The sequence below is a fragment of the Streptomyces sp. genome, from assembly GCF_035644915.1.
Taxonomy (GTDB): Bacteria; Actinomycetota; Actinomycetes; order Streptomycetales; family Streptomycetaceae; genus Streptomyces.
Window position 1 is genome coordinate 1 of sequence record NZ_DASQNP010000124.1, and the last position, 47746, is coordinate 47746.

At 74.3% G+C, this 47746-nt stretch carries 41 protein-coding genes, 1 other RNA gene and 1 pseudogene; 10 read left to right on the top strand and 33 right to left on the bottom strand.

What is annotated here, in order from left to right; genetic code table 11:
- On the bottom strand, positions 1 to 953 hold a 953-nt coding region (locus VE546_RS14335), incomplete at its 3' end, for a DUF2510 domain-containing protein (RefSeq protein WP_324922256.1).
- Positions 954 to 1217: 264 nt separating this feature from the next.
- Between VE546_RS14335 and VE546_RS14340 the strand changes: the two genes are divergently transcribed.
- Positions 1218 to 1703, top strand: a complete 486-nt coding sequence (locus VE546_RS14340) for an SsgA family sporulation/cell division regulator (RefSeq protein ID WP_324922257.1) — start codon at positions 1218 to 1220, stop codon at positions 1701 to 1703.
- Between the two features lie 121 nt (positions 1704 to 1824).
- Entirely contained in the window at positions 1825 to 2157 is a 333-nt protein-coding gene (locus VE546_RS14345) for a hypothetical protein (protein ID WP_324922259.1), read from the top strand.
- A gap of 59 nt (positions 2158 to 2216) precedes the next feature.
- Here VE546_RS14345 and VE546_RS14350 read toward each other — a convergent pair whose 3' ends face one another.
- On the bottom strand, positions 2217 to 2690 hold the full coding sequence (locus VE546_RS14350) for an Lrp/AsnC family transcriptional regulator (RefSeq protein ID WP_324922260.1): 474 nt from the start codon (positions 2688 to 2690) through the stop codon (positions 2217 to 2219).
- 122 nt (positions 2691 to 2812) lie between these two features.
- On the opposite strand from VE546_RS14350, the gene hppD reads away from it, so the two are divergent.
- Together hppD and VE546_RS14360 are read left to right on the top strand one after the other, a co-directional pair.
- The gene (hppD, locus tag VE546_RS14355) at positions 2813 to 3958 is read left to right on the top strand and encodes a 4-hydroxyphenylpyruvate dioxygenase (RefSeq protein ID WP_324922262.1); all 1146 of its coding nucleotides are present in this window, start codon (positions 2813 to 2815) and stop codon (positions 3956 to 3958) included.
- A gap of 133 nt (positions 3959 to 4091) precedes the next feature.
- The gene (locus VE546_RS14360) at positions 4092 to 5459 is read left to right on the top strand and encodes an FAD-binding oxidoreductase (RefSeq protein WP_324922264.1); all 1368 of its coding nucleotides are present in this window, start codon (positions 4092 to 4094) and stop codon (positions 5457 to 5459) included.
- A gap of 37 nt (positions 5460 to 5496) precedes the next feature.
- Here the strand turns inward: VE546_RS14360 and VE546_RS14365 are convergent, their stop codons facing one another.
- The 8 genes from VE546_RS14365 to VE546_RS14400 form a co-directional block, all read right to left on the bottom strand.
- Positions 5497 to 6087 (bottom strand): RDD family protein, encoded by a 591-nt coding sequence (locus VE546_RS14365; protein WP_324922266.1) that lies wholly within the window; start codon positions 6085 to 6087, stop codon positions 5497 to 5499.
- Between the two features lie 94 nt (positions 6088 to 6181).
- On the bottom strand, positions 6182 to 6970 hold the full coding sequence (locus tag VE546_RS14370; protein ID WP_324922268.1) for a S16 family serine protease: 789 nt from the start codon (positions 6968 to 6970) through the stop codon (positions 6182 to 6184).
- Positions 6971 to 7047: 77 nt separating this feature from the next.
- The gene (locus VE546_RS14375) at positions 7048 to 7692 is read right to left on the bottom strand and encodes an IclR family transcriptional regulator (protein WP_324922269.1); all 645 of its coding nucleotides are present in this window, start codon (positions 7690 to 7692) and stop codon (positions 7048 to 7050) included.
- 374 nt (positions 7693 to 8066) lie between these two features.
- Positions 8067 to 9854 carry a DEAD/DEAH box helicase gene (locus VE546_RS14380; RefSeq protein WP_324922271.1) on the bottom strand — a complete coding sequence of 596 codons (1788 nt, stop codon included), beginning with the start codon at positions 9852 to 9854 and terminating at the stop codon, positions 8067 to 8069.
- Between the two features lie 105 nt (positions 9855 to 9959).
- Complete coding sequence (locus VE546_RS14385) at positions 9960 to 10352, bottom strand: type II toxin-antitoxin system death-on-curing family toxin (protein WP_324922272.1); 393 nt, start codon at positions 10350 to 10352, stop codon at positions 9960 to 9962.
- Positions 10349 to 10549, bottom strand: coding sequence for a CopG family transcriptional regulator (locus tag VE546_RS14390; RefSeq protein ID WP_324922273.1), 201 nt, complete (start codon positions 10547 to 10549; stop codon positions 10349 to 10351). Before VE546_RS14390 ends, VE546_RS14385 begins: the two co-directional genes overlap by 4 nt.
- 16 nt (positions 10550 to 10565) lie before the next feature.
- Complete coding sequence (locus tag VE546_RS14395) at positions 10566 to 12143, bottom strand: MFS transporter (RefSeq protein ID WP_324922275.1); 1578 nt, start codon at positions 12141 to 12143, stop codon at positions 10566 to 10568.
- Between the two features lie 236 nt (positions 12144 to 12379).
- A complete protein-coding gene (locus VE546_RS14400) occupies positions 12380 to 12553 on the bottom strand; it encodes a hypothetical protein (protein WP_324922276.1) in 174 nt (57 codons plus the stop codon).
- A 130-nt stretch (positions 12554 to 12683) separates the two neighbouring features.
- Here VE546_RS14400 and VE546_RS14405 point away from each other — a divergent pair, with 130 nt between their 5' ends.
- The 3 genes from VE546_RS14405 to VE546_RS14415 all read left to right on the top strand — a co-directional run bounded on the left by VE546_RS14405 (position 12684) and on the right by VE546_RS14415 (position 17885).
- Positions 12684 to 15527 carry a SpoIIE family protein phosphatase gene (locus VE546_RS14405; protein WP_324922278.1) on the top strand — a complete coding sequence of 948 codons (2844 nt, stop codon included), beginning with the start codon at positions 12684 to 12686 and terminating at the stop codon, positions 15525 to 15527.
- A gap of 222 nt (positions 15528 to 15749) precedes the next feature.
- Positions 15750 to 17030: a PP2C family protein-serine/threonine phosphatase gene (locus VE546_RS14410; protein ID WP_324922279.1), complete on the top strand. Its 1281-nt coding sequence runs from the start codon at positions 15750 to 15752 to the stop codon at positions 17028 to 17030.
- 282 nt (positions 17031 to 17312) lie between these two features.
- Positions 17313 to 17885: a DoxX family protein gene (locus tag VE546_RS14415; RefSeq protein WP_324922281.1), complete on the top strand. Its 573-nt coding sequence runs from the start codon at positions 17313 to 17315 to the stop codon at positions 17883 to 17885.
- Positions 17886 to 17922: 37 nt separating this feature from the next.
- Here the strand turns inward: VE546_RS14415 and VE546_RS14420 are convergent, their stop codons facing one another.
- The 9 genes from VE546_RS14420 to VE546_RS14460 all read right to left on the bottom strand — a co-directional run bounded on the left by VE546_RS14420 (position 17923) and on the right by VE546_RS14460 (position 29229).
- A complete protein-coding gene (locus tag VE546_RS14420) occupies positions 17923 to 20253 on the bottom strand; it encodes a xanthine dehydrogenase family protein molybdopterin-binding subunit (RefSeq protein WP_324922283.1) in 2331 nt (776 codons plus the stop codon).
- Positions 20250 to 21887 (bottom strand): 2Fe-2S iron-sulfur cluster-binding protein, encoded by a 1638-nt coding sequence (locus VE546_RS14425; protein WP_324922284.1) that lies wholly within the window; start codon positions 21885 to 21887, stop codon positions 20250 to 20252. Before VE546_RS14425 ends, VE546_RS14420 begins: the two co-directional genes overlap by 4 nt.
- On the bottom strand, positions 21884 to 22744 hold the full coding sequence (locus VE546_RS14430) for an FAD binding domain-containing protein (RefSeq protein ID WP_324922318.1): 861 nt from the start codon (positions 22742 to 22744) through the stop codon (positions 21884 to 21886). Before VE546_RS14430 ends, VE546_RS14425 begins: the two co-directional genes overlap by 4 nt.
- A gap of 288 nt (positions 22745 to 23032) precedes the next feature.
- Complete coding sequence (locus VE546_RS14435) at positions 23033 to 24733, bottom strand: beta-N-acetylhexosaminidase (protein WP_324922286.1); 1701 nt, start codon at positions 24731 to 24733, stop codon at positions 23033 to 23035.
- Between the two features lie 73 nt (positions 24734 to 24806).
- A complete protein-coding gene (locus VE546_RS14440; protein ID WP_324922320.1) occupies positions 24807 to 25673 on the bottom strand; it encodes a carbohydrate ABC transporter permease in 867 nt (288 codons plus the stop codon).
- A 47-nt stretch (positions 25674 to 25720) separates the two neighbouring features.
- Positions 25721 to 26704: a sugar ABC transporter permease gene (locus VE546_RS14445; RefSeq protein WP_324922288.1), complete on the bottom strand. Its 984-nt coding sequence runs from the start codon at positions 26702 to 26704 to the stop codon at positions 25721 to 25723.
- Positions 26705 to 26708: 4 nt separating this feature from the next.
- A complete protein-coding gene (locus VE546_RS14450) occupies positions 26709 to 28019 on the bottom strand; it encodes an extracellular solute-binding protein (protein ID WP_324922322.1) in 1311 nt (436 codons plus the stop codon).
- Positions 28020 to 28314: 295 nt separating this feature from the next.
- Positions 28315 to 28602 (bottom strand): DUF3039 domain-containing protein, encoded by a 288-nt coding sequence (locus VE546_RS14455; protein ID WP_324922290.1) that lies wholly within the window; start codon positions 28600 to 28602, stop codon positions 28315 to 28317.
- Positions 28603 to 28668: 66 nt separating this feature from the next.
- Positions 28669 to 29229, bottom strand: coding sequence for a YqgE/AlgH family protein (locus VE546_RS14460; protein WP_324922291.1), 561 nt, complete (start codon positions 29227 to 29229; stop codon positions 28669 to 28671).
- Positions 29230 to 29445: 216 nt separating this feature from the next.
- Here VE546_RS14460 and murA point away from each other — a divergent pair, with 216 nt between their 5' ends.
- Positions 29446 to 30774: a UDP-N-acetylglucosamine 1-carboxyvinyltransferase gene (murA, locus tag VE546_RS14465; RefSeq protein ID WP_324922293.1), complete on the top strand. Its 1329-nt coding sequence runs from the start codon at positions 29446 to 29448 to the stop codon at positions 30772 to 30774.
- A gap of 112 nt (positions 30775 to 30886) precedes the next feature.
- On the opposite strand, the gene VE546_RS14470 is transcribed toward murA, so the two are convergent.
- The 8 genes from VE546_RS14470 to VE546_RS14505 all read right to left on the bottom strand — a co-directional run bounded on the left by VE546_RS14470 (position 30887) and on the right by VE546_RS14505 (position 41239).
- On the bottom strand, positions 30887 to 31168 hold the full coding sequence (locus VE546_RS14470) for an HU family DNA-binding protein (RefSeq protein WP_324922295.1): 282 nt from the start codon (positions 31166 to 31168) through the stop codon (positions 30887 to 30889).
- A 281-nt stretch (positions 31169 to 31449) separates the two neighbouring features.
- A complete protein-coding gene (locus VE546_RS14475; protein ID WP_324922296.1) occupies positions 31450 to 32886 on the bottom strand; it encodes an NAD-dependent malic enzyme in 1437 nt (478 codons plus the stop codon).
- A 539-nt stretch (positions 32887 to 33425) separates the two neighbouring features.
- On the bottom strand, positions 33426 to 35723 hold the full coding sequence (locus tag VE546_RS14480) for a HelD family protein (RefSeq protein WP_324922323.1): 2298 nt from the start codon (positions 35721 to 35723) through the stop codon (positions 33426 to 33428).
- A 226-nt stretch (positions 35724 to 35949) separates the two neighbouring features.
- Positions 35950 to 36735 carry a zf-HC2 domain-containing protein gene (locus tag VE546_RS14485; RefSeq protein WP_324922298.1) on the bottom strand — a complete coding sequence of 262 codons (786 nt, stop codon included), beginning with the start codon at positions 36733 to 36735 and terminating at the stop codon, positions 35950 to 35952.
- Positions 36732 to 37271 carry a sigma-70 family RNA polymerase sigma factor gene (locus VE546_RS14490; RefSeq protein WP_324922299.1) on the bottom strand — a complete coding sequence of 180 codons (540 nt, stop codon included), beginning with the start codon at positions 37269 to 37271 and terminating at the stop codon, positions 36732 to 36734. The genes VE546_RS14485 and VE546_RS14490 overlap by 4 nt, the downstream gene beginning before the upstream one ends.
- A gap of 112 nt (positions 37272 to 37383) precedes the next feature.
- Positions 37384 to 38538 (bottom strand): uroporphyrinogen-III synthase, encoded by a 1155-nt coding sequence (locus VE546_RS14495; RefSeq protein ID WP_324922301.1) that lies wholly within the window; start codon positions 38536 to 38538, stop codon positions 37384 to 37386.
- A gap of 134 nt (positions 38539 to 38672) precedes the next feature.
- A complete protein-coding gene (locus VE546_RS14500) occupies positions 38673 to 40064 on the bottom strand; it encodes a nitrate/nitrite transporter (RefSeq protein WP_324922302.1) in 1392 nt (463 codons plus the stop codon).
- 173 nt (positions 40065 to 40237) lie between these two features.
- Positions 40238 to 41239 carry a LysR family transcriptional regulator gene (locus tag VE546_RS14505; RefSeq protein WP_324922304.1) on the bottom strand — a complete coding sequence of 334 codons (1002 nt, stop codon included), beginning with the start codon at positions 41237 to 41239 and terminating at the stop codon, positions 40238 to 40240.
- Between the two features lie 102 nt (positions 41240 to 41341).
- Here VE546_RS14505 and VE546_RS14510 point away from each other — a divergent pair, with 102 nt between their 5' ends.
- Entirely contained in the window at positions 41342 to 42736 is a 1395-nt protein-coding gene (locus VE546_RS14510) for an MFS transporter (RefSeq protein WP_324922306.1), read from the top strand.
- 77 nt (positions 42737 to 42813) lie between these two features.
- On the opposite strand, the gene ssrA is transcribed toward VE546_RS14510, so the two are convergent.
- The 5 genes from ssrA to ftsE all read right to left on the bottom strand — a co-directional run bounded on the left by ssrA (position 42814) and on the right by ftsE (position 46823).
- Positions 42814 to 43185: a transfer-messenger RNA gene (ssrA, locus tag VE546_RS14515) on the bottom strand.
- A gap of 186 nt (positions 43186 to 43371) precedes the next feature.
- Positions 43372 to 43851, bottom strand: a complete 480-nt coding sequence (gene smpB / locus VE546_RS14520) for an SsrA-binding protein SmpB (RefSeq protein WP_324922308.1) — start codon at positions 43849 to 43851, stop codon at positions 43372 to 43374.
- 18 nt (positions 43852 to 43869) lie between these two features.
- Entirely contained in the window at positions 43870 to 45060 is a 1191-nt protein-coding gene (locus VE546_RS14525; RefSeq protein WP_324922310.1) for a S41 family peptidase, read from the bottom strand.
- A 146-nt stretch (positions 45061 to 45206) separates the two neighbouring features.
- Positions 45207 to 46124, bottom strand: a complete 918-nt coding sequence (gene ftsX / locus VE546_RS14530; protein WP_324922311.1) for a permease-like cell division protein FtsX — start codon at positions 46122 to 46124, stop codon at positions 45207 to 45209.
- A gap of 9 nt (positions 46125 to 46133) precedes the next feature.
- Positions 46134 to 46823 (bottom strand): cell division ATP-binding protein FtsE, encoded by a 690-nt coding sequence (gene ftsE, locus VE546_RS14535; protein WP_324922312.1) that lies wholly within the window; start codon positions 46821 to 46823, stop codon positions 46134 to 46136.
- Positions 46824 to 47103: 280 nt separating this feature from the next.
- On the opposite strand from ftsE, the gene VE546_RS14540 reads away from it, so the two are divergent.
- Positions 47104 to 47304: a hypothetical protein gene (locus VE546_RS14540; protein ID WP_324922314.1), complete on the top strand. Its 201-nt coding sequence runs from the start codon at positions 47104 to 47106 to the stop codon at positions 47302 to 47304.
- A gap of 184 nt (positions 47305 to 47488) precedes the next feature.
- Here the strand turns inward: VE546_RS14540 and VE546_RS14545 are convergent.
- Positions 47489 to 47746 (bottom strand): annotated as a pseudogene (locus VE546_RS14545) (LPXTG cell wall anchor domain-containing protein); the annotation flags it as partial.

The window sequence follows — 47746 nt, forward strand, 5'->3', positions numbered from 1 at the left end:
GCGGGGGCCCGCTGGGCCAGTTCCCGCACCTGCCGCGGCCACGAGGGCTGTTCGGGCGCCGCGGGCGCGGACACGGGCGCGGCGGGTGCCGGTGCGGCGGGCGCGGGCGTGCCCGGGGCCGGAGCGCCGGGTGCCGGGGGCACCGGCCGGGCGGCCTCGGCACGGCGCAGCCCGACGGTGTCCTCGCGCCGGGCGGGCCGGCCCCCGGCGTCGGCGGCGCCGGCCCCTTCCGGGCGTACGGGGCGCATCCGCACGGTGCCCTCCGTGCGGGGCGGGACGCCCTCGCCGCCGGCCGGCTGCGGGGCGCCGCCCGCCGGGGAGGCGTCCGTACGGCCCCAGCCGCCGCGCGGGTCGGAGCCCGGCTCCAGCGCCTGCGGGGAGCGGCCCGCGCCCAGTGCCGGGGAGGCGGCGTCGCCCGTGCCCCAGGAGACGCGGCCGCTCTGCTCGCCGTCGAATCCGGCCTGCCGGGAGGCGTCGGCCTGCCAGGCGGAGGCGGGTTCGGGCCGGTTGCCGTGCAGCCGGGACGGGTCGTCCCAGGTCGTCACCCGGTCGCCGGGGCGGATCTCCACCTCGCCGCGCACGCGCAGCTCCGGCAGCGAGTCGCCCCCGGAAGAAGCCGGCGAGGGGGCCGGGGACGGGGAGGGGGCCGGGCCGCGGGCGGCCGAGGGGCCCTCCTCGTCCAGGAAGACCGGGCCCGTCTCCTCCCGCGCCGCCTCGCCCGGTGCGTCCTGCCCGGACGGAGTCGGCGGCCCGGACGGTGCGGACGGCTGCGGCGGGGCCGGCACCCCGGGCGGCGCCACGGGCATCGGCTCGCCCTCGCGGGGCTCGGGCCGGCTGGTGCCGGGTACCCATGCGGCGCCGTTCCAGTAGCGGATGTACCCCGGAATGGACGGGTCCGGGTAGTAGCCCGGGCCCGGGGTGCCATTGGCGGATGCTGACGGAGGGGCGCTCATGTGTACGGTCCCGTATCTGCTCGGCCGTTGCTGTGGCGTGTGCCGCTCCCCGCCCGCTGGCGCAACCGGGGAGCGCTGGGTCCACATCTACCAGAGAGAGCGGACCCCTCGCCCCGACCACCTGGCACCCACCCTCCATCCAGCGACAGGAAAACCGGCCCGCGCGCCCCGCGGAGCCGCGTCACACCGTCCGGCCCGTGCCCTCCCCCCTCCCGGCGGGGCCAGGAGCACGCCGGGAAGCAGCACACGAAAGGGCGCATCGCATTGGACACCCCCATCGAACGGGAGTTGGCACTGGAGCTGGTGCTGTCACCGGAGCACAGCATCACCGTCCCGGCCCGGTTCACCTACCACGTCCACGACCCGTACGCCGTCCACGTCACCTTCCACGCGCTCTCCGACCAGCCCGTCCGCTGGTCCTTCGCGCGGGAGTTGCTGGTGGAGGGGGCCTTACGGCCGTGCGGGCACGGGGACGTGCGGATCTGGCCCACCACGGCCGACGGCAGCGGCTCGGTCTGCATCGCGCTGTCCTCGCCGAGCGGTGACGCGCTGCTGCGGGTTCCGGCGACGGCGGTCACGTCCTGGCTGGAGCGCACCCTGTGGGCGGTGCCGCCGGGGAGCGAGGCCGAACGGCTGGGGCTGGACGAGGCGTTGGCCGGGCTGCTGGCCGCCCCGGACGGCGGGCCGCGTCCGCACGGCCCGCGCGGGCCCCGCCGTCCCGACGAGTCCGGCGAGGCGGAGGTCCGGTAGCCGCGGGAGGACCGGCCGGGCGGGACCGGCGACGGCCGTACGGGGCGCGCGCCGCCCCCGATGCGCCGAAGATTCTGCGGAAACCCGCCCCGTGCCACGGCGCATCCGCCATCATTCCCCCATGTCGAAGGAAGATCGCCGGGCAGAGACCCATCGGCGCGTCCGGGAGTACCTCCGTGACCTGGAGGAGCGCCTCGATCCGGCGGCCTTCGCGCTGTTCCTGCGGGTGGTGGGCGGGGTCAACGCGGCCCTCCGGCGCCAGGGCGGACACGTCGACGTCGAGCTGACCCCGCAGGAGCGCGATCTCTTCGTGGCCGAGCTGCAGCACGAACTGGTCGCCCTGCTCGGCCTGCTGGGCTTCCCCGGCGACCGGATCACCACCGACACCGGCGGGTACGGGCGCGACCGCCGCGGGGCCGGGGCGACCGCCCGCGCCGGCGGAACGGAGCCGTGAGGGCGCGTCCGCATGCCCGCGGCCACCGGTGCGGCGGTGCAGCAGTGCGGCGGTCGGCGTCAGCCGGCGTCCCGGGCCGCCTGGCGCACCAGCGGGACGATCCGCAGCGGCACCGGGTTCTCCATGACGATGGCCGTCGAGGCCCGCACGATGCCCTCGAACCCCACCACCTTGTCGATCACCCGCTGGAGGTCGGCGTTGGAGCGGGCCACCAGTCGGCAGAGCATGTCGCCGCGTCCGGTGATGGTGTGCAGTTCCAGCACCTCCGGGACGGTCGCCAGGTGCGCCCGCACGTCCCCGCCCTGCCCCTGTCTGATCTCCAGCGTGGCGAAGGCGGTGACCGGGTAGCCGAGGGCCGCCGGGTCGACGTCGGGGCCGAAGCCGCGGATCACGCCCCTGCTCCGGAGCCGGTCCAGCCGTGCCTGCACGGTGCCGCGGGCCACGCCGAGGCGGCGGGACGCCTCCAGCACGCCGATGCGGGGCTCGGTGGCGAGGAGTTCCAGCAGCCGGCCGTCCAGTTCGTCGATGCCCACGCCCTGCCTCCTGGTAGTCATCCTGCACAGATCGACCGGCACACCGGCGGTGTCACTGTGCAAAGTGCTCAGCGATTGCACGAACTATTGCGCATCTTGCGGATCGGCGGGAGTCTGCCGATATGACTGAGACCATCCACCACGCCCCCAGCACCGCCCGGCAGGCCGATCCCTTCCCGGTGAAGGGGATGGATGCGGTCGTCTTCGCCGTGGGCAACGCCAAGCAGGCCGCGCACTACTACTCCACGGCCTTCGGCATGCGGCTCGTGGCCTACTCCGGCCCCGAGAACGGCAGCCGGGAGACCGCCAGTTACGTCCTGGAGTCGGGCTCCGCCCGCTTCGTCCTCACCTCGGTCATCAAGCCCACCACCGAGCGCGGCCGGTTCCTGGCCGACCACGTCGCCGCGCACGGCGACGGCGTGATCGACCTGGCCATCGAGGTGCCGGACGCCCGGGCCGCGTACGCCTACGCCGTCGAGCACGGCGCCACCGGCCTGGAGGAGCCGTACGAGCTCAAGGACGAGCACGGCACGGTCGTGCTCGCCGCCATCGCCACCTACGGCGAGACCCGCCACACCCTGGTGGAGCGCTCCGGCTACGACGGCCCCTACCTGCCCGGCTACGTCGCCGCCGACCCGATCGTCGAGCCCCCGGCCCGCCGTTTCTTCCAGGGCATCGACCACTGCGTGGGCAACGTCGAGCTCGGGAAGATGAACGAGTGGGTGGCCTTCTACAACGAGGTCATGGGCTTCACCAACATGAAGGAGTTCGTCGGCGACGACATCGCCACCGAGTACTCCGCGCTGATGTCGAAGGTCGTCGCCGACGGCAGGCGCAAGGTGAAGTTCCCGCTCAACGAGCCCGCCATCGGCAAGAAGAAGTCGCAGATCGACGAGTACCTGGAGTTCTACGGCGGCCCGGGCGTGCAGCACATCGCGCTCGCCACCAACGACATCGTCGCCACCGTGCGGGCCATGCGCGCCGCCGGCGTGGAGTTCCTGGACACCCCCGACTCGTACTACGACACCCTCGGCGAGTGGGTGGGCGAGACCCGGGTGCCGATCGAGGAGCTGCGCGAGCTGAAGATCCTCGCCGACCGGGACGAGGACGGCTACCTGCTGCAGATCTTCACCAAGCCCGTGCAGGACCGCCCGACGGTGTTCTTCGAGATGATCGAGCGCCACGGTTCGATGGGCTTCGGCAAGGGCAACTTCAAGGCCCTGTTCGAGGCGATCGAGCGCGAGCAGGCCAAGCGCGGCAACCTCTGAGCCGCGCCCCCGCGCCGGCCGCCGCCCCCGTGGCCCCGCTTCCCCTGACGGCGGGGTCACGGGCCCTTCCCGGCTTCCTTCCGTCCCGTCCCGCCCCGTTGCCGGGGCGGCGGACCGGTGCCACGCTGACGCCATGAGCGAGCTGATCGAACGGCTGCGGGACGGCCTGCCCCCGGAAGCGGTCCTCACCGACCCCGACGTGCTGGGCTCCTACGCCCACGACATGGCGAGCTTCTGCGAGGCGGGCACGCCCGCGGTCGTCGTCCTGCCGCGCACGGTCGAGCAGGTCCAGCACGTGATGCGCACCGCGACGGCGCTGCGGGTGCCCGTCGTCCCGCAGGGCGCCCGCACCGGCCTGTCCGGGGCGGCCAACGCCACCGACGGCTGCATCGTGCTGTCGCTGGTGAAGATGGACCGCATCCTGCGGATCGACCCGGTCGACCGGATCGCGGTGGTCGAGCCGGGCGTGGTCAACGCCCACCTCTCCCGGGCCGTCGGCGAGTTGGGCCTGTACTACCCGCCGGACCCCTCCAGTTGGGAGCAGTGCACGATCGGCGGCAACATCGGCACGGCCTCCGGCGGCCTGTGCTGCGTGAAGTACGGGGTCACCGCCGAGTACGTCCTCGGCCTGGACGTGGTGCTGGCCGACGGGCGGCTGATGTCCACCGGGCGGCGCACCGCCAAGGGCGTGGCGGGCTACGACCTGACCCGGCTGTTCGTCGGCTCCGAGGGGTCCTTGGGCATCGTCGTCCGCGCCACGCTGGCCCTGCGGCCCCAGCCGCCGCGGCAGCTCGTGCTCGCCGCCGAGTTCTCCTCGACCGCCGCCGCGGGCGACGCGGTGTGCCGGATCATGGCGGAGGGTCACGCCCCCGCGCTGCTGGAGCTGATGGACCGCACCACGCTGCGCGCGGTCAACGACCTGACGCGGATGGGGCTGCCGGAGACCACCGAGGCGCTGCTGCTGGCCGGTTTCGACACCCCGGACCCGGCGGCCGACCTGGCCGCCGTCGGCAAGCTGTGCACGGCGGCCGGGGCGAGCCAGGTCGTCCCCGCCGAGGACACGGCCGAGTCGGAGCTGCTGCTCCAGGCGCGGCGGTCGGCCCTGGTCGCCCTGGAGGCGGTCAGGGGCGTGACGATGATCGACGACGTGTGCGTCCCGCGCAGCCGGCTCGCCGACATGCTCCAGGGGGTGGCCGCCATCGCCGACCGGCACGGCCTGACCATCGGCGTCGTCGCCCACGCGGGCGACGGCAACACCCATCCGACGGTCTGCTTCGACGGGCGGGACCCGGACGAGGCGCGCCGGGCGCGGGCGTCGTTCGACGAGATCATGGCGCTCGGCCTGGAACTGGGCGGCACGATCACCGGGGAGCACGGGGTGGGCGTGCTCAAGAAGGAGTGGATGGCCCGGGAGCTGGGGCCGGTGGCCATGGAGCTGCACCGCGGCATCAAGCAGGTCTTCGACCCGCTCGGCCTGCTCAACCCGGGAAAGCTGTTCTGACCGCCGCGACCGCCCGGCGGACGCGGCGGGCTGCCCGTCACCGGGTCCGGATCACCACGGTGCGCACGATCTTGTCGTGCAGGCCCTGGTGGTGGGGCTTGTCCCAGGTGCACCACAGGTAGGCGAGCGGGATGCACGTCGCGCTGTTGATGAGCATCGCCATCAGGTGGCGCCCCAGCGCCGCCCCGAAGCCCACCCGCTGCCCGGACTCCAGGCGGACCACCTTCAGCCCGCACGCCCGCTTGCCGACGGTGCCGCCGGTGGCGGTGAGGACCGGGTCGTAGAAGAGGACCGCGAAGACCATCAGGACGATCTGGGCGATGATCAGCGGGACCGACGGCTCCCCGCTCTCGGCCGCGCTCACCACGCCCAGGTGGCCCAGCCACATCCCGCACCCCACCATGGCCGCGACGATGAGCGTGTCCACCAGCTTGGCCACGAGCCGCATGCCCGGCGAGCCGACCAGCTCCGGCGGCGGGCCCGGCAGCGGGGGCGGCGCGTACCCGTACGGCGGGGGCGCCGGATAGCCGTAGGGCGGGGCTGCCGGGTAGCCGTAGGGCGGGGGCGCGGAGTGGCCCGACGGGGTGCCCTGGGGCATCGGGGGTGGCGGGGGCGAGGAGTAACTCATGTGGCGTATCCAAGCAGCGTCCGGCCGGGCGGCCAAACCGTTTGGTCACGTCGCGGTCGCCGTGCGTCAGCGGCCCGCCGGACCGCCGGGTGCCTCAGCAGCTCGGTACGCGCCCGCCCTCCCGCAGCGCCCGGAGCGCGTCGAGCGCGCCGTCCAGGGTGGCGACGGGCACCAGGCGGAGGCCGGCGGGGCGTTCGGCCCGGGCCGCCTCGCACTCCTCCTCGGGCACCAGGAAGACGGTGGCGCCGTCGCGCCGGGCCGCCAGGGTCTTGAGCGGGACGCCGCCGACCGGCCCGACCCGGCCGCGCGCATCGATGGTCCCGGTGCCCGCGATCTTACGGCCGCCGGTGAGGTCGCCGCCGTCGACCTTGTCCACGATGCCGAGGGCGAAGAGCAGTCCGGCGCTGGGCCCGCCGACGTCCGCCAGCCGCAGCTCCACCTTCACCTCGTCCTCGGACAGGCCCAGTTCGCGCAGCGCGGCGGCCACCGCCACGTCCTGCGACTCCTCCATCTGGGCGGTGGTGTGCTCCTCGATCTCTTCGGGGTCGTCGCCGACGGGGTAGACGGAGTCGCGCGGCATCACCGCGCGGTCGGTGTCGAGCCAGGCCCGCACCACGTCGGTCAGCCGTACGGTCGTCTCCGGCGTGGTCGCCGCGATCGTGGTCGCCAGCAGCTCGCCCTCCGAGGCGCGGTCCCCGCCGGCCGGGTCCTCGTCCCCGGAGACGGTGATGACCTGCCTGCCCCGGTACTCGCCCAGGACGTTCGCGGTGATCCCGGGTTCGGCGACCGAGAACGGCAGCGGGGCGAGGGCGGCGACCGCGAGCAGCGCGGCGACGGGCGCGCCGCAGAGCGCGAGGGCCCGGGTGCGGGTCAGAGCTGGCATGGGGGTGAATCTAGTTCACCCCCGCCGCGCGTGCGGTGGCGGGCCGGGTGCCCGGCGCCGCGCCCCGGGCGGGACGGTCAGCGCAGGAAGTCGGCGACCTCCTGTGCCGCCTGGACCACGCGGGGGCCAACCTTCTGGGGCACCGACTCCGACAGCATCACGACGCCGACGCTGCCCTCGATGCCGTTCACGCCGAGCAGCGGGGCGGCGGCGCCGCAGGCTCCCGCCTCCAGCTCGCCGTGGGTGAGGACGTAGCCGTCCGGCAGGTCGCGGTCCGGGCGGCGCCCGGCGAGGATCGCGCGCCCCGCGGCGCCCCTGTCGAGGGGGTGGCGGAAACCGGTGCGGTAGGCGACGTGGTAGTCGGTCCAGCTCGGTTCGACGACGGCGACGGCCAGGGCCTCGTTGCCGTCCACCAGCGTCAGGTGGGCGGTGGCCCCCACGTCCTCGGCGAGCGCCCGCAGGGCCGGCAGGGCGGCCTCCCGCACGAGCGGGTGGACCTGCCGCCCCAGCCGCAGCACCCCGAGTCCGACGCGGGCCCGGCCGCCCAGGTCGCGGCGGACGAGCGAGTGCTGTTCCAGGGTGGCGAGCAGGCGGTAGACGACCGTGCGGTTGACCCCGAGCTTGTTGGACAGCTCGGTGACGGTCAGGCCGTGGTCGGTGTCGGCGAGCAGTTTGAGGACACGCAGTCCCCGGTCGAGCGTCTGAGATGTCTCCGCGGTCACGACGCCCCCCTCCTCGGGTGTGTGCCGACGGCTCCGCTCCGGGAGGGTGGTGCCGCCGGTCCCGTCGGCGGACACGCGTGCCGTTCCCGGAAAGCCGCCGGTCTCTTTGGCGGGCCGCACCGGCTGCGCTCCGAGGCGACTTAGCCACGGGGCGTGTGCGTGTCGGGAAACTTAGCGACCGTGACCGCCACTCGGAAGGGTCCGTCCAGAATCCGGGCATCACTGCACTGGTTTATCCGCATTGCGTACACCCGCAGGTCACAACGGTCCGGTCCAACCCCTCGGACGTCCGCCCGCGCGGGCCCGCGCCCGCCCGTGCGCGCCGGGGCCCCCGCCGGTCGGCGGGGGCCCCGGGCGGGCGGACGGTCCGGGCGTCACCGCATCCGCGTCGCCCACTCCCGCACCTTGGCGATCCGCTGCTGCAACTGACCCGCCGTCGCCTGCGCGGTGGGCGGGCCGCCGCAGACCCGGCGCAGCTCGGTGTGGATCACGCCGTGCGGCTTGCCGCTCTGGTGGGCGTACGCCCCGACCAGCGAGTTGAGCTGCCGGCGCATCTCCAGCATCTCCTTGTGGGTGACCACCGGACGGTTCTCGGCGGGCGTCTCCAGCAGGTCCGCCTCGGCGTCCGGTTTGCGGCGGCTGTGCGCGATCTGCCGCGCCTGCCGCTTCTGGAGCAGCAGTTGCACCTGGTCCGGCTCCAGCAGCCCGGGGATGCCCAGGTAGTCCTGCTCCTCCTGGCTGCCGGGGTGGGCCTGCATGCCGAACTCGGCGCCGTCGTACATCACCCGGTCGAAGACCGCGTCGGACTCCAGCGCCTCGAAGGGCAGTTGGTCCTGCTCGCCGGTGTCCTCGTCCTTCTGCTTCTCGGCCTCCTTGAGGAGGTCGGCCTCCTCCGCGTACGGGTCCTCGTCCTCCCCGCCCTTCTTCGGCTTGTCCAGGACGTGGTCGCGCTCGACCTCCATCTCGTGGGCGAAGCCGAGCAGCATGGGGATGGTGGGCAGGAAGACGGACGCGGTCTCGCCGCGCCGCCGGGACCGCACGAAGCGGCCGACGGCCTGGGCGAAGAACAGCGGCGTGGAGATGGTCGTGGCGTACACCCCGACCGCCAGGCGCGGCACGTCCACGCCCTCCGACACCATCCTCACGGCCACCATCCAGCGGTCCTCGGAGGCGCTGAACTCCTCGATCCGCTTGGAGGCGCCGCTGTCGTCGGAGAGCACCACGGTGGGCTTGGTGCCGGTGATCTCGCGGAGCAGCTTGGCGTAGGCGCGCGCCGAGTCCTGGTCGCTGGCGATCACCAGCCCGCCCGCGTCGGGGATCGACTTGCGGACCTCCGTCAGCCGGGTGTCGGCCGCGCGCAGCACGCTGGGCATCCAGTCGCCGCGCGGGTCGAGCGCGGTGCGCCACGCCTGGGAGATGGCGTCCTTGGTCATCGGCTCGCCGAGCTTGGCCTCCAGCTCGTCGCCCGCCTTGCTGCGCCAGCGCATGTTGCCGCTGTAGGAGAGGAAGATCACCGGCCGCACGACGCCGTCGGCCAGCGCCTTGCCGTAGCCGTAGGTGTAGTCCGCGACGGAGCGGCGGATCCCCTCGGCGTCCTCGGCGTAGGTGACGAACGGGATCGGGTTGGTGTCGGAGCGGAACGGGGTGCCGGTGAGGGCCAGCCGCCGGGCGGCGGGCTCGAACGCCTCGAAGCACGCCTCGCCCCAGGACTTGGTGTCGCCGGCGTGGTGGATCTCGTCCAGGATCACCAGCGTCTTGCGCTGCTCGCAGCGGTTGCGGTGGAGCATCGGGCGCACGCCCACGCCCGCGTAGGTCACCGCGACCCCGTGGTACTCCTTGCCGAGCGGGCCCGCGCTGTACTCGGGGTCCAGCCGGATGCCCACCCGGGCGGCGGCCTCGGCCCACTGCTTCTTCAGGTGCTCGGTCGGCGCGACCACGGTCACCTGCTGGACGACGTGGTGGTGCAGCAGCCAGGAGGCCAGGGTGAGGGCGAAGGTCGTCTTTCCCGCTCCCGGCGTCGCCACGGCGAGGAAGTCCCGGGGCTGCTTCTCCAGGTAGAGGTCCATCGCCGCCTGCTGCCAGGCGCGCAGCTTGTTGGCGGTGCCCCAGGGCGCGCGGCCGGGAAAGGCGGGCGAGAGGTGGTGGGACGTGGTGGTAGTCACGGTCTCCGTCGGTCTGGGTCGACGATCGGCAACCGCGTCAGAGTACCGGTGCCCCCCGGCCCTCCTCCGGGCGACGTCCGGGGGCGGGCCGGGGTGCGACGGAGGTCACAACGCCGGCGTCTCCCCGAGCGGGCGCAGCCGTTCGCCGATCACCTTGACGTCCTCCACCTCTCCCGTGGCCACGGCGATGACCGGAGCCTCGGAGGCGCCGGTGTCCGGGCGCAACCGCTCCCCGTTCAACGAGAGGAACGCGGCACAGGACAGCCGCGCCGTGCGCTTGTCGCCGTCCCCGAAGGGGTGGTTGACGGCCAGGGACTGGAGCGGCGCGGCCGCCTTGCCGGACCGGTCCGGGCACGCCTCCTCCCCCGACGTCGGAGCCGAAGGACGGTGCACCGCCGATTCGAGCGGACCGAGGTCGCGCAGCGCCACCCGCATGCCGTCACACGCGTACCCGGCGACGGCCAGGACGTCCTCGGACGTGAGGTACGGGAAGGTCACGTGAGCCGCTGCATCAGCTCGCGCCACTCGACCGCTTCCTTCTTCGCGGTCTCGCGCACCACGGCTTCCCGTGCGTTCCGCGCCAGGTGGTCGTCCACCGCCCGGAGCGCTACGGCGTGCATGCCGCGCCCTTCCCGTTCGGCCTGCTTCCTCAGCGCCTCGGCACGTTCGTCGTCCGGACGGAGGTTCATGGTCATACCGAAACGGTGCCGGTCATGACCCCAATGTGGTACCGGATTGCTTCCCGGCCGGTTCCTCAGGGCGCAGCCGTCCCGCCACCAGCGCGCCCACCAGGGCGACCGCCGCCGCGGGGAGGTAGACGGCCAGGAACGCCGCCGGGTGGGAGGACGAGGCGGCGCCCGCCGCCTCCCCCGCGCCGTGCCCCACGCTCACCGCGCCGCCGCCCAGGGCGGCGAAGGCCGCGCCGCAGGCGGCGAGCAGCACGATGTTGGCCAGGCCGTCGCTGAGCTGGAGGGCGGCGGAGTTGGCGCCCGTCTCCTCCGGCCTGGACAGCTTCAGCAGCAGCACGCTCGTGGAGGAGATGACCACGCCCATGCCGAAGCAGGCCGCGGCCTGCGCGGCGGTCGCGACCCACACCGGGACGGCGTCCAGCAGGACCAGCGGGGTGACCGCGATCCCGGCGGTCACCACCACCATGCCGATCCGCACCAGCCGCTCGCGGTGCGGCTCCAGGGCCGGCCGGGCCTGGACGTAGGAGCCCAGCGCCCAGGTCGCGCCGCCCGCCGCGAGCGCGAGCCCGGCCAGGGTCACCGACAGTCCGCGCTGGGTGACGAGCATCAGCGGTACGAAGCTCTCGGCGACGATGAACGACCCGGCCGCGATGCCGCGCATCAGCACCACCGTCGGCAGCCCGCGCGCGGCCCGGAAGGTGCCCCGCGGCAGCAGCCCGAGCGCGGCCGGAACCATCAGGGCGGCGCCGAGCGCGGCCGGGGCGAGCGAGAGCCAGCGCAGGTCCTGCCCGGCGTACTGGAGCAGCCCGGCGCCCAGCGCCACCGCCAGCGCCAGCCTCGTCCGCCGCCGGTCCACGGGCCGCGCCCCGCCGGGCGGCGGGCCGGAGGCGGACCGCCGCAGCGCCGGGAGCATGACCGCGACCGGCAGGACGACCAGCGCGGGTATGCCGAGGAACACCCAGCGCCAGCCGAACCGCTCGGTGACCGTCCCGGCGATCAGCGGCCCCACGATGGAGGGGACCACCCAGGACGCGGCGAAGGCGGCCATCACCGTGGGCCGCAGCCGCTCGGGGTAGGCGCGGCTGACGGTGACGTACAGCGCCACGATCACCAGCCCGCCGCCGATGCCCTGCACCGCGCGCCCGAGGACGAAGACCCACATGGACGCGGCCGTGCCGGAGAGCAGCAGTCCGGCCGCGAACGACCCGATCCCGGCGGCGAGCGGCGCCAGCGGCCCGCTGCGGTCGCTCCACTGGCCGGAGGCGACCATGCCCAGCAGGCTGGTGGTGAAGTACGCGGAGAAGGCGAACGCGTACAGCGCCACCCCGTCGAGCCGGTCGGCGGCGACCGGCATGGCCGTGCCGACGGCCGTCGCCTCGAAGGCGATGAGCAGGACGACGGTGACGATGCCCAGGGTCAGCGCCCGGTGGGCGCGGCCGAGCACTCCGCCCTCCGCCTCCGGTGCGGAAGGTGCCTCCGCGGCCTTCGCGGCCTCCGCCGTTCCCGGCGCCTCCGCCGCGGCCGGTGCGGGCGCCGGTGCGGCGGGGGCGGGGGCGGCCGTGCCGAGCGGGTCGCCGAGGTCGTCGTCGAGTGCGGTCATGCAGGTCAGCGTAAGGGCCGTCACCGACACCGGCCCCTGTCATGAGACGGTGGTCACGTCGGCCATTGGCCCTAGGTCCGCCCGGGGAAGCGGCCCGGCGGACCGGCAGGGGCGCACTTCCGGAGGGGGATGCCCGGCCCGCGCCCGTTCACGTCCCGCGTGTGCCCGGTCCCGCGTGTGCCCGGCGTGTGCGGCGGCGCGGAAGGCCCGGCGGGGGACCGCCATGGGCAAGGCCGTCAAGGCCCGGACGGCGTGCGGATGTCCGGCGCGGTGCCGCGCACGCTGCGGGAGGCCGAGGGGATCGCCCGGGAGGAGCCGGGCCGGCCCGTCGGCTGCTCCACGTCGCTGGTGGCGAAGGCGGAGGAGGCGCTGGAGGCGGTGGCCGTGCCGCCCCGCCGCGGGCACCACACCCCGGATATTCCACCGCAATTCCATAGGAATTCTGCGAATTGCACGCATGAGCTAGGGTTGATTCGCAAACGAGTGCAATTCGGGCACTCCTCGCGACCGCGGCGGCCCGCGTGAGGACGGTGATCCACGGTGGCCCATCCGCTCTGGGAGGAATGGGGGAGGTCGGCGACGCACGTCCGCCGCCGGTTCCTGGCCGGCGAGCCGGTCGCGCACGGCGCGCGGGACATCATCCTGAGGTCATGGGAACGCTCTCGCGCCCTGGGGGTCGACCCGGACCGGTGCGAGCCCCCCTACGATCCCGACATCGATCTGGAGGGCCGCCTCGTCCGGGCCACCACTCCGGTGCTCGACCGGCTGGCGGCCAGGTTGTCCGGCACCCAGTCGAGCGTGCACCTCGCCGACGACCGGGGGAAGAGGCTGCTGCGCCGCGTCGGCGAACCGTCCATGATCAGGCTCCTCGACGCCTCGAACGACGCCCCCGGCTTCTGCTTCGCCGAGCACCTGATGGGCACCACCGGCCTCGGCCTCGCCCTGGCGGAGCGGCACCCCGTCCGGGTGCTCGGCGGCGAGCACTTCGCCGAGCGCTGCCAGGTGTACGCCTGCGTCACCTTCCCCGTGCGCGACCCCCTCAGCGGGAACATCGAGGGCTACCTCGACTTCGCGGGCGCTCTCTCCGACGCCGGTCCGGGCGTCGAGGGCCTGCTGTCCGAAGCGGCCCGCGCCATCGAGGAGCGCCTGCTGGAGCAGGTCGGGGAGCGGGAGCGGGCCCTGCTGCGCGCTTACCTGCGGGCCACCCGCCAGGGGCGGGAGCCCGGAGTGCCCGTGGCGTCGCCGGCCGGTTCCGGCGCCCTCCTCGACGGGCTGCGGCCGTACGACCGGCTCGTCCTGCGGCAGAGGGCCGCCGAGCTCATCGCCTCGGGCCGCCGCACCACCCTCGACGTCCCCCTCCCCAGCGGCCGGACGGCCACCCTCCTGTGCCGGCCCGTGGCGGACCCGGCCGGGACGGAGGGCCTCGCCGTCGAGGCGGTGCTGTCCGACGGGCCGCCGCCCGTTTCCGCCGCCGGCGCCGCGATGGCGCCGGTGAGGCCGGCCCCGGGCCCCCCGGCCGTGGTGCCGGGCGGGACCGGGGAGGCACCGCGCGCCACGCCGGCCGGCGCGCCGGGCGTGATCGGTGCCGCCGACGCCACCGGCGCGCCGGGCGCGGCACCGCGGCTGCTCGCCCTGGGGGAGCCGGGCATCGGCCGCATCGCGGTCGCGGCACGGCGGCGGCTGGGGCTGCTCTCCAGGGCCGCCGCGCGCATCGGCACCACCCTCGACGTGGGCCGGACCGCCGGGGAACTGGCCGAGACGGCCGTGCCCGAACTCGCCGACTTCGTCGCGGTGGACCTGCTGGAGCCCGTACTGCGCGGAGAGGTGCCGGACGGCAGGGGCGCCACCCTCCGCCGTGCCGCCCTCCACGGTGCCCGGGCGGACCTCCCCGTGTACCCGGTGGGCGGGACCGTCGAGTTCGGCCCGGCCACCCCCCAGGCGCGGTGCATGACCGCCGGGCGGGCGGTGCTGGAGGCGGACCTGCACGCCGCCCCCGGCTGGCAGGGCCAGGACCCGGCGCGCGCCAGGCGACTCCTCGCCCAGGGCACCCACTCGCTCCTGGCCGTCCCGCTGCTGGCCCGCGGCACCCTGCTGGGCGTGGCCAGCTTCTACCGCCGCGAACAGCCCGAGCCCTTCGGGGACGACGACACGGCCCTGGCCGAGGAGTTCGCCGCCCGCGCGGCGCTGAGCCTCGACAACGCCCGGCGCTACACCCGCGAGCACACCATCGCGCTCACCCTCCAGCGCAGTCTGCTGCCGGGCGCCCTCCCCGACCTGAGCGCCGTCGAGGTCGCCCACCGCTACCTGCCCGCGCAGGCCGGCACGGGCGGCGTGGGGGGCGACTGGTTCGACGTCATCCCCCTGTCCGGGGCGCGCGTCGCCCTGGTCCTGGGCGACGTCGTCGGCCACGGGCTGCACGCCGCCGTCACCATGGGGCGCCTGCGCACCGCCGTGCGGAACTTCGCCGCCCTCGACCTGTCCCCCGACGAACTCCTGGCCCGGCTCGACGACCTGGTCATCGGCCTCGACCAGGACCGGACCGCCGACTCCGACGGCACCGAGGCCGCCGGGGCCACCTGCGTGTACGCCGTCTACGACCCGGTGTCCCGCAGGTGCACCGTGGCCCGCGCCGGCCACCCGCTGCCCGCCGTGGTCCACCCGGACGGTGCGGTGTACTTCCCCGAGGTGCCCGCGGGCCCGCCCCTCGGCCTGGGCGGCCTGCCCTTCGAGACCTGCGAGCTGCTGTTCCCGGAGGGCAGCCGGCTCGTCCTCTACAGCGACGGGCTGATCGAGGACCGCGACCGGGACGTCCTCCACTCCCTGGACCGGCTGAGCGAGGCCCTGGCCCGCCCCGGCCAGTCCGCCGAGGAGACCTGCGAGGCGGTGGTGCGCGCCCTGCCCACCCCCGGGGCGAGCGACGACGTCACGCTGCTCGTCGCCCGCACCCGTGCCCTGGACGGCCGGAACACCGCGAACTGGGAGGTGCCCGCCGAGCCGGCCGCCGTCCCCGGCGTACGCGCCGCGGTCGTACGGCGACTGTCCGAGTGGGGGCTCGACCGGGCGGCCTTCACCACCGAACTCGTGGTCAGCGAGCTGCTCTCCAACGCCATCCGGCACGCCCGGGGCCCCATCCGGGTGCGGCTGCTCCGCGACCGCTCGCTGATCTGCGAGGTGTCCGACGGCAGCAGCACCTCGCCCCACCTGCGGCGCGCCGCCCTCACCGACGAGGGCGGACGCGGCCTGTTCCTCATCGCCCAGCTCGTCGCGCGCTGGGGCACGCGCTACACCGACCGCGGCAAGGTCATCTGGACCGAGCAGCCCCTGGACCGGCCGTCGGCGGGCATCCCGCTCGACGTCCTGCCGACCGCCCTCGACGCCGCGTAGGGACGCCGCGCAGGCCGGCGCGGGCCCCGCGGGCCACCACTCTCCCCCGCTCCCCGTTCCGGGACGGCCTCCGGCCGCGCGACCGGGGCGCGTCGCGCCCCGTGCCGGTCCGCCTGCGCCGGGTCATGTTGAGCACTGAAGTGAGAAGCCGGGGCATACGGGCTATGTGGAGCCGCGAGGGGTCGTGGCCAACGGGTTCGCAGGTTCGCGAGGGGAGTGGTGATGGCTGTCGAGTACGACACCGAGCGGCGCACGCACACCGGCATCCTGGCAGCGGCCGAGGCCGCCTCGCCGGTGGAGTCCGTCGACGTGGTCGCCCGCGAGCTCAGGCGGCGCTTCGGCGCCACCTCGGTGTCGTTCCTGATCACCGACCTGTCGAGGCAGTCGGTGGTGCGGCTCAGCACGGCGGGCGAGATCGGCACCGGGGAGAGCGCCGAGCGCATCGAACTGGCCGGCACCGCCTACGGCGACGTGCTCCGCACGCAGCGCCTCCGGCTGGCGGACAGCGTGGACGGGGACGGCGGGCAGCGGGTGATCGCCCCGGTCACCAACCGGGGTGACGCCATCGGCCTGCTGGAGGTGCGGGTACCGGCCGGACCCGACCCCAGGACGCTGCGGGAGATCAGCCGGGCCGCCCACACCCTGGCCTACATCGTCATCGCCAACCGGAGCTTCACCGACCTGTACCAGTGGGGCCGCCGCACCGCCCCCCTGACCCTGGCCGCCGAGATCCAGCACAACCTGCTCCCCTCGTCGCTGTCGTGCGAGGCCGCCCAGTTCGCGGTGGCCGGGTCCCTGGAGCCGGCGGGCAAGGTCGGCGGCGACACCTTCGACTACGCCCTGGACCGCGACGTCCTGCACCTGTCCGTCACCGACGCCATGGGCCACGACGTGCAGGCCGCCCTGATCGCCTCCCTGCTGATCGGCGCGCTGCGGGGCGCCCGGCGCGCGGGCTGCGACCTCGCGGAGCAGGCGCGGCGCGCGCATCAGGCCATGATCGACCACAGCGGCGGCGCGCTGGCGACCGGGCTGCTGCTCCGCGTCCGGCTGCGCGACGGCCGGATCGAGCTGGTCAACGCCGGGCACCCCTGGCCCCTGCGGCTGCGGGAGGGCAAGGTCGAGGAGATCAGTCTGTCCGTCAACCTGCCCTTCGGGGTGCGCTCCCCGCACGGCTACCGGATCCAGAGCCTGGGGCTCCAGCCGGGCGACCGGCTCGTCATCCTCACCGACGGCATGCTGGAGCGCCGCTCCGAGATCGCCGATCTGCCCGCCCTGATCGCGGACACCGAGGGGCTGCACCCCCGGGAGGCGGCGCAGGTCCTGACCACCGCGGTCCTGGACGCCAACAACGGCGACCTCAGGGACGACGCGACGGTGATGTGCCTGGACTGGTACGGCCCCAAGCCCATGCGTCTGGACGCCGAGACCGGCGCCAGCCTCGCCCAGGCCTCCCCGGCCGCCCTGCCGTCCGCCCGCAACCGGCGCGACCGGCGCGGCAGGTGACCATGGGAGCGCTCCCATAAAGGCCGAAACAGAGCACACGGCGCGCCTTGCCAGACCTCCGCGCTCGCCCGTACAGTCCGCCCAACGGCGCATGGGAGCGCTCCCATAGCCTCTGTCGGCGCCGCTTCTGCCGGAGGGATCCATGAGATCTGCCTTGTGCTCCGCCGCGACACCGCCTCCCGCCGCCCCCTCGCGGCCGTCCGCGAACCGGTTGAACGGACAACGATGTCATCCCCGCCGACCGGTGGCGTTCTCCCGGGCCGCCGGAGGGAGGGGGACGGCATGAACCGCAAGCGGAACGCCGTCACCACCGAGGAACCCCGCCCCGCGACGGTGGGCAGGGTGGTGACGGGGACGGTGGTGAGCGGTCCCGGCCACCGGGACGTACGGCCCCGCCGGGGCCTGCGCGCCCTTCCCGCCTTCTACCGGCGGCACAGCTTCGCCGTGCTGAGGGTCTCCGTCGGGCTGCTGTTCCTCTGGTTCGGCACCCTCAAGATCCTGCCGGGGGTCAGCCCCGCCGAGGACATGGCCACCCGGGTGATGGGCGTCCTGACCTCCGGCCGCGTTCCGGCGGACCTGTCCAGACCGCTGCTGGCCATGCTGGAGATGCTGATCGGAGCCGGTCTGGTCACCGGGCTGCTGCTGCGCCTGACGCTGTTCGTCTTCTTCGTCCACATGGCCGGGACGTTCTCGGCCCTGGTCGTCCTCTCCCACGAGATGTGGGACGGAAGCGTCGTCTTCCCCACCATGGCGGGGCAGTACGTGCTCAAGAACGTCGTCCTCGTGGCGGCCGGGCTCGCCGTCGCCGCCCACCTGCCGCGGCCGGGGTCCGGGGGGCGGGACGACGACCGGTGAGCCCGGACCGGGCCGGGCCCCGGGCGGCGCCGCGCGGCTACTGCGTCATCACCGCGGCCTGCGGCCGGATCGGGAGGCGGTTGACCGGGCGCCCGGTGGCCGCGCGGACCGCCGCGGCCACCGCCGCCGGGGAGACCACCACCGGGACCGCGCTGACCGACTTCGCCCCGAAGGGCGCGACCACGTCGCGCTCCTCCACCAGCTTGACGATCTTCACCTCCGGGGCGTCCAGCGCCGTCGGCAGCGGATAGGCCGTCAGGTCGGGATGGCGCACCACGCCCTTGGAGACCCGCAGGTGCTCGGTGAGCGCCGCTCCCACGCCCTGGGTGACGCCCGCCTCGATCCGGGCGCGCACCTGCTGGGGGTTGAGGACGCGGCCCACGTCCTGGGCGACGGCCAGCTCCACCACCCGGATCGCACCCAGCTCCACGTCCACGTCCACCACGGCCCGGATCGCGGCGAAGGACAGGCCCACGAAGGCGTCGCCCTGGCCGGTCTCGTCCAGGGGCTCGGTGGGGTGCGGACGGCACTGGGCGGTGGCCCACAGCTCCTTGCCCTCCAGGGCCTCGGCGACGGTGGTGCTGAGCACGCCGTCGTACGAGGTGATCTTGCCGTCGGCGATGGTCAGCAGCTCGGTGGACATCCCGAACTTCGCGGCCAGCGGCTGGAGGAGCTGGGTGCGCACCATCTTGGCGGCGCGTTCCACCGCGCCGCCCGAGACCCAGGTGTGCCGGCCGCGCGCGCCGGGTCCGGCCGGAGGCTGGTCGGTGTCGACGGCGACGACGTGCACCTCCTCCACGCCGAGCACCTCCTGCACGATCTGCCGGGCGAGGGTGGAGAAGCCCTGGCCGGTCTCCACGGCCGCGCACATCACCGTCGCGACGGGGCCGTTGACCTTCACCGTGGCCGTGGACACCTCGTCGGTGCCCTCCGCCCCCAGCATGTGGACCATGCCGAGCGCGTAGCCGACGCCGCGGCGCACCGCGCCCGGCTCGCCCGCGCCCTCGGGGCCGCCCGGCAGCAGCCACTCCTCCTCGGGGCTGTCCTTGGGCAGCGGCGGCAGCGGCGCCTCCCGCACCGCGCTCAGCAGTTCGGCCACGGGCGCCGGGCAGGTGACGGTCTGTCCGGTGGGCAGCAGGTCGCCGGTCGCCATGACGTTGCGCATCCGCAGCTCGACCGGGTCCATGCCCAGCTTGGCGGCGAGCTTGTCCATCTGGCCCTCGTAGGCGGCGCACACCTGCATCGCGCCCTCGCCGCGCACGTGGCCCGACGGCGGGTTGTTCGTGCGGACCGCCCAGCCGTCGATCACCGCGTGCGGCACGACGTAGGGGCCGGCGGCGAAGGCGACGGCGGCGGCCAGCGCGTCGGAGGAGTCGTCGGCGTAGGCGCCCGCGTCCAGCAGTATCTGCGCCTCGACCTTGACCAGGCGGCCCTCGGAGTCGGCGTGGTGACGGTAGCGCAGCAGGGTGGGGTGGCGGTGGGCGTGGCCGAGGAAGGACTCCTCGCGGTTGGCGGCGAGCTTGACCGGGCAGCCGGTCCTCATCGCCAGCAGCCCGAGCGAGAGCTGCACGCTCAGGTCCTCGCGGTCGGCCATGGCGCCGGGGACGCCGGTGACGACGACCTTGACCTGTTCGGGGCGGAGCCCGAGGCAGGCGGCGGCCAGGTCGCGGTCGGTGTGCGGGTCGGTGGAGGCGGTGTAGATCTCCACCCCGCCGTCGGTGCGCGGCACGGCGAGCCCGGCCTCGGCCCCGATGGGGGCGGGGTCCTGACGGCCGATGCGGTACAGGCCCTCGACGATCACCTCGCCCGTGACGGACGCGTCGCCGTAGCGCAGGGGGATGTGCCGGATCAGGTTGCCGTCGGGGTGGATGGGCTCGGCCTCGAAGGCCTTCTCCGGATCGGTGACCGGCTCCAGCACCTCGTACTCGACCGCGATGGCGGCGGCGGCCAGGCGGGCGGTGTCGGGGTGGTCGGCGGCGACGGCGGCGATGGGCTCCCCGTGGTGGCGCACGACGTCGCGGGCGAAGGCGGGCCGGTCGGCGACCCGGCGGCCGTGGGTGGCGTTGCCGGGCACGTCCTCGTGGGTGATGACGGCCCGTACGCCGGGCATCGCGGCGGCCTGCGCGGTGTCGATGGAGACGATGCGGGCGTGCGGGTGCGGGGAGCGCAGCACGGCCGCCCACAGCAGCCCCTCGGCCCACAGGTCGGCGGCGTACGGGAAGGTCCCCTGGGTCTTGGCGAGCGCGTCGGCGGGCTGGAGCGAGGCGCCGAGCCCGTGCTGCGGCCCGGTTCCGGTTCCCGTCCCCGTGGCGGTGCCGGTGAGCGGTACTCCCCCGGCCGGGGTGGCGGTCGCCGCGTCGCTGGTCACTGCGCGCCTCCGTCCTGCGGCAGGTGGTGGTCGTGGGGTGGGCGGTGCTGGGGCGGCCCGCCCGTGGCGGGCCCGGCCTGGTGCGGAATGCGGATCCGGGGTTCGCCGGCGGCGTTCCCCGCGCCCTCCGCCCGGTCCTGCGCCTGGTTCTCCTCCGCCTCCCGGGCCTCGGCCAGCGCCGCGGCGGCGGCCTCCCGTTCGGCCACGACCATGCGCACGGCGTCGAGCACGCCCCGGTAGCCGGAGCAGCGGCAGAGGTTGCCGCTGATCGCCTGACGGGCCTCCAGTTCGGTGGGCGCGTGGTTGCCTTCGAGCAGGTCGTACAGGGTCATCGCCATGCCGGGCACGCAGAAGCCGCACTGCACGGCGCCGCAGGCGGCCAGCGCCCGCTGCACGTCGCAGGGCGTGCCGTTCTCGGCCAGCCCCTCGACGGTGCGGATCTCGGACCCGGCGGTGGTCGCGGCGGGCACCAGGCAGGAGGCGACCAGCCGCCCGTCGACCTGGACGGAGCAGGCGCCGCACTCCCCCTGCGCGCAGCCGTCCTTGGCCCCGGCCAGGCCGAGGCGCTCGCGCAGCACGTAGAGCAGGGACTCGCCGATCCAGGCGTCGGTCACGGGCCGGTCGACGCCGTTGACGCGCAGGACGTACGAGACGTGCGGGTGCTCGCTGTCCACCGCGGACGCCTCCGGGACGGGCGCGTCCGCGGCCGGGGGTTCGGGTGCCTCCGGGGCGGGCGCCTGCGGGACGTCGGGCGTCTGCGGGTCGGGTGCCTCCGGGGCGGGGACCTGCGGGGCCCCCGCCGCCTCCGGGATCTCCGCGCCCTCCGGCGCCCGCGCGGCGTCCGGGTCCTGCGGCGGTACGGCCTCCTGCGGCGGTACGGGGCCGGCCGGCTGCTCGGGCGCGGGCGGCGGTGCGGACGGCTGCGGCGCGGGCGGCTCGGGAGCCGGCGGGGCGGCCAGGTACTCCCCGGAGTCGTCCGGGCTGCCCGCCGCCGCGAACGGGATCGACCACTGGCCGGTCGCGCCGGGCGCGGGCGCCGCGTTCCAGTCCGTGCCGGGGACGGAGGCGTCCCCGGGGGCGCCCGGCGTTCCGTCCTCCGCGTCCGCCGACGCCTGCGGCACGGCGTGGCCCTGGCCCTCCTCGTGCGGGCGGCGCTGCCGGCCGCGCGCCTCGTGCGAGCCCGCCAGGGCCGCCGCGGCGCCCTGCCCCAGGGCGGCGGCCACGCCCTGCGGCGGGGACGGCTGGGCCCCGAAGTCCCCGAAGTCCCCGGGGTTCCCGGGCGCCTCGGGCGCGGGGTCCGCCGGGTGACCGGCGAACGGCAGCGTCCACTGGCCCGGGGCGGCCGGGTCGGTGGTGGGCGGCGGGGTGGGCGAAGGGGTCGTCTGCGCCTGGGCGGCGGGGTCGATGGGGGGCGGGGCCCAGCCCTGTCCCGTGCCCGGCGCGGCGAGCGGATCGGGGGTGCCGCCGTGCGCGGCGTACCCCGACTGGTGCGGCCCGGGCAGGTTCCCGGGGAGCTGTATGAACGCCGTGGCGTCCCCGTCGTACTCGCCGCCCCAGCCGCCCTCGGGCGACGGCGCCGGAACGGGCCACTCCGGCTGTCCCGGCTGGTTCGGCCGCTGCTGGTCGTTGCTCATGCGAGTGCCCTCCCGAGCCCCCGACGGGCCAGTGTCGCAACCGTACGCCGCACGTGCAGTGCCGCGGGCGGAAGTACGGGAGGTTCCCCCCCGTCCTCCGGCGCCGGGGGATCGGGGATGCAGGCCATGGCCACGTACTCGCCGAAGGCGGCGAGCACTTCGGGGGCCAGGGCCCGCTGTCCGTCCCAGTCGATGAGGGAGGCCACCCACTGCTCGGCCTCCAGCGGGCGCAGCGGCATCGGGGCGACGGCGCCGACCGCGCAGCGCACCCCGCGCCGGGCCGGGTCGAGCACGACGGCGACGGAGGCCAGGGCGCGCCCGGGGCCGGTCCGTCCGGTGGCCTTGAGGAAGGTCTGCGGGGCGTGCAGCAGCGGCACCCGGACGTAGCCGACGATCTCGCCGGGCCCGAGCATCTCCATTCCGGCGAGCAGGTGGCTCACCGGGACCTCGCGGCGGGCCCCGCCCGGTCCGGCGATCAGCAGCGTGGCCTCCAGTGCGGCCAGGACGGGCAGGGAGTCGCCGGTCGGCGAGGCGGTGACGATGTTGCCGCCGAGCGTCCCGGCGTTGCGGATCTGCGGCGGGCCGGCGGCACGCGCCGCGGCGGCCAGGGCGGGGATGAGGGCGGCGAAGTCGGGGCGGCCCATCCGCGCGTGGGTGAGGCCGGCGCCGAGCAGCGCATGGCCGTCCTGGTACTCCCAGCCCCGGATCTCGCTGATCCGGCCCAGGCCGACGAGCGCGGCGGGCCTCAGCAGGCCGGAGTTGACCTCCGTCATCAGGTCGGTGCCGCCCGCGACGGGCACGGCGGCAGGCGTGGCCTCCAGCGCGGCCACGGCCTCGTCGAGCGTGGCCGGCAGCATGACCGGCTGCGCCGCCCGTGGTGCGTGCGGTGCGTGCGTGCTCAATCCAGCGCCCCTTCCCCGGTCGTCCCGGCTGCCAGCCGTACCGTACGTGCTGAGAACCCGGACGTGGCAACTCTGGCACATCTCGGGGGGCCGCCGGTGCGGGGGTCCGTGAAGGGACCATCCGTCCCTGACCTGGTTGATGGACCGCTTTCGGTGGTTGTCACCGACAGGAGCGGCTTGCCACCCCTGGGAGACCTTGTATTACTTTAAGCGCCCGCTCCGGAGCCTGTTCCGCACGCCCCCTCAGAGGTTCGCCCACCGCCCGCCGGAGGGACGTCCGGGGATGCCGGGGCGGCGCTGCCACGGGCGCGGCCCGGACGGCGGCCGGTAGGCCACGCCGAGGGCGTCGAGGCGGGCGTAGTGGGCGCCGGTCATCCGCCGCTCGAACCCCGCCCAGTCGCGCGCGCCGGGCGGCGACCACACGGCCTCGGCGAAGGCGGCCAGCCGGGGGAACGCCTGGTAGTCGGCGCGCTGTTGGTCCTCCACGACCTCGGTCCACAGGTTGGCCTGCGCGCCGACGACGTGCTTCTCCGCCGCGGTGCCCGCCAACTCCGGCGGCACGGGCTCGAAGTGGTAGACGTCGCGCAGGGTGCGCGGGTCCCCGATGGGCACCGGCTCGTCCTCACCGGCGTCCTGCCGGTAGTCGAGGTAGACGTGCTCCTTGGGACACATCACCACGTCGTGTCCGGCCCGCGCGGCGGCGATCCCCCCGGCGTAGCCGCGCCAGGAGGAGACCATGGCCCCGGGGCTCAACCGCAGCTCCTCCGCCGTGCCGTCCGCCACCGTGCCGCCCTGCAGGATCTCGTCCCAGCCGACGAGGCGGCGACCGCGCCCGGCCAGCCAGCGGTCGAAGTGCCGTACGAACCAGGCCTGGAGGGCGTCCTCGCCGTCGAGCCCCAGCTCCGCGATCCGCGCCTGCGCGGTCGGCGAGCGCCGCCACTGGTCCTTGACGCACTCGTCGCCGCCGATGTGCACGAACTCGCCGGGGAAGAGCTCCAGCACCTCCTCGAAGACCCCCTCGTAGAAGCGCAGGACGGCCTCGGTGGGGGCCAGGACGTCGGGGCTGATCCCCCAGTCCGTCCACACCTCCAAGGCGGTGTCCGCGGTGCCCCCGGGGATGTCCGTGTTGCCCAGCTCCGGGTAGGAGGCGATGGCCGCCTGGGAGTGGCCGGGCACGTCGATCTCGGGGACGACGGTGATGTGCCGCTCGGCGGCGTACGCGACGATCTCGCGGACGTCGTCGCGGGTGTAGAAGCCGCCGTGGGGGCGCTCGTCCCACAGCGGGGAGTCCCGGTGCCCGAGCCGGCTCCGCCGGCGCCAGGCGCCGACCTCGGTGAGCCTGGGGAAGCGCTCGATCTCCAGGCGCCAGCCCTGGTCGTCGGTGAGGTGGAGGTGCAGGACGTTCAGCTTGTGCGCGGCGAGCAGGTCGATCCAGCGCAGCACGCCGTCCTTGGGCGTGAAGTGCCGCGCCACGTCCAGCAGGAAGCCCCGCCAGCCGAAGCGGGGCGCGTCCTCGACCACCGCGTGCGGCAGCGACCACGTACGGCCGGGCAGCGGGGCGCGGCGGTACGCGTCGGGGCCGAGGAGCTGGCGCAGCGTCTGGGCGCCCCAGAAGACGCCGGGGGCCGCGCCGCCGCGCAGGTCCACGCCGGCGTCGGTCACGCTCAGGCGGTAGCCCTCAGGCCCGAGTTCGGCGGCGACCTGCTGGTCCAGGCGCAGCCGCAGGACCCCGCCGTCCTCGCCCCCTCCCCCGGCGTCTCCCCCGGCGCCGGGCGGCGGCAGCGGCAGGCCGGTGGCCGCGCCGAGCTCGGCACGCAGCCGGCGGGCGGTGCCCTCGGTGCCGGGTCCGGCGTCGAGGACCGTCGCGGCGCCGAGGACGAACCGCCCGCCGCCGACGACGGCGGAGCGCGGTGCGGGGACCAGGTCCGGTCCGGATGTGCTCAACTCTCCTGCTCCTTCTGTCCGGTGTGCCGGGTGCGCCCGGCGGCGCACCCGCCCGTCGCCTTCCCGCGCTCGGTCAGTCCTTCACCGCGCCGCCGAGGCCGGAGACCAGGCGGCGCTGGACGAGGACGAAGAAGACCAGCACGGGGACCGTCATGACCGTCGACCCCGCCATCACCCCGCCCCAGTCCGGGGTCTCGGTGTCGAAGAACACCAGGAGCGCCATCGGCAGCGTGGAGTTCTCCGTGTCGGAGATGATGAACGACTTGGCGAACAGGAAGTCGTTCCAGGTGGAGATGAAGGAGAAGACGCTCGTCGCCACCAGGCCGGGAAAGACCAGCGGGAAGAGGATCTGCCACAGGAAGCGCGTACGGCTCGCGCCGTCGATGAACGCCTGTTCCTCCAGCGACTCGGGAACGGCCTTCACGAAACCGCGCAGCATCCAGATCGCGAAGGGCAGCGAGAAGGCGATGTGCGGCAGGATCAGCGAGCCGAGCGTGTTGAGGCCGACGCCGGGAACCGTTTCGCCGAGGTCGCGCATCAGGAAGAACATCGGAATGGTCAGCGCCTCGATCGGGACCATCTGCGCGACCAGGAACATCACCAGCAGCGTCGTGCGGAACCGGAAGCGGAAACGCGTCACGGCGGTCGCCGCGAGAAAGGCGATCAGCGCCGAGGCGACGACCACGGCACCCGCCACCAGAAGGCTGTTGAGGAAGTACCGTCCGAAGTCCTGCTGTTCGAAGACGCGGCGGAACGCGTCCAGCGACGGATTCAGCGTCCACGGGCGCGGCGTGCCGGACTGCACCTCGCCCGCCGGTTTGAACGCCGACAGCACCATCCAGTACAGCGGGAAGGCGACCACGGCCGCGACCAGCACGGCCGTCGCCTCGGCGGCCAGTCGCCAGGGCCTCCTCACCACCGGGCGCGCCACCGGCCGCATCACCGGGCGCGCCACCGGTTGCGCCGGCGCGCCGGGCACCGGACTGTTCACAGTTCCTCCCCCCTGCGGCGCAGCAGGCGCAGGTAGACCAGGGTGACGGCCAGCAGGATCAGCAGCATCACCACGCCGATGGCCGAACCGAGGCTGTACTGCGACGAGGCGAACGCCACCTGGTAGGCGTAGACGTTGAGCACGAGATTCTGCCCGGCGATGCCGCCGCCGCCCGTCATCACGTAGATCTGGGTGAAGACCTTGAAGTCCCAGATGATCGACTGGATGGTGACGACGACGAGAATGGGCCGCAGCATCGGCGCCATGACGCTGCGCCAGATCCGCCAGACGGACGCGCCGTCCAGGGCCGCCGCCTCCAGCACCTCGGCCGGAATGGCCCGGATTCCCGCGTACATCGTCACCATGACGAAGGGAAAGGAACACCAGACGACTTCGAACAGCACCAGGGCGAAAGCGCTGTAGCGGTCGTACGTCCAGGAGAAGTCGCCCAGGCCCAGCACCTTGTTGACCGGCCCGAAGTCGGGGTCGAAGAGGAACACCCAGACCGTCGAGCCGGTGATCGCCGGGGTCGCCCAGGCGCCGAGCGCGGCGAGCATCAGCAGCAGCCGGGGCACGGCCCGCACCCGGGTGAGGAGGACGGCGAGCGCGCAGCCGACCGCCAGGGTGCTCACCACGCAGGCGGCGGCGAACACCACCGTGGCCGCCAGCACCTCCCAGAACCGGGAGTCGCCGAACAGCTCGGCGTAGTTGTCCAGGCCCCGGAAGGTGGTGGGCTCGCCGCCGCTGACCTGGGCCTGGGTGTACTCCAGGACGGAGATCAGCCCGAGTTGGTACACCGGGTAGACCAGCAGTCCGGCGAGGACCACCAGGGCGGGGGCGAGGTAGAGCCAGGGCGTCCAGCCGCCCCCCGGGCGGGCGGGACCGCGCCCGCGCCCGCCCGGGGGCCGCGGTGACCGGTCCGGCGGGGGCGCCACGGGCTCGCGCGCCGCGGCGGGTCCGGTGGTGACGTTCGCGGCCATGGGTTCAGTCCGCGGCCTTGCCGAACGCCTCGTCCATCCGCGCCGCCGCGTCCCGGGTCGCGGCGGCGACGTCCTTCCGGCCGCTGACGATCTCCTGGAACATCACCGGCAGCACCCGCGAGGCGTCGATCTCCGCCCAGGCGGGGGTGGCGGGCACGAACTCCGTTCCGGCGGCCAGGGTCTTGACGAACGGCTCGACGAACGGCTCGGAGGCGGCGGCCTCCTGACGGGTGTCGGTGAAGGTCGGCAGGAAGCCCATCTCGTCGAACAGCTTCCGCTGGGTCTCCTTGCCCGCCAGCGACTTCAGCAGTTCGACGGCCAGGGTGCGGTGGTCGCTGCTGCGGAGCACGCCGAGGTTGTTGCCGCCCGCGAAGGCCGGGGCGATCTCGCCCTTCTCCACCCCCGGCAGCGGGACGACGGCGTACTTGCCCCGGACCTTCCCGTCCTCCATCGCCTGGCGGCTGAAGTCGCCGCCGATGACCATGCCGGCCTTGCCGGCCGCGAACGCCTCCACGGTGTCGTTGCCGCCCATCTCGGCGCACTTGGCGGCGGGGCAGTTGTCCTCGCCGAAGAGGTCGGTGTACGCCTCGACGCCCTTCCTCGCGGCGGCGCCGTCGACGGCGGCGGTGTACGTGCCGCCCTTCCGTTCGGCCAGGTGGCCGCCGTGGGCCCAGACGAAGGGCAGCGCGCCGTAGGTGTACGCGCCGCCGACGGCGATGCCGTACAGGTCCGGCCGCTCCGCGCGGATCCGCCGGGCGGCGGTGGCGACCTCCTGAAGGGTCCCCGGCGGCTCCAGGCCGAGGTCGTCGAAGACGTCGGTGCGGTAGTACAGGGCGCGCACGCCCACGAAGAGCGGAGCGCCGTAGACCTTGCCGTCCACGGTCACCGACTCCCGGGCGGTCGGGTCGGTGTCCGCGGCCTGGTCCCAGTCCCCGAACTCCTCGGTGATGTCGGCGAGGCCGCCGTCGGCGACGTATCCGGCGGTGTCGGTGTTGCCGTACTCGATCAGGTCGGGGGCGGAGGAGGGGTCGTTGAAGGCCGCCTTGATCCTCTCGGCGCGGCTCTCGACCGGGATGTACCGCACGTCGACCTCGACGCCGTCGTGCTTCTTCGTGAACGCGCGGACGACCTCGTCGACGATGCGCTCCTTGGGCTCGTTGTTGACCTCCTTGAACAGCCACACGCGCACCGTGCCGCTCCTGCGGTCCTCGGTCGCGCCGTCGCCCCCGGAGGTGGAGGGGGCGCAGGCGGAGGCGGTGAGCGCGGCGAGGAGGAGCGCCGCCACGGGGGCGGCCGTGCGGGCGGAGAACTTCATGGGCGTGACCCCCACTGGAGCTGTGTTGCACCATGTGCAACGGCTGTTTCGCTCTGCACAACTCCGCAGGAGACTAGGGGGCCCCACGGCGGCCGACAAGAGGTCTCGACCACTCCGTGGCCCGCACGCGCCCCGCGCCGCGGGCCGGACCCGGCACGAACGCCACGGCGGCCCCCGGAACACGCCTCGGCGTGTTCCGGGGGCCGCCGGAAGAGGTGCGGAAAGCCCTGCGGCGCCCTCGCGCGGAAGGGCTCAGGGCGGGCCGGACGAGGCCGGGGGCCTCACCGGGGCGGCGTCACTTCCCGCCGCCGTCCTTGCCCTTGCCGTCGCCGCCTGATCCCAGGGACTCGTAGATCTCCTTGCACATGGGGCAGACCGGGTACTTCTTGGGGTCGCGCCCCGGCACCCAGACCTTGCCGCAGAGCGCCACGACGGGGGTGCCGTCGAGCGCGCTGGCCATGATCTTGTCCTTCTGGACGTAGTGGGCGAAGCGCTCGTGATCGCCATCGCCGTGGGACACCTGCGGGGTGGGCTCGACGAGGGTGCCGGTGCCCGTCCCGCGCTCGGGCTCAGGAGTGCTCATGGAGCCAGCGTACTGCGGTCCGCGCCGGAGCCGCCCGCGCCCGGCCCGCCCGGCGGGAGGCGGGGGCTAGTTCAGCGACGGGTCGTCCGGGTAGGTGGCCACCATCGCCAGCTCGCTGCGCTGACGGCGCAGCACGGCCCGCCACAGCCGCTGCGGATCGGGCGCGTAGACGTCCCCGGGCTCGGACTCCACGACGTACCAGGCGCCCTCCTCCAGCTCGCTCTCCAACTGGCCCGGCCCCCATCCGGCGTACCCGGCGAAGATGCGCAGCGAGCCCAGTTCGGCGGCGAGCAGCTCCGGCGGTGCCTCCAGGTCCACCAGGCCGATGGCCCCGTGCACCCGCCGCCATCCCAGCGGGCCCTCGCCGCCGGGGATGACGGCGACGCCGAGCGCCGCGTCCAGCGACACCGGACCGCCCTGGAAGACCACGCCCGGCTCCCCGGCCAGGGCGGCCCAGGGCTCCAGGACGTCCTTGACGTCGACGGGCGTCGGCCGGTTGAGGACGATGCCCAGCGAGCCCTCCTCGTCGTGGTCGAGGAGCAGCACCACCGCACGGTCGAAGTTCGGGTCGGTCAGCGCCGGTGTCGCGACGAGCAGCCGCCCGGTGAGCGAGGTCACCTCGGTCATGCACCAATGATCCCGCACTCGGGCCCCCGATGGGGAGCCAACCCCCCTATAACCTTCCGGAACGGCGCAGAAGCGGTGCCCGCCACGGGACCGTCCGCACCGCCGCCGGAGACCCGCGGGAGGCCGTCCGCACCGCCGCACGGCGAACACCGGGGCGACGCGCGGCGATTACCATTCCAGTGCCCCTGCTCTTTTTCATCCTGGAACGCGAGGCCCATGACCGGCACTGACGACGTACTTCTTGTCCACGGCGGCACACCGCTGGAGGGCGAGATCAAAGTCCGCGGCGCGAAGAACCTCGTGCCCAAGGCCATGGTCGCCGCACTGCTCGGCAGCGAACCGAGCCGTCTGCGCAACGTCCCCGACATCCGCGACGTGCGGGTCGTCCGCGGCCTGCTGGAGCTGCACGGCGTCACCGTGCGCAGCGGCGAGGAGCCGGGGGAACTGGTGCTCGACCCCTCGCACGTGGAGAGCGCCAACGTCGCCGACATCGACGCCCACGCGGGTTCGTCCCGCATCCCGATCCTCTTCTGCGGTCCGCTGCTGCACCGCCTGGGCCACGCCTTCATACCGGGCCTGGGCGGCTGCGACATCGGCGGACGGCCGGTGAACTTCCACTTCGACGTGCTGCGCGAGTTCGGCGCCGTCATCGAGAAGCGCGCCGACGGACAGTACCTGGAGGCCCCGCGCGGGCTGCGCGGCTGCAAGATCCGGCTGCCGTACCCGTCGGTCGGCTCCACCGAACAGGTGCTGCTGACGGCCGTGCTGGCCGAGGGTGTGACCGAACTCTCCAACGCCGCCGTGGAACCGGAGATCGAGGACCTCATCTGCGTGCTGCAGAAGATGGGCGCCATCATCTCCATGGACACCGACCGGACGATCCGCATCACCGGTGTGGAGAAGCTGGGCGGCTACAACCACCGCGCCCTGCCGGACCGCCTGGAGGCCGCCTCCTGGGCGAGCGCGGCGCTGGCCACCGAGGGCAGCGTGTACGTGCGCGGCGCCAGCCAGCGCGAGATGATGACGTTCCTCAACACCTACCGCAAGGTGGGCGGCGCGTTCGAGGTGGACGACGACGGCATCCGCTTCTGGCACCCGGGCGGCGCGCTCAACGCCATCGCCCTGGAGACGGACGTGCACCCCGGCTTCCAGACCGACTGGCAGCAGCCGCTGGTCGTCGCCCTCACCCAGGCGTCGGGCCTGTCGATCGTGCACGAGACGGTGTACGAGTCCCGGCTGGGCTTCACCTCCGCGCTCAACCAGATGGGCGCGCACATCCAGCTCTACCGCGAGTGCCTGGGCGGCATGCCGTGCCGCTTCGGCCAGCGCAACTTCCTCCACTCGGCGGTCGTCTCGGGCCCGACGAAGCTCCAGGGCGCCGACCTGGTCATCCCCGACCTCCGCGGCGGCTTCTCGTACCTGATCGCCGCCCTGGCGGCGCAGGGCACCTCCCGGGTCCACGGCATCAGCCTGATCAACCGGGGCTACGAGAACTTCATGGAGAAGCTGCCGGCCCTGGGGGCGCGCATCGAGCTGCCCTCCTGACCCGCCGACGGCCGCCGGTGCCCCGGCCGGCCGGAGACCGACAGGGCGGTCACCCCGACCGGGGTGACCGCCCTCGTCCGTGTGTGCGCCCGCTGAGGCTGCGCGCCAGGGCTCACTTGCCCTTGGCGGCCTCCTTCAGCTTGGAACCCGCGGAGACCTTCACGCTGTACCCGGCCGGGATCTCGATGGGCTCGCCGGTCTGCGGGTTGCGCGCGGTACGAGCGGCACGGTGGGTGCGCTCGAAGGTCAGGAAGCCGGGAATGGTGACCTTCTCGTCGCCCTTGGCGATGACCTCGCCGACGGTCTCGGCGAACGCGGCCAGCACGGCGTCGGCATCCTTGCGAGTCACCTGGGCGCGCTCGGACAGCGCGGCCACCAGCTCACTGCGGTTCATATTTCGTACTCCCGTGTTTTTCTTGCCTGTGAGGCGTGAGATCGAAGCCGATGCTGCCAGGGCCCTCGGACAGTCCCCGGACCCGGGTCTGCTTCCAGACCCTCGCGCCCGGAACGCATCCTGCCTCCACCTGCGGGGGTAAAGCCAATCCGGCGCCCTGTGACGTCACACGAAGAGCGCCCGTGACACGCTGCGATGACGCTCCGTAGTCACTCCTGGTGCGGCTTTCGCCACCTTAAGGGGCCATCCGGGTGCTGTGCCCCCGACGCGCCGGGCCGGCGTCACAGGCTCGGCGTGGTGGTCGTCACAACTTCCCCGGCCGCCCTGGCGGCGTCCCGCACCGCCCCGGCGACGGCTCCCGCGACCTTCTCGTTGAAGACGCTCGGGATGATGTAGTTCGCGTTCAGCTCGTCCTCGTGCACCACGTCGGCCAGGGCCCGGGCGGCGGCCAGCATCATGTCCTCGTTGACCGTGCGCGCCTGGGCGTCCAGCAGACCGCGGAACACGCCGGGGAAGACCAGCACGTTGTTGATCTGGTTGGGGAAGTCCGAGCGGCCGGTGGCCACCACCGCCGCGGTCTGGCGGGCGATCGCCGGGTCCACCTCCGGGTCGGGGTTGGCGAGCGCGAAGACGATCGCGCCGTCGGCCATCGCCGCCACGTCCTCGGCGCCGAGCACGTCCGGGGCGGAGACGCCGATGAAGACGTCGGCGCCGACGACGGCCTGCTTGAGGGTGCCGGTGAGGCCGTCGGGGTTGGTGTTCTCGGCGATCCAGCGCAGCGGCGAGTCGGGGGCGGCGTCCACCAGGTCGGCGCGTCCGGCGTGCACCACGCCGTGGATGTCGGCGACCACCGCGTGCTTCACGCCGGCGGCCAGCAGCAGCTTGAGGATGGCCGTGCCGGCCGCTCCCGCGCCGGACATCACCACCCGCACGTCGCCGATGTCCTTGCCGACCACGCGCAGCGCGTTGGTCAGGGCGGCCAGCACGACGATGGCGGTGCCGTGCTGGTCGTCGTGGAAGACGGGGATGTCCAGCGCCTCGCGCAGCCGCGCCTCGATCTCGAAGCAGCGGGGGGCGGAGATGTCCTCCAGGTTGATGCCCGCGAAGCCGGGGGCGACGGCCTTGACGATCTCGACGATGGCGTCGGTGTCCTGGGTGTCCAGGCACAGCGGCCAGGCGTCGATGCCCGCGAACCGCTTGAAGAGGGCCGCCTTGCCCTCCATCACCGGCAGGGCGGCCTTCGGCCCGATGTTGCCCAGGCCCAGCACGGCCGAGCCGTCGGTGACGACCGCGACGGAGTTGCGCTTGATGGTCAGCCGGCGGGCGTCCTCGGGGTTGGCCGCGATCTGGGTGCACACCCGGGCGACGCCGGGGGTGTAGATCATGGACAGGTCGTCGCGGTTGCGAATGGGATGCTTCGACGCCATCTCGATCTTGCCGCCGAGGTGCATCAGGAACGTGCGGTCGGAGACCTTGCCGATGGCCACGCCCTCGATGTCCCGCAGCTTGGCGACGATCTCGTCCGCGTGCGCGGTGGAGGACGCCGCGATCGTGACGTCGATGCGGAGTCTCTCGTGGCCGGAGGCGGTGACGTCCAGACCGATGACCGAACCGCCGGAGGACTCCACGGCCGTGGTGAGCTGGCTGACCGCCGATCCCCCGGCGGGCACTTCCAGGCGGATGGTCATCGAGTAGGAGACACTGGGCGCCGTTGCCATGGCCTGTTTCCTCTGCTTTTCACTTTCCCGGTGTGCTGTGCCGTGGCCCCGGTCCGGGCCGGGTCACGTCACCCGATCGTCCCACTTACCGTTCGGTACGCGGTAACCGGTCCCTCTGGGCGGAAGATGTTTTCCGCCATACGGGACGTCCCGGCCGGATGCGGAGGTCCGGGGAGGGGCGTCGCGGCCCGGCGGCCGGCGGAGGGGCCGGGAGGACCGGCGGAGGAGCCGCCGGGAGGGCTGCCGGGAGGGGCTGACGCGGAAGGGGTCCGCACCGCCGTTACGGCGGTGCGGACCCCTTCTCGCTCGGGTCGAGTGACACCGACCCGCCATGCTCGCCTCGCGGCAAGTGGTCGCTCGAAGCGACTAAGGTTGGGCCCGGGGGCTTGGATCGGGCCGGTGCCACAGCCAGGCTAACAAACGATCGGCGGTGATGATTCCGCCCGGACTCCGCGTGTGACCGCGGCGTGGAACCGCGCCCGGGACTCCGCGCGGGGCTCCCCCCGGGGCCGGGTCCCGGGCGCCCGCCGCCGAAGACCTCACTCCCGCAGCAGGTCCGGCACCCCGTCCGCGTCCGGCAGGTCGGCCTCCCGCGACAGGACCGTCAGCCGCTGCGTGGCCCGCGTCAGCGCCACGTAGAGCACCCGCAGCCCGGCCGGGGACTCGTCCGCGATCTCCGCGGGCGAGACCACCAGCGTCGCGTCGTACTCCAGGCCCTTCGCCTCCAGACTGCCCAGCGGCACCACCCGGTCGCCCAGCCCGGCCAGCCAGGCGCGGGCCTGCTCGCGGCGGCTCATGGCCACCACCACGCCGACGGTGCCCTCCACCTCGGCCAGCAGCCGCCGCGCCTCGTCGCGGACGGCCCCGCCCACGTCCTCGCCGGAGACGACCGCGAAGCGGGGTGTCAGGCCCGTGGAGCGCACCGCTCTGGGCGGGCGTACGCCCGGCATGGCCAGGGCGAGCACCCGGGCGGACAGCTCGGCGACCTCGGCCGGGTTGCGGTAGTTCACCGTCAGCTCGAAGCGGCGGCGCGGGCGGTTGCCCAGCGCCTCGTCGCGGGCGGCGGCGGCCTCCTCCGGATCGGACCAGGAGCTCTGCGCCGGGTCGCCGACGACCGTCCACGTCGCGTGGCGGCCCCGGCGGCCGACCATCCGCCACTGCATGGGGGTGAGGTCCTGCGCCTCGTCCACGATGACGTGCGCGTAGTCGGTGCGCTCGTCCTGCCCGGCGGCCGCGGCCCGCCCGTCGCGGCCCGGGCGGCCGGCGAGGCGGTCGGCGTAGGTGGTCAGCTCCTCCAGGCCGGTGAGCTGGTCCAGCGGGTCCGCCTCCCGCACCCGGGGGCGGGCGGGGGCGCCGAGCAGGACCCGCAGCTCGTCCAGGAGCGCGACGTCGTGGACGGACAGCGGGCCGGAGCCGTCGGCGTCCAGCCGGGCCAGCGAACGCGCCAGCCGGCGCACCTCGCGGGGCTGGAGGATCCGGCGCGCCCAGCGGCCGAGCCGCTTCTCGTCGCCCATCGCGGCCAGCACCCGGCGCGGGGTCAGCTCGGGCCACCAGGCGTCGAGGAAGCCGGTGAAGGCGGGCTCGGTGGAGACGTCCTCGTCGAACGCCTGCCGCGCCTCGGCCGCCAGCTCGGGGTCGGTGTACCGCCGGCCGGCCCCGGACCTCTCCCAGAGCGCGTCCAGCAGCAGCCGCCGGGCGCGCGGGCGCAGCAGGTTGACGGGCGCGGTGCCGCCCAGCGCCTGGGCGCGGATTCCCCGCAGGTCCTCGGCGCCCAGCTCGATCCGCGCGCCGAAGGCCACCACCCGCAGCGTGCCGGGCGCCCCGGCCGATCCCGGCGCGCCGAGTTCCAGCACGCCGCGCGCCGCCCGGCGCAGCACCTTCACCATCCGGGAGGAGCCCTTGATCCGGGCGACGGGCTGCTCGTCGTAGGTGTCGGCCTCGGCGTCCTCCACCAGCGAGCCCAGTGCGCGGATGGCGACCTGGCCCTCCTCGCCCAGGGACGGCAGCACGCCCTCGGTGTACGACACCAGCAGCGGGGTCGGGCTGACGATCAGGATGCCGCCCGCGTACCGCCGCCGGTCCTGGTAGAGCAGGTACGCGGCGCGGTGCAGCGCGACCGCCGTCTTGCCCGTGCCGGGGCCTCCCTCGACCTCGGTGACGGAGACGGCGGGGGCGCGGATCACCTCGTCCTGCTCGGCCTGGATGGAGGCGACGATGTCGCGCATGGAGTGGCCGCGGGACCGGCCCAGCGCCGCCATCAGGGCGCCGTCGCCGACCACCGCCAGCTCCTCGCCGTCCAGGTACGCGGTCAGCTCCGGGCGCAGCAGGTCGTCCTCCACGCCCAGCACCCGGCGTCCCCGGCTGCGGATCACCCGCCGGCGCACCACCCGGCCCGGTGCCACCGGGGTGGCCCGGTAGAAGGGCGCGGCGGCCGGGGCGCGCCAGTCGATGACCAGCGGGGTGTAGTCGGCGTCCAGCACGCCGAGCCGCCCGATGTGCAGGGTCTCGGCGATGTCGGCGGTGTTGTCGGGGCGCACGGCGTCGTCGGCGGGCTCCACGGAGGTGTACGCGCCGTCCGGCCCGCGCTCGCCGTCCTTGCCGAGCAGCAGGTCGACCCGGCCGAAGAGGAAGTCCTCGAACTCGCTGTTGAGCCGGTTGAGGTGCACTCCGGCGCGGAAGACCTGCGCGTCCCGCTCGGCGAGCGCCCCCGGCGTGCCGACCTGGGCCCGCTTGGCGGCGTCCGCCATGAGGAACTCCGCCTCGTGGATCTTCTCCCCCAGACGGCGGTAGACCGCGTCGAGATGCTCCTGCTCCCCGCGGATCTCCCGCTCCCGCACCCCGTCGTCCCGACGGCCGCCGCGCCGGTCGTCGCGCTGGTCGTCGCGCTGGTCGTCCTGGCGGCTCCCCCCCTCGGCCCGCGGCACCGGCTGCACTGTCTCCTGCGCTCCCAACGCACGGCCCCCTTCTGGTGTACTCAGGGCAGCCGTCAACCGTACGCGACGCGGAGGTGGTGCGCACGCGCGCACGCGCGGAAAGGGCGCGAACGGGGGCGGCGGGCGCCGGTCACGCGGCCGGCAGCGTCACCAGGTGGCGCCCGTCGAGGGTGCGGATCTCGAAGCGCTCGATGTCGGAGCGCTCGATTCCGGTGCCGCCGACCGTGTAGAGCGGGGTGTCGCCGTACCCTGAAGCCGGAACGGACCAGGTGGTGACCGTCTGCCTGCCGCCGTCGCGGGAGACCGCCACCAGGTCGCAGCTCTGCGGCCCGGCCACGCCCGACAGCCGCAGGGCCACCTCGGTGCCCCACGGCCGCTCCCACAGCGCGACCGCCGCGTCCGCGCCGGTGTCCGCGTCGGTGGCGGCCAGCCGCTCGCCGCCGCGGTCGAACAGCGCCTTGGCGGAGGCGGCGTACGCGGGCGCGGGCCGCTGCTCCCGCTGCTGCTCCTGCGCGGTGAGCGCGGCCGTCACCGCCGGTCCCCCGGCGAGCAGCAGGGCCACCACGGCGGCCAGCGCCCAGCGCCGCCTGCGCTGCCGGCGGCGGACGGCCGCGATCCGCTCCAGCAGCCGGTCCAGCAGGGCGGGCGGCGGCTCCACCGCCGGCGGCGCCGGGCCGCCCGGCGGTCCCAGGGGCCCGGCGGGCCCCGCCGGGCCCGGCGCGATCTCGGCCAGCAGGTCGGGCAGGGGCGACAGCTCGGCGAGCCGGTAGGCGCACCGGGCGCAGGTCGCCAGGTGGGCCTCGAAGTGCGCGGCGTCCCGCGGGTCGAGCACCCCCAGGGCGTACGCGCCGACGTCCAGGTGCTCGTCGGCACCGTTCGCGGCACCGTTCGCGGCGTTGTTCACGGAGTCGTTCACGGCATGGTCACCCCCCGCTCCTCCAGCGCGAGCCGCAGTTGCCGCAGCCCGTAGAAGACCCGGGAGCGAACCGTACCGGTCGGCACGCCCAGGACGTGGGCGGCCTCGGTGACGGTGCGGCCCTTGAAGTACGTCTCGACGATCACCGTGCGGTGCGCCTCGGACAGCTCGCCCAGGGCGTCCGCGATCGTCATCAGCCGCAGCGCCCGGTCGATCTCGTCGGCGGCGGCGAGCGTCTCCAGCGGGCCGTCGTCGACCTCCTGCGGGCGGGCACGCCGTCCGCGGTGGCCGTCGATGACGATGCGCCGCGCGACGGTCACCAGCCACGGCCGCACCGATCCGCCGGTGCCGCCCAGCCGGTCGGCGTTGCGCCAGGCGCGCAGCAGCGTCTCCTGCACGACGTCCTCGGCGCGGTGCCGGTCCCCGGCGACCAGCCGGAGGACGTACGCGAGCAGCGGGCCGGCGTGCTCGCGGTACAGCACCCGCATCAGTTCCTCGTCCGGCCCCTCCTGCACGTACGGTCGCGGTCGGTCCATCACGGCGGCATCCTCACGCACACCGTCCTCCCCGTCGACGAGAATCCCGGGAGTTCTACGGGATTGGCGAAACGGCTCCCGCCGGGGGATACGGATGGTGTAGGCCGGACGTTCAGCCCTCGGCGGTGCGGGCCGCCGCGGCGCCCCGGGCCGGGACGCCCGACGGGTCCAGGGCGAGCCGGTAGCCGCGCTTGACCACCGTCTGGATCATCCGGGGACGGCCCAGCGCCGCGCGCAGCCGCGCCATCGCCGTCTCCACGGCGTGCTCGTCGCGTCCGGTGCCCGGCAGCGCGCGCAGCAGGTCGGCGCGGGAGACCACCCAGCCGGGCCGCCGGGCCAGCGCCCGCAGCAGCGCCATCCCGGCGGGCGGCACGGGCCGCAGTTCGCCGTCCACGACCACCGCGCGGCCGCGGATCTCCAGCCGGTGCCCGGCCACGGGCAGGACGGGCGCGCGGGCGGGCAGTTCGCGGCAGAGGAGCTGGACCAGCGGCCCGAGCCGGAAGCGCTCGGGCCGTGCCGCCGGCACGTCGTGGGCCTCCAGCGGCGCGGCGGTGACCGGTCCCACGCAGGCGGCCAGCACGTCGTGGCGGAGCGCCCCGAGCAGTTCCTCCCGTACGCCGCGCCGCTCCGCGCGGTCCAGCAGCGAGGCCGCGGCGGGGGCGCTGGTGAAGGTGACCGCGTCCACGGTGCGGGCCAGGACGGCGTCGACGAGCCGGTCCACCGGGGCGATGTCCTCCGGCGGCAGCCAGCGGTAGACCGGCACCCCGACGACCTCCGCCCCCGCGGCGCGCAGGGCCTCCACGAAGCCGGGCAGCGGCTCGCCGTGGAGCTGGACGGCGACCCGGCGCCCCGAGACGCCCTCCGCCAGCAGCCGGTCCAGGACCTCGGCCAGGGACTCCGACGGCGGCGACCAGTCCTCGGTCAGTCCGGCGGCCCGGACCGCGCCGCGCACCTTGGGCCCGCGGGCGAGCAGTTCCACCGCGCCCAGCAGGGCCCGCAGCCCGTCGCCCAGGCCCCAGCCGTCCGCGGCCTCCACCCAGCCGCGGAAGCCGATCGCGGTGGTGGCCACCACCACGTCGGGCGCGCGGTCGAGCAGCTCCCTGGTCGCGGCGAGGAGTTCGCCGTCGTCGGCCAGCGGCACGATGCGCAGTGCCGGGGCGTGCAGCACCTCCGCGCCGCGCCGCTCCAGCAGCGCTCCCAGTTCGTCGGCGCGCCGGGCGGCGGTGACGCCGACGGTGAAGCCTTCCAGTGGTCCGACCTGGTGCATGGGGTCCTCGTCCGCAGTCGTTGCACGGGCCGCTCCGTACGGGCCGTCAGGGCGTACCGAGCCTGTCAATGATCCGTGACGGGCTCGGTTCACCGCGATTTCCCCGGTGTTACGGGTGGTGCGCGCGGACCCCGTCACACCTCCGCGTAGACGGGGCGCGTCTCCGGCCCGGCCGCCTCCGGGCGGTCCGTGCCGGGGGCGGCGGGCGCGGGGGCCGTGCGCCGCAGGTATACGAACCAGGTCACCGCCGCGCAGACCACGTAGTAGCCGAGGAAGACGGCGAAGGCGCCGGTGCCGCTGCCGGAGGCCAGGAAGGACTGGCGCAGGGCGAGGTTGATGCCCACGCCGCCGACGGCGCCGACCGCCCCGATCAGGGCCATGGAGGCGCTCGACAACCGGCGGGCGCGGGCGGCCGCCGCCTCCCCCTCCAGGCCCGCCGCCAGGGCCTTGGCCTGGAAGATGCCCGGGATCATCTTGTAGGTGGAGCCGTTGCCCAGGCCGGTGAGCACGAACAGCACGACGAAGGAGGCGATGAACAGCGGCAGCGACTCCCGCGCCGACGCCGCGACGATGGAGCCGACCGCGGCCGTCATGGCCCCGAAGTTCCACAGCGTCACGCGGGCGCCGCCGAGCCGGTCGGCGAGCCGGCCGCCGACGGGGCGGACCAGCGAGCCCAGCAGCGGGCCGATGAAGGTCAGGGAGGCGGCCTGGAGGGGGGTGCGGCCGAACTGGGTCTGCAGCACCAGGCCGAAGGCGAAGCCGTAGCCGATGAAGGAACCGAAGGTGCCGATGTAGAGGAACGCCATGATCCAGGTGTGGCGGTCCGCCGCGGCCTCCTTCGCCGCGCGCGTGTCGTTGCGCACCGGGCCGAGGTTGTCCATGTACCGCGCGCTGAGCACGGTGACCAGGACGATCAGCGGCAGGTAGGCGGCGAGCAGCAGCCTGGGCTGCGCGGCCCCGGCGACCGCGATGACCAGCAGGCCGGCGAGCTGGACGACGGCGACGCCGATGTTGCCGCCGCCGGCGTTCATCCCCAGCGCCCAGCCCTTCAGCCGCAGCGGGTAGAAACCGTTGACGTTGGTCATGGAGGAGGCGAAGTTGGCGCCGCCGATCCCGGTGAGGACCGCGACCGCCATGAAGACGGCGTACGGCGTCCCCGGCTCCATCACCGCCAGCAGGGCGGTGGTGGGCACCAGCAGCATCGCCGCGCTGATCACCGTCCAGTTGCGGCCGCCGAAGCGGGCGACCGCGAAGCCGTAGGGGACGCGCAGGGCCGCGCCGACCAGCGAGGCGACGGCGACCAGGAAGAACTTCCCGGCCGGGTCGATGCCGTACTCGGGGCCCATGAACAGGGCGAGCACCGAGAACATGCTCCACACGGAGAAGCCGATGTGCTCGGAGAGCACCGACAGGACGAGGTTGCGCCGGGCGACGTGCCGGCCCTCCCTCTCCCAGAATTCCTCGTCCTCCGGATCCCAGTGCTCGATCCAGCGGCTGCCGCCGCGTGCGGTGGCCGGAGCGGTCATGGCGCCTCCACGGTGTCGGGTGTCGCCACCCGACGCTAGGGACGGCGCGTTTCACCCCGGTGCCGCCAGGTGACCTCCGCGCAACCTTGCTCTCACCCCGGGACACGGGCTCGTGTGAGCCCGCCGCCCGTGTGCCGGGCGTCCCGGCCCGCCCCGTCGGTGCCGCCCGTGCGTCACGGCCGGCCGGCGCGGGCCGGCCCGGTGCCGCCGGCCCGGCGGCCCTCGACGAGGCGTTCGTCCTGTTCGGGGAGCCAGGAGCCGTCCGGGCGCGTCCGCCAGCGCCCCTCCTGGCCCAGCCGCCACGCGGCGTCCAGGAGCGCGTCCAGCCCCGGATGGCGCAGCCCGCGCCGCCACACCATCGAGACCGGTGAGAGCGGCACCGGATCGGTCAGCGGACGCAGGACCATGCCCGGCACGCCGGTGAAGACCTCGCTGGCCAGCACCGACCAGCCCCGGCCGCGCACGACCCGGGTGAACTCCGCCTCCCCCTCGATCTTCGGGAAGGGCGGGGCGAGTTCGATGCCGCGGGCCGCGAAGAGGCGGCGGGCGTAGTCGGTCCACTCGGCGGTCCCCTCGTTGCCCGCCCCGGCGTACAGCGTCTCCCCCGCCAGCGCGTCCAGCGGCACCCGGGGCAGCCGGGCCAGCCGGTGTCCCTCGGGCAGCAGCACGGCCACCCGCTCGTGGCGGACCAGCCGGTGGTCGAGGGCGGCCAGGACGGCCGGGTCCAGTCCGGCGGCGCGGCCGAAGGAGACGTCCAGCCGCCCGCCGACGATCTCCGCGGCGGCGCCGGTCAGCCCGCTGTGGAAGCGGGCGACGAACTCCACCCCGGGCGCCAGGCGCCGGGCCTCGTCCAGCACGAGCTGCCCGGTGCTCACCGGGGCGGCGACGTCGACCAGCAGGGGGCGCCCGTCGCGCACGGCGGCGGCGGCGAGTTCGTCGTACGCGGCCAGCACGCGCCGGGCGTACGGCAGCAGCCGCTCCCCCTCGGGGGTCAGGGTGACCTGACGGGTCGTGCGGACGAACAGCGCGGTCCCGAACCTCTCCTCCAGGCGCCGGATGTCACGGCTCAGCGCCTGCTGGGCGACGAACAGCCGTGTGGCGGCCCGGGTGAAGTGCAGCTCGTCGGCGACGGCGACGAAGGCGCGCAGCAGCCGGGGTTCGGTGTCTCGGGGCACGCCTCATGATGGCAACCGGGCAGCACACTGACAACGGATTCGCGTGAATGGCCGGTGACCAGGTGTTGGACGCCTCCCGGCCGGCTGCCCGACGGTGTGTGCATGCCACATCACTCCACCGGGCTCCCCACTCCCACCTACGTCCGCCGCCGCGACGGGCCCGCCGCGCCGCTGTTCGCGATGGGCGGCGAGACCCTGGTCGCCGTCCACCGCACGGCCCCCGCCGCCCCCGTCCGCACCACCGGCCGCACCGCCGTCCGCCGTCCGCCCCCGCGCTGGACCGCGCCGTACGCGCGGCTGTTCGCCGCGCCCGGTACGGCCGCGTTCTGCCTGGCGAGCCTGCTCGCCAGGCTGCCGATGGGCATGTTCGGCGTCAGCGCGATCATCATGATCGCCGGCACCCGCGGCTCGTACGCGCTCGCCGGGGCCGTCGTCGCCACCGGTCTGGCGGTGACGGCCGTCGTGGCACCGCTGACCGCCCGGCTGGTGGACCGGTACGGGCAGGCCCGCGTCGCCGTGCCCGCGGCGACCGCCGCCGCGGCGGGCTCGCTGGCGCTGGTGCTGTGCGTGCGCCACGGCGCGCCCGACTGGGCGCTGTTCGCCGCCCACGCGGCCACCGCCACCACCCCCAACACCGGGGCCATGGCCCGGGCCCGCTGGGCGCACCTGCACCGCGGCCCCACCCCGCGTGACGAGGCCGCCCGGCACACCGCCAACTCCCTCGAACAGGCCCTCGACGAACTGTGCTTCGTGCTCGGCCCGGTGCTGGCCGGTCTCCTGTGCACCGCGCTCTTCCCGGAGGCGGGCACCCTGGCCGGCGCGGTCCTGCTGCTGACCGGCACCCTGCTGTTCGCCGCCCAGCGCCGCACCGAACCGCCCGTGGCGCGGCGCGACGGGCACACCCGTACCACCGCCCCGCTGCGCAGCCCGGGCCTGCCGCCGCTGCTGGCCGTCTTCCTCGCCACCGGCGCGGTCTTCGGCGCGCTGGAGGTGGTGACGGTGGCGTACGCCGACGCGCTGGGGCACCCGTCCGCGGCCGGGGCCGTGCTGGCCCTCCAGGCGGTCGGCTCGGGCGCGGCCGGGCTGGTCTTCGGCGCGCTGCGCCTGGAGGACCGGGCGGACGCGCTGCGGCGGCGCCTCGTGGTGTGCGTGGGCGCGATGGCCGCCCTGATGGCGCTGCCGCTGCTCGCCGGGGCCGCCGGCAGCCTGGCGGTGCTGGCGCCCGCGCTGCTGGTCGCCGGGGTGGCGACGGCCCCCACGATGGTCACCGGCATGTCCCTGGTCCAGCGGCTGGTCCCGCCCGGCCGGCTGAACGAGGGCATGACCCTGGCCGTCACCGCGCTGCTGGGCGGCATCGCCGCCGGCTCGGCGGCCGGCGGCTGGGCGGCGGAGCACCTGGGCGGCCCGTGGGGGTACGCGGTGCCGCCGGCGGCCGCCGCGCTCGCGGCGGCGACGGCCCTGGCGACGGTGGCGGCGGCCCCGGCACGGCGGCGGTGACGGGCTCCGGACCCGGCCCCGGACAGGTCGAAGGCCCCGCCGTCCGATGACGGCGGGGCCTTCGACCCACATGGGATGAGTGGAGATGGCGGGAATCGAACCCGCGTCCAACGGTGCAGAACCAGGGCTTCTCCGAGCGCAGTCCGCTGTGCTTTTCTCGGCCCCGGCGGTCACGCGGACAAGCCGCCGACAGGCCCAGTCACTGTTGGATGTCCCGTCAACCCCCGTGACCGGGGTTAACGGTGGAGTTCCCTAGCTGATGCCAGGCCCCAGGGCGGGAACACCCCTGGGCTGACACTTCGCAGGTCGCTGCTCAGGCAGCGAGGGCGAAGGAATCGCGCTTGTTGTTGGCGATTATTTTTTCGCGGCACATGGTTAACGAGATCATTGCCGCGTTCCTCGGCTCGCTTCCCCTGCTTCAACAGCCGCTGTCGAAACCGATCATCCCCATGTTCACTTGACAAGCTCGCCCGGCCGGAGCCGGACGGCGCTGCTGTCATTCTACGGGATCAACGCGGAGGGCTGCCAGCGCATTCCCCGGGGGAACCGCCGCCGGACGCCCCGCGCCGAGCGCCGTACGCCGGGTCCGGCGGAGAACGGACCCGGGATGTTCTCGCCCGGGAGGGAGGCGGGCACTACGCCCGCTGCCGACGCCGCGCGGCGGACATCGCGCGCTCGGCCTCGCGGCGGTCCTGCTTGGCCCGCAGCGCCTGCCGCTTGTCGTACTCCTTCTTGCCGCGCGCCAGCGCGATCTCGACCTTGGCCCGGCCCTCCTTGAAGTAGAGCTGGAGCGGGACCAGCGTCAGGCCCGTCTGCTGGAGCTTGCCGATCAGCTTGTCGATCTCCGCACGGTGCATCAGCAGCTTCCGCTTGCGCCGCGCGCTGTGGTTGGTCCACGTCCCCTGGGCGTACTCGGGGATGTGGACGTTGTGCAGCCACGCCTCACCGCCGTCGATCTGGGCGAAGCCGTCGACCAGCGACGCCCGCCCCTGCCGCAGCGACTTCACCTCGGTGCCGGTCAGCACCAGCCCGCACTCGTAGGTGTCCAGGATGAGGTAGTCGTGCCGCGCCTTCTTGTTCTGCGCGATGAGTTTGCGACCCGTCTCTTTAGCCATAGCCGGGCCATTGTCCCACTACGGCCGGGGGCCGAGGCCACTCAATACCGTGCGCGCCTCATCCAGCGCGCTGTCTCCCGGGCGCACCTCCAGGTCGGGGGTGATGCCCTCCCGCTCGACGGTCCGGCCGGCGGGGGTGGTGTACTGCCCGACGGTCAGCTCGGCCACCGAGCCGTCCGGCTGTTCCCGGGGCACCTGCACCGAGCCCTTGCCGAAGGTGCGGTTGCCGACCACGACCGCCCGTCCGCGGTCCTGGAGGGCGCCGGCCAGCAGTTCGGCGGCGCTCATCGTGCCGCCGTCGACCAGCACCACCAGCGGGGACTCGGTGTTCCCACCGGGCTCGGCGTACAGCGCGCGCTGCGCGCCGCCGTCGCCGTAGGTGGCCACCAGGCCGCCGTCGAGGAAGGCGGAGGCGGCGGCGGTGGCCTCGGCGACCAGGCCGCCGGAGTTGCCGCGCAGGTCGAGCAGGACGCCCTCGTCCGGCGGAAGCCGGTCGGCCGCGCGCCGCACCGCGTCACCGGAGCCCTTGGTGAACGAGTCGATCCTGATGCGGGTGACACCGGGGCCGGCGGGGGAGACGGTGACGGTCTCCATGGTCAGCCTGGCCCGGCTCAGCTCCTCCCGCCAGCTCCGGCCGTCGCGGTCGAGGCCCAGGACGACCCGGCTGCCGGGCGGGGAGCCCTCTCCGGGCGGGCCGCCGCGCAGCAGGGCCACGATGTCGGTGACCGGGCGGTCGGCGACCTCGGTGCCGTCGACGGTGAGCAGCCGGTCGCCGGCGCGGAGACCGGCCTCCTCGGCGGGGCTGCCGGGCTGGACGCGGGCGACCTCGACCCGGCCGGCGGCGACCCTGCGGACGGAGACGCCCACGCCGACGTACTCGCCGTCCAGGGCGCGGCGCAGCCCCTCGTACTCGCGCGCGGTGTACGCGGCGGACCAGCGGTCGCCGCTGCGACTGACCAGTTCCTCGGCGTCGTGCGCCCCGTCCCCGTCCTCCCCGGGGTGCCGTTCCGCGCCCGCTCCGAGAGGGCGGGGGCTCACCGGGGACGCGTCACTGTCGGTGACGCCTCCCCATGACTCGGTGACGGCACCGGTCGCCAGCGCGGCCACGAAGACCAGGGTCAGCCCGGCCCCGCGGAGGATGCGGCGGGGCCGGTGCTCGCCGTCCGCGGACCCGTTCACGGTCCGGACGGAGCCACGTGGAGCGAACATCGACGGACCCGACATGCTGCGGAGTCTAGGACACGGGCGGGCGCCGCAGGGGAGGTTGCACCGACGCCCGCCGCGTCCTTCGTCACACCCGGCACGCTCCCGGGCGCGCGCCGGGTGCTCCCGGGCGCCCCCGCGCCGGGCCTCCGTCACACCTTCAGGTACTTACGCAGCGTGAAGAAGGCGGCCAGAGAGGGCATCAGCACGCCGACCACGAAGATCAGCGGCAGCACCTTGAACAGCGAGCCCCAGCCGATGAAGTTGATCAGCGGCATCTCGGCGGCCAGTGACAGGCCGTTGTCGATCAGGAAGTAGCGGCCGACCACCAGCAGCAGGGTCGCGCCGACGGCGCCCAGCAGGCCGGCGAAGGCGGCCTCCGCGATGAACGGCATCTGGATGTAGAAGCTGGAGGCGCCCACCAGCCGCATGATCCCCGTCTCCCGGCGCCTGCTGAACGCGGCCACCCGCACGGTGTTGACGATCAGCAGCAGGGCGACGATCAGCATCAGGCCCATCAGTCCGAGGGCCGCCCAGTTCATGCCGTTGAGCATCCGGAAGAGGTTCTCCAGGAGGTTCCTCTGGTCCTCGACCTTCTGGATGCCCTCCCGGCCGGAGAAGGCGGTGTTGATCACCTCGAACTTGGTCGGGTCCTTGAGCTTGACCCGGTAGGACTCCTGCATCTGGTCCGGAGTCAGCAGGTCGGCCATCGGGTCGTCCTTGAACTGCTCCTTGTAGTGCTTGAACGCCTGCTCGGCGGACTCGTAGTAGACCTGGTCGACGATGTCGAGCTTCTTGAGGTCCGCCAGGATCTGGCGCTTCTGCTGCGCGGTGACCGCTCCCCTGGCACAGGTGAGGGCGATGTCGGCGTCGTTCTCGTTGCAGAGGTAGATCGACACCTGGACCTTGTCGTACCAGAACCCCCTCATGCTGCTGACCTGTTCGCGGGCGAGCAGCGCACCGCCGAGCAGGGCCAGCGACAGGGCGACGGAGACGATCACCGCGAAGGTCATCGTGAGGTTGCGGCGGAGACCGACGCCGATCTCCGACAGTACGAACTGGGCGCGCATGGCGTCCTTTCAGTGCTGGTAGCCGTAGACACCGCGCGACTGGTCGCGCACGAGACGGCCCTTTTCTAGTTCGATCACGCGCTTGCGCATCTGGTCGACGATCTGCTGGTCGTGGGTGGCCATGACCACGGTCGTACCGGTGCGGTTGATCCGGTCCAGCAGCTTCATGATGCCGACGGAGGTCTGCGGGTCGAGGTTGCCGGTCGGCTCGTCGGCGATCAGCAGCTTCGGCTTGTTGACGAACGCACGGGCGATGGCCACCCGCTGCTGCTCACCACCGGACAGCTCGCCGGGCATCCGGTCCTCCTTGCCCGCCAGGCCGACCAGATCGAGCACCTGGGGAACGGACTTGCGGATGTCGCCGCGCGACCTGCCGATCACCTCCAGGGCGAAGGCGACGTTCTCCCCGACCGTCTTGTTGGGGAGCAGCCGGAAGTCCTGGAAGACCGTGCCGATCTGGCGGCGCATGTGCGGGACCTTCCAGTTGGACAGGCGGGCGAGGTCCTTGCCGAGGACGTGCACCTGCCCGTGGCTGGCGCGCTCCTCGCGCAGGATCAGCCGCAGGAAGGTGGACTTGCCGGAGCCGGAGGAGCCCACCAGGAAGACGAACTCGCCGCGCTCGATCTCCAGCGAGACGTCGCGGAGGGCGGGGCGGTTCTGCTTGGGGTAGAACTTCGAGACGTTGTCGAATCGGATCACGGATTTACACCACGTCGACCTGGGTAGGGGCAGCGGAAGCCACGGAGTGATTCCCCGTCGGTGTGGTGACCCTACGCGAAGGCGCGCGAGGTCCGCAGACGGCGTCCGGTGTTGGTGGTTCCCATCACGGGCAGATCAGGCACAAACCCGGCATTGGCCATGACTTTCTGCAGCCCTGGCCCGGACCTGGCACAGTGGAGGCAGAACTTCCGGGCTGCTTCCGGGCTCGCGGGAACAGAACACCGCCCGGCGGCGTTGGCGCTGTGAAGGAGGACATCGCATGACGTGCGACCGACTGGTGTGCGCCAACTGCGCAGGGCCGGTGAGCGAGGGCCGATGCGAGGTGTGCCGCGCACACCGCGCGCGGATGCACCAGGAGAACCCGTTCTCGGTCCTGGGCTCCCTGTCTCCGGCGGCGCTGGCCGCCCTGCTGCTGACCCTGATCGCGGTGGCCCTGCTGGCCCGCCAGGCCACGGCGTAGGCGTCCGGCGCCCCCCGGGGCTCCCGCGGCGTGCCGCCGCACCGCCACCACACGACATCACCACACGACCCACGACCGGCCACGGACATCCCGAGGGCCCGGGACGCACAGGCGTCCCGGGCCCTCGTTCAGCGTTCCGCGCGTGCCGTCACGCGGACGGGTACGCGCGCACCGCGTACGGCGCTCAGGCGACCGTACGGCGGCCCGCCAGGCGCGGCATCAGCCGGAAGCCGACACCACCGGCGATCATCGTGGCCGCACCGATCAGCAGGAAGGTCGTCTCGGCGGCGCCGGTCTCGGCCAGCTCCTCCTTCGGCTTCTCCTGGCTGATCGGCTTGGTGCCGGCCGCGTCCGTGTCGGTGTTGTCGCAGTTCACGGACGACTCGTCCAGCACACAGGTCTGCGAGCCACCGTCGGTGCCGCCGTCACCGCCGCCGGTGCC

Coding starts and splice junctions, on each gene's coding strand:
- VE546_RS14345 (WP_324922259.1), top strand. CDS start 1,825: ATGTCGAAGGAAGATCGCCGGGCAGAGACCCATCGGCGCGTCCGGGAG.
- hppD (WP_324922262.1), top strand. CDS start 2,813: ATGACTGAGACCATCCACCACGCCCCCAGCACCGCCCGGCAGGCCGAT.
- VE546_RS14360 (WP_324922264.1), top strand. CDS start 4,092: ATGAGCGAGCTGATCGAACGGCTGCGGGACGGCCTGCCCCCGGAAGCG.
- VE546_RS14365 (WP_324922266.1), bottom strand. CDS start 6,087: ATGAGTTACTCCTCGCCCCCGCCACCCCCGATGCCCCAGGGCACCCCG.
- VE546_RS14370 (WP_324922268.1), bottom strand. CDS start 6,970: ATGCCAGCTCTGACCCGCACCCGGGCCCTCGCGCTCTGCGGCGCGCCC.
- VE546_RS14390 (WP_324922273.1), bottom strand. CDS start 10,549: ATGACCATGAACCTCCGTCCGGACGACGAACGTGCCGAGGCGCTGAGG.
- VE546_RS14395 (WP_324922275.1), bottom strand. CDS start 12,143: ATGACCGCACTCGACGACGACCTCGGCGACCCGCTCGGCACGGCCGCC.
- VE546_RS14410 (WP_324922279.1), top strand. CDS start 15,750: ATGGCTGTCGAGTACGACACCGAGCGGCGCACGCACACCGGCATCCTG.
- VE546_RS14415 (WP_324922281.1), top strand. CDS start 17,313: ATGAACCGCAAGCGGAACGCCGTCACCACCGAGGAACCCCGCCCCGCG.
- VE546_RS14425 (WP_324922284.1), bottom strand. CDS start 21,887: ATGAGCAACGACCAGCAGCGGCCGAACCAGCCGGGACAGCCGGAGTGG.
- VE546_RS14430 (WP_324922318.1), bottom strand. CDS start 22,744: ATGCTGCCGGCCACGCTCGACGAGGCCGTGGCCGCGCTGGAGGCCACG.
- VE546_RS14440 (WP_324922320.1), bottom strand. CDS start 25,673: ATGCGGCCGGTGGCGCGCCCGGTGGTGAGGAGGCCCTGGCGACTGGCC.
- VE546_RS14445 (WP_324922288.1), bottom strand. CDS start 26,704: ATGGCCGCGAACGTCACCACCGGACCCGCCGCGGCGCGCGAGCCCGTG.
- VE546_RS14450 (WP_324922322.1), bottom strand. CDS start 28,019: ATGAAGTTCTCCGCCCGCACGGCCGCCCCCGTGGCGGCGCTCCTCCTC.
- VE546_RS14455 (WP_324922290.1), bottom strand. CDS start 28,602: ATGAGCACTCCTGAGCCCGAGCGCGGGACGGGCACCGGCACCCTCGTC.
- VE546_RS14460 (WP_324922291.1), bottom strand. CDS start 29,229: ATGACCGAGGTGACCTCGCTCACCGGGCGGCTGCTCGTCGCGACACCG.
- murA (WP_324922293.1), top strand. CDS start 29,446: ATGACCGGCACTGACGACGTACTTCTTGTCCACGGCGGCACACCGCTG.
- VE546_RS14470 (WP_324922295.1), bottom strand. CDS start 31,168: ATGAACCGCAGTGAGCTGGTGGCCGCGCTGTCCGAGCGCGCCCAGGTG.
- VE546_RS14475 (WP_324922296.1), bottom strand. CDS start 32,886: ATGGCAACGGCGCCCAGTGTCTCCTACTCGATGACCATCCGCCTGGAA.
- VE546_RS14490 (WP_324922299.1), bottom strand. CDS start 37,271: ATGGACCGACCGCGACCGTACGTGCAGGAGGGGCCGGACGAGGAACTG.
- VE546_RS14495 (WP_324922301.1), bottom strand. CDS start 38,538: ATGCACCAGGTCGGACCACTGGAAGGCTTCACCGTCGGCGTCACCGCC.
- VE546_RS14500 (WP_324922302.1), bottom strand. CDS start 40,064: ATGACCGCTCCGGCCACCGCACGCGGCGGCAGCCGCTGGATCGAGCAC.
- VE546_RS14510 (WP_324922306.1), top strand. CDS start 41,342: ATGCCACATCACTCCACCGGGCTCCCCACTCCCACCTACGTCCGCCGC.
- smpB (WP_324922308.1), bottom strand. CDS start 43,851: ATGGCTAAAGAGACGGGTCGCAAACTCATCGCGCAGAACAAGAAGGCG.
- VE546_RS14525 (WP_324922310.1), bottom strand. CDS start 45,060: ATGTTCGCTCCACGTGGCTCCGTCCGGACCGTGAACGGGTCCGCGGAC.
- ftsX (WP_324922311.1), bottom strand. CDS start 46,124: ATGCGCGCCCAGTTCGTACTGTCGGAGATCGGCGTCGGTCTCCGCCGC.
- VE546_RS14540 (WP_324922314.1), top strand. CDS start 47,104: ATGACGTGCGACCGACTGGTGTGCGCCAACTGCGCAGGGCCGGTGAGC.